Source organism: Prosthecobacter sp. (genome assembly GCF_044227185.1).
GTDB lineage: Bacteria > Verrucomicrobiota > Verrucomicrobiia > Verrucomicrobiales > Verrucomicrobiaceae > Prosthecobacter.
Window position 1 is genome coordinate 114835 of record NZ_JBGAFO010000001.1, and the last position, 57671, is coordinate 172505.

General features: G+C 62.5%; 31 protein-coding genes (2 of these 31 only partly in view). 15 read left to right on the forward strand and 16 right to left on the reverse strand.

Annotated elements, in window-relative coordinates; genetic code table 11:
• Window positions 1–10518: the 5' portion of an autotransporter-associated beta strand repeat-containing protein gene (locus tag ACILSQ_RS00425; RefSeq protein WP_395741588.1), read on the reverse strand. The gene continues 6849 nt to the left of window position 1, outside the view; only the first 10518 of its 17367 coding nucleotides appear in the window; its start codon is at window positions 10516–10518; the stop codon falls past the left edge of the window.
• 337 nt (window positions 10519–10855) lie between these two features.
• The gene (locus ACILSQ_RS00430; RefSeq protein ID WP_395741589.1) at window positions 10856–30559 is read right to left on the reverse strand and encodes an autotransporter-associated beta strand repeat-containing protein; all 19704 of its coding nucleotides are present in this window, start codon (window positions 30557–30559) and stop codon (window positions 10856–10858) included.
• A gap of 209 nt (window positions 30560–30768) precedes the next feature.
• On the opposite strand from ACILSQ_RS00430, the gene ACILSQ_RS00435 reads away from it, so the two are divergent.
• From ACILSQ_RS00435 to ACILSQ_RS00445, 3 genes are read left to right on the forward strand one after another with little or no spacing between them, the layout of a single operon-like run.
• A complete protein-coding gene (locus ACILSQ_RS00435) occupies window positions 30769–32310 on the forward strand; it encodes a sulfatase (RefSeq protein ID WP_395741590.1) in 1542 nt (513 codons plus the stop codon).
• 12 nt (window positions 32311–32322) lie between these two features.
• Window positions 32323–33795, forward strand: coding sequence for a sulfatase (locus tag ACILSQ_RS00440; protein ID WP_395741591.1), 1473 nt, complete (start codon window positions 32323–32325; stop codon window positions 33793–33795).
• On the forward strand, window positions 33792–34379 hold the full coding sequence (locus tag ACILSQ_RS00445) for a hypothetical protein (RefSeq protein ID WP_395741592.1): 588 nt from the start codon (window positions 33792–33794) through the stop codon (window positions 34377–34379). Before ACILSQ_RS00440 ends, ACILSQ_RS00445 begins: the two co-directional genes overlap by 4 nt.
• Before the next feature lie 96 nt (window positions 34380–34475).
• Here the strand turns inward: ACILSQ_RS00445 and ACILSQ_RS00450 are convergent, their stop codons facing one another.
• Window positions 34476–34940 carry an EVE domain-containing protein gene (locus ACILSQ_RS00450; RefSeq protein ID WP_395741593.1) on the reverse strand — a complete coding sequence of 155 codons (465 nt, stop codon included), beginning with the start codon at window positions 34938–34940 and terminating at the stop codon, window positions 34476–34478.
• 290 nt (window positions 34941–35230) lie between these two features.
• Between ACILSQ_RS00450 and ACILSQ_RS00455 the strand changes: the two genes are divergently transcribed.
• On the forward strand, window positions 35231–35584 hold the full coding sequence (locus tag ACILSQ_RS00455; protein ID WP_395741594.1) for a hypothetical protein: 354 nt from the start codon (window positions 35231–35233) through the stop codon (window positions 35582–35584).
• Here the strand turns inward: ACILSQ_RS00455 and ACILSQ_RS00460 are convergent.
• Both ACILSQ_RS00460 and ACILSQ_RS00465 read right to left on the reverse strand, forming a co-directional pair.
• Window positions 35574–36686 carry a D-TA family PLP-dependent enzyme gene (locus ACILSQ_RS00460; protein ID WP_395741595.1) on the reverse strand — a complete coding sequence of 371 codons (1113 nt, stop codon included), beginning with the start codon at window positions 36684–36686 and terminating at the stop codon, window positions 35574–35576. The genes ACILSQ_RS00455 and ACILSQ_RS00460 overlap by 11 nt on opposite strands.
• Window positions 36687–36808: 122 nt before the next feature.
• Window positions 36809–37576: a hypothetical protein gene (locus tag ACILSQ_RS00465; RefSeq protein WP_395741596.1), complete on the reverse strand. Its 768-nt coding sequence runs from the start codon at window positions 37574–37576 to the stop codon at window positions 36809–36811.
• A 472-nt stretch (window positions 37577–38048) separates the two neighbouring features.
• Between ACILSQ_RS00465 and pyrF the strand changes: the two genes are divergently transcribed.
• Both pyrF and ACILSQ_RS00475 read left to right on the forward strand, forming a co-directional pair.
• The gene (gene pyrF / locus ACILSQ_RS00470; RefSeq protein WP_395741597.1) at window positions 38049–38801 is read left to right on the forward strand and encodes an orotidine-5'-phosphate decarboxylase; all 753 of its coding nucleotides are present in this window, start codon (window positions 38049–38051) and stop codon (window positions 38799–38801) included.
• Between the two features lie 103 nt (window positions 38802–38904).
• Entirely contained in the window at window positions 38905–40713 is a 1809-nt protein-coding gene (locus ACILSQ_RS00475) for a lysophospholipid acyltransferase family protein (protein ID WP_395741598.1), read from the forward strand.
• 31 nt (window positions 40714–40744) lie between these two features.
• On the opposite strand, the gene ACILSQ_RS00480 is transcribed toward ACILSQ_RS00475, so the two are convergent.
• The 7 genes from ACILSQ_RS00480 to ACILSQ_RS00510 form a co-directional block, all read right to left on the reverse strand.
• Window positions 40745–41881, reverse strand: coding sequence for a transposase (locus ACILSQ_RS00480; RefSeq protein ID WP_395741599.1), 1137 nt, complete (start codon window positions 41879–41881; stop codon window positions 40745–40747).
• A gap of 715 nt (window positions 41882–42596) precedes the next feature.
• On the reverse strand, window positions 42597–43202 hold the full coding sequence (hpf, locus tag ACILSQ_RS00485; protein WP_395741600.1) for a ribosome hibernation-promoting factor, HPF/YfiA family: 606 nt from the start codon (window positions 43200–43202) through the stop codon (window positions 42597–42599).
• A gap of 30 nt (window positions 43203–43232) precedes the next feature.
• Window positions 43233–44114, reverse strand: a complete 882-nt coding sequence (gene lptB / locus ACILSQ_RS00490) for an LPS export ABC transporter ATP-binding protein (RefSeq protein ID WP_395741601.1) — start codon at window positions 44112–44114, stop codon at window positions 43233–43235.
• Between the two features lie 2 nt (window positions 44115–44116).
• Complete coding sequence (locus ACILSQ_RS00495; RefSeq protein ID WP_395741602.1) at window positions 44117–45139, reverse strand: LptA/OstA family protein; 1023 nt, start codon at window positions 45137–45139, stop codon at window positions 44117–44119.
• A gap of 1 nt (window position 45140) precedes the next feature.
• Window positions 45141–45686 (reverse strand): hypothetical protein, encoded by a 546-nt coding sequence (locus ACILSQ_RS00500; RefSeq protein ID WP_395741603.1) that lies wholly within the window; start codon window positions 45684–45686, stop codon window positions 45141–45143.
• Window positions 45661–46497: a 3-deoxy-8-phosphooctulonate synthase gene (gene kdsA, locus ACILSQ_RS00505; RefSeq protein ID WP_395741604.1), complete on the reverse strand. Its 837-nt coding sequence runs from the start codon at window positions 46495–46497 to the stop codon at window positions 45661–45663. Before kdsA ends, ACILSQ_RS00500 begins: the two co-directional genes overlap by 26 nt.
• Window positions 46498–46903: 406 nt before the next feature.
• Window positions 46904–47056, reverse strand: a complete 153-nt coding sequence (locus tag ACILSQ_RS00510; RefSeq protein WP_395741605.1) for a hypothetical protein — start codon at window positions 47054–47056, stop codon at window positions 46904–46906.
• A gap of 127 nt (window positions 47057–47183) precedes the next feature.
• On the opposite strand from ACILSQ_RS00510, the gene ACILSQ_RS00515 reads away from it, so the two are divergent.
• From ACILSQ_RS00515 to ACILSQ_RS00550, 8 genes are all read left to right on the forward strand, one after another.
• A complete protein-coding gene (locus ACILSQ_RS00515) occupies window positions 47184–48332 on the forward strand; it encodes a lactonase family protein (RefSeq protein WP_395741606.1) in 1149 nt (382 codons plus the stop codon).
• A gap of 47 nt (window positions 48333–48379) precedes the next feature.
• Window positions 48380–49318 carry a transaldolase gene (gene tal, locus ACILSQ_RS00520; RefSeq protein ID WP_395741607.1) on the forward strand — a complete coding sequence of 313 codons (939 nt, stop codon included), beginning with the start codon at window positions 48380–48382 and terminating at the stop codon, window positions 49316–49318.
• 100 nt (window positions 49319–49418) lie between these two features.
• Window positions 49419–50177, forward strand: coding sequence for an imidazole glycerol phosphate synthase subunit HisF (gene hisF / locus ACILSQ_RS00525; protein WP_395741608.1), 759 nt, complete (start codon window positions 49419–49421; stop codon window positions 50175–50177).
• A gap of 344 nt (window positions 50178–50521) precedes the next feature.
• On the forward strand, window positions 50522–50764 hold the full coding sequence (locus ACILSQ_RS00530; RefSeq protein WP_395741609.1) for a hypothetical protein: 243 nt from the start codon (window positions 50522–50524) through the stop codon (window positions 50762–50764).
• 2 nt (window positions 50765–50766) lie between these two features.
• Window positions 50767–50988, forward strand: a complete 222-nt coding sequence (locus ACILSQ_RS00535; RefSeq protein ID WP_395741610.1) for a PIN domain-containing protein — start codon at window positions 50767–50769, stop codon at window positions 50986–50988.
• 401 nt (window positions 50989–51389) lie between these two features.
• Complete coding sequence (locus ACILSQ_RS00540) at window positions 51390–52226, forward strand: prephenate dehydratase (protein ID WP_395741611.1); 837 nt, start codon at window positions 51390–51392, stop codon at window positions 52224–52226.
• Window positions 52227–52235: 9 nt separating this feature from the next.
• A complete protein-coding gene (locus ACILSQ_RS00545; protein ID WP_395741612.1) occupies window positions 52236–53252 on the forward strand; it encodes a BPSS1187 family protein in 1017 nt (338 codons plus the stop codon).
• 91 nt (window positions 53253–53343) lie between these two features.
• Window positions 53344–54321 carry a DUF1080 domain-containing protein gene (locus ACILSQ_RS00550; protein WP_395741613.1) on the forward strand — a complete coding sequence of 326 codons (978 nt, stop codon included), beginning with the start codon at window positions 53344–53346 and terminating at the stop codon, window positions 54319–54321.
• 241 nt (window positions 54322–54562) lie between these two features.
• Here ACILSQ_RS00550 and ACILSQ_RS00555 read toward each other — a convergent pair whose 3' ends face one another.
• Window positions 54563–55444 carry an FHA domain-containing protein gene (locus tag ACILSQ_RS00555; protein WP_395741614.1) on the reverse strand — a complete coding sequence of 294 codons (882 nt, stop codon included), beginning with the start codon at window positions 55442–55444 and terminating at the stop codon, window positions 54563–54565.
• A gap of 5 nt (window positions 55445–55449) precedes the next feature.
• Window positions 55450–55695, reverse strand: coding sequence for a hypothetical protein (locus tag ACILSQ_RS00560; protein WP_395741615.1), 246 nt, complete (start codon window positions 55693–55695; stop codon window positions 55450–55452).
• A 172-nt stretch (window positions 55696–55867) separates the two neighbouring features.
• Here ACILSQ_RS00560 and ACILSQ_RS00565 point away from each other — a divergent pair, with 172 nt between their 5' ends.
• Window positions 55868–56308: a hypothetical protein gene (locus tag ACILSQ_RS00565; RefSeq protein WP_395741616.1), complete on the forward strand. Its 441-nt coding sequence runs from the start codon at window positions 55868–55870 to the stop codon at window positions 56306–56308.
• A gap of 53 nt (window positions 56309–56361) precedes the next feature.
• Here ACILSQ_RS00565 and ACILSQ_RS00570 read toward each other — a convergent pair whose 3' ends face one another.
• A complete protein-coding gene (locus ACILSQ_RS00570) occupies window positions 56362–57105 on the reverse strand; it encodes a TVP38/TMEM64 family protein (protein WP_395741617.1) in 744 nt (247 codons plus the stop codon).
• Window positions 57105–57671, reverse strand: the final stretch of a protein-coding gene (locus ACILSQ_RS00575; protein WP_395741618.1) for a PQQ-binding-like beta-propeller repeat protein. The gene runs 600 nt beyond the window's last position; only the last 567 of its 1167 coding nucleotides appear in the window; its start codon lies off the right edge, out of view; it ends in the stop codon at window positions 57105–57107. Before ACILSQ_RS00575 ends, ACILSQ_RS00570 begins: the two co-directional genes overlap by 1 nt.

The window sequence follows — 57671 nt, forward strand, 5'->3', positions numbered from 1 at the left end:
CGTGCTGTCCCAGACCAGCGGGTCCGGCGCGCCCGCCAGGGTGACGGTCAAGGTGCCGCCATTGGCGGCAAAGCCACCGCTGGCCCCGGCGACCCACTGCACCTGGCCGCCGCCAGTGCCGAGAGAACGGGTGAAGGTGCCGTTGCCTTCATAGACACCGTTGTTGAGCAGGAGATTGCCGCTGCCGAGGTCTCCCGTGACCGCACCGGCCTGGATGGTGATGGGGCCGGTCAGTTGATTGATGCCTGCGATGTGAAGGGTGCCCGAACCTGTTTTGATGAGTCCGCCGCCACCATCATTCATCAGGGTGATGTTGGCGCCGATGATCATGTCGGGCTCGGCATTGGAGCTGTCGCCAATGTTGAAGGTGCGGGCCACGCCGCCGAAGTCCAGGATGGCTCCCGGGCCGGCACCGTCGATGGTGGCCACCAGCGTGTTGTTGGTGGAGCTGTAAGTGACCGTACCGGTCAGCGTGAGCGTTTTGCCCGCGCCGATGAGCAGATTGGAGGTCGAGCCCGCGGCGCCGCCGCCCATGGTGAGATTTCCCACGCCCTGGTCAAAGGCCGGATTGAGCTGCACGGTGCCGGCATTGACGGTGAGGGCCAGGCCGGAAAGCTGGCTGGCACCGGAGAAGACGATGGAGCCGGCGTTGTTGTTCATGGTGGTGGTGCCGGTGTAGGTGTTGTCCCCCGTGAGGGTCAGCACGCCGGAGCCGCTGTAGGTCAGGCCGCCCGTTGCGGTGCCGTTGGTGATCTCGCTGCTGATGAGGACATTGCCGGTGCCATTGATGGTGGTGGTGCGCGCCGAGGTGCCGCTGCCGACCAGATAGAACATGCCGCCGGAAAATGTGGTGAGGCTGGAGTTGTTCACCGTGAGCGTGCGGGAGGCGCCGCCGTCCACCTGCACATCTCCGGTGAAGGTGATGTTGCCGTTCAGCGTGCTGTTCGCGGTCACGGAAAGACCCGCCAGCGAGGCGGTGTAGATGTTGGAGTCCAGCGTGCCCCCCGCCAGCGTGACGTTCATGGTGGAAGGCAGGACATCTGCGACGCCATACATCAGGGTGCCGCCGCTGATGGTGGTGGAACCGGTGTAGCCGACTGCCGCGTTCAAGGTGAGGACCCCGGCGCCCGCCTTGGTAAAGCCGCCGGTGCTGCCGGCGCCGAAGGCATTGTCGAACGTGAGGTTGTTGCCGTTGGTGTCCAGGGTGCCGCCACCAGGAAGCAGGGTGATGGTGCGTGTGGAAATATCGTCACCGGAGTAGCCGGACGCATCCAGACGCAGTGTACCGCCGGCAAAGATGAGGGCGCCCGTGCTGCCGCCGATGTTGTTCAGGGCGGAGATTTGCAGCACACCTTCATTGAGGGTGACGTCGCCCAGGCCTGTGTTTGTGGCGGTAAGAATCAGAGTGCCCACGCCGGATTTTGTCAGCTTGGCGGTCAGGGTGCTCAGCGCGGAGCTCACCGTGGCCGTGCCGCTCACCACGTGAAAGACGTATTCATTGGTGACGGGGCCGACCGCAATGCCGGTGAAGCCGTCGAGGGTGGAGGTGCCGGTGCCGCTGAAGAGGAAGCCGCCGCTGTCCACGTTCAGCGTGCCCGTGCCGTTCAGATCCACCGCGCCGGTTCCCATGGAGACGAGGAGAGAACGGACGGTCGTTCCGACAGCGCCGCTCGTGCTGGTGTTGACCAGAACGTTTTCCGTACTGCCCGCCGCCGCCCAGGTGGTGGCATCGGTGACGATGGCGTACTCGGTGGCGAGGTTCAGCGGCCGCCAGGCGCCATTCGCGGTGCCCGCGGTGGTCACAAAGCTGTCCGCCACGCCCGGACCCCCTGCCGACGGACCGATGGCCCAGGGTACGACCGGCAAGCTGGTGCCGGTGCCAGTGCCAAAGCCAGGCGTGATGGTGGTCACCTGGAACTGCGCGCGCGGATTTCCCGTGGCCTGGATGCCGACGCCGCGCAGCACCAGGGTGGCCTGGTTGCTGCGTGTGATGGAGCCGGCCTGCAGGATGACGTTCTGACTCGTGTTGCCGGAGGTGGTGGTGGCGTCCACGCGCAAGGAATTGGCGCCGGAGTTCAGATTCACCGTACCGATGACTTCGGTCACGGCGATGTTCTGGTCATTGCGGTAATAGAGCCCGTCCGCGGCGCTGCTGGTGCTGTCCAAGTTGATCACCACATCGTCACCGATGCGCCCGCCGGTGATGCCGGTGCCCGTGGTCACACTGTTGTGGTCGATGAGAAAGCTGGCGCCGGTGCCGATATTGATGGTGGTGCCCGCGACGACGCTTTGCACGAATGAGTTGGCTCCATTGACATCGACGGTGAGGCGTCCTGCCACGATGTTGATCACACCGCCAGCGCCCAGATTGATCAGGCCGTCGGTGATGGCCAGCGTGCCCGTGCCCATCTTGTTGAAGGTGGCGGTGCCGGAGGCGGCGCTGATGCTTCCGTAGAAAGTACCCGAGCCCGCCTGGTTGACGGTCAGCGTCTTGCCCGCGGCGATCTGGATGCCCATGTTGAGGAAATTGCCAGAGTCGCCACCGGAGAGCGTGCCGAAGGTTTCAGAGTCCACCACATCCAGCAGCGTGCCGACCGTGGCCTCCATGATCACTGATGCACGGTCTCCAATGGCTCCACCGCCCAGCAGCCGCAACGTGCCGCCGGAAATGCGCACGGTGCCGGTGCTGGTGTTGTTTGACTGGTTGAGGATCATGAGGCCTGCGCCCGCCTTGGTCAGGGCCAGGGAGGCGGCCATGCGCGAGGTCAGGGTGAAGGCGCCTGCGCCCTCCTGCGTCACGATGAGCTCATTGAGCGTGCCCGCGGTGATGCGCCCGCCGCTGATCGTGGGATTTCCAGCAGCCACGTTGCTGGTGATCAGGATGCCGCCGCTGGCGATGTCCAAAATAGTGCCGGCACCCACGAGAACCGAGGAGGCTCCGGAAGCCGCGTCAAAGCGGAGGCTGTTGATGCTGAGGCTGGACGCCAGCGTGCCTGAAAAACCGGAGCTGTCCGTGATGTCCGCACCCGCAGTCCAGGTGGTGACATCATCCATCACGGTGCTGGCGAAGCCGGCGATCTCACCGCCGCTGATGGTGGCAAACTGGATGGCGCCGCTAGCGAGCTGATACGTGGCCCAGCCGCCGAGCAGGGTGCCCGCCGTGTTTGTGGCGCTTGTGGTGAGGTGAGCGCTGGTGGTGGAGGGATTGAAACGCAGCGTGGCGCCCGCGTTGCGGGTGAGGGTGCCGACCGCCAGCGTGGCGTCCATGCCGGCCGTGTTGATCTTCACCACCGCCGGAGCCGGATCCGAGGTGGTGCCCAGGATGAGGTTGCCCGCATTGACCGTCACCGCCGCAGCGGCATTGCCTTCGATCTGCAGCGTGCCGCCATTCATGGTGAGGCCGCCATCGCTGATCTTGTCCCCTGTGCTGGTGCCGTAGTCCAGCACCAGGATGCCCGCGCCAATGGTGGTGATGCCCGCGCCCGCGACGGTGTTGTTTCCGGACAAGGTCACCGTGTTGGAGGAAGATTTTGTGGTGGTGATGCCGGTGCCGAAGGTGATGTTTCCAGAAATGGTACCGTTGATGAGCGCGAGGCTGCTGCCCGCGTTCAGCGTCACCGAGCCGGAGAAGGTGCCGGTGGTGGAGTTGATGCCGCCCGCGTCATTGCTGATGACATTGCCCAGAGTCGTGGTGCCGGTGGTGATCACATCCGCGGAGACGATGCCGCTGCGCAGGTTGAGCGTTGTGGTGGAAAAAGAACCGCCGCCCACGCTGTCCACCATGCTGCCGGAAAACACCGGCACGGTGCCCTGATTGGCGGGATTGGCGCCGATGATGATGTCCGCGGAGGCGGAGCCCGTGGTGCCGGCGATGTCGAAGACGCCGCCATCGGCTGTTTCCGAGGAGATGTTCAAATCATCCATCGCGGTGGTCAGAGCACCGTTCACACCGAGCTTCACCGTGGCCGCGCGGATGAGAAGGTCATCGCCGCTGAACGAGTTGGCCACATTGAGAATGAGCACGCCGCCATTGACCTGCAGGTTGTCCACGATCACCTGCGCGGCATTGATGGTCCAGGTGCCGGTGCCGTTTTTGTTGAGGTCGGCCGCGGTGCCGGTGGTGGTCGCGACTCCATTGAGGAAGCCGATGCCGCTGCCTTCCAGATTCAAGGAATTGCCGCCGGCGGTCATGGCGCCGGCAAAGGTGATGGAGGCGCCGCCCGTGCCCGAGGCATCAAGGATTCCGGTGCCCGTGAAGGTCATGGCACGATCGGTGGTCTGATCCGTGCTGCCGATGAACTGCAGCCTGCCGCCGCCGAGGGTGATGCCATCGGTCCCCTGCCCGAGATTGCTGGGGCCGCCGCCGTTGCCGCTGATGGTGCTGAACTGCAGAGTTCCCGAACTGAGGGTGACGGCACCCGTGAAGGTGCTGGCGCCGCCGAGCTTCAGGATGCCGTTGCCGGTTTTGGTGATGCTGCCATTGCTCAGCACTCCCGGAAGCTCGGCCCAGTCCGTGGTGGCGGTGGTGTTGTCCACCACGGAGATGGTGCGGTTGGCGCCGTTGAGATCGATGTCATGGGTGAAGGTGGTCACGCCATCCGCCATGGTGGAGCCGAAGATGAGCGAGCCGCCCGAAGGGATGAAGCTCGGCGTGCCGCCCCACACCAGCGGAGAAGGAGCGCCGGCAAAGGTGACGGTGAGATCTCCGCCCACCGCCGCGAAGCCGCCGCCACCGGAGAGAAACTGCACCTGGTTGCTGCCGGTGCCCAGCGCCCGCGTGAAGGTGCCCGCGCCCTGATACACGCCGCCATTGAGGGCCAGGTTGTTGCTAAGCGCATCCAGCCCGATGATGGCGCCCCCGTTGATCTGGTAGGTGCCGGTAAAGCCGTTGCTGGCGATGCCGCTGATGTCCAGAATGCCGGCGCCGGCTTTGGTGAACGTGCCGCTGCCGGTGAGATTGGCAATCGTCCAGACCATGTCCGCGTTCTGCGCGATATTGTCCGAAACCGTCACCGTAATGCCCGCAGCGCCCAGATCCAGCGTGCCGGCGCCGGTGATGGTGGACTGCAGCGTGGTGGTGCCGGAATAAGTGACGGCCGTGACGGACAGCGTGAGGCCCGAGGCCACATTGATGGTCGCGTTGGTGCCGGCGACGTTGCCCATGGTCAGGGTGCCGACGGACTGATCGACGCTCTCAATGGACAAATTGCCCGCGTTGACGGTCAGATTGCCCGTGCCCAGTTTGCCGGCGCCAGTCAGTCGCAGCGTGCCGTTGTTGTTGTTTACGGTGGTGCTGCCGGCGGTGGAATCGACGCCGCTGAATGTCAGCGTGCCGCTGCCTGAGTAGCTGAGGCTCACGTTGAAGGCCTTGGTGGTGGAGATGTTGCCATTGAGGACGGTGTCGCCGGTGCCATTGATGGCCAGGGAGACGCTGCCGGTGAGTGAATTGAACAGCATGTCCCCGTTGAGAGTGAGGGTCGTGCCCGCGGCCATTCCATTGGTGATGGTGTGGCCGGTGGTGGTGTTGTTATAAGTCCAGTCGCCGTTCATCGTGAGGCCGTAGTCACCCATGAAGACGGAGGTGCCGCCCGAGGTGGTGGAGGTGATCAGCACGGCGTTGGCCAGCGTACGGGCGGCGCCGTAGGCGAAGAGCGTGCCGTTGCGCAGCACCATCGTGCTGGTGCCAAAGGCGGTGTCGCTGCCGGCGCCCAGCGCTCCCGCGGTGAGCGTGGTGGTGCCGGTGTAGGAGTTGCTGCCGCTGAGAATCCAGGTGGCCGCATCGTCAACAACGATGCCAAGAGTGCCGCCGTTGTCGGCGAGCGCGCTGGTGATCATGTTGCCCTGGGAGTTGGCGCCGCGCAGATAGAGGTTCTTGTTTCCCGCGGCCATGTCATTGAGCACATTGGTCAAAATGAGAGCGCCGGAGCCGTCGGCGAGAATTTGTGTGCTGCCGGTGGTGGTGTTCAGGCGGATCATGCGGTCGCTGATTTCACCGGTGCCGACATACTGAAGGACGCCCGCGCCGGTGCTTCCATTGCCGAGGGTCACGGCGCCGGCCGCCGTGTTGCCATTGGTGGAGTCCCCCACGCTGCTGTTTCCCGGGGCGAGGCTGCTGCCCAGCGAGGTCACCACGAGCTGGCCGGCCGTCACCGCCGTGTTGCCGGTGTAGCTGTTGCTGCCAAAGAGCTGCAGAAGGCCCGCGCCCGACTTGATGATGCCGCCATTCCCTGAAATGTCACCGGTGATGGTGGCGAAGTCGGTGAAGGTGGTGGTGTTGTCGTTCACGATGATGGTGCGGTTCGCGCCATTGAGATCGATGGCATTGCGAAACTCGACTTCGCCGAGCGCGGTGGCGGAGTTCAGCACGAGCGACGCGGTCGCATTCATGAATCCTCCGCTGCCCCAGCCCAGGGCGGTGGGGGTGGCCAGACCACCGATGGCAACGACCAGCTTGTCCCTGGACGCCGCGAACCCGCTGCCGCCCGTGGTGATGGTGCTGTTCCACGAAACCGTGTTGGTTCCAGCGGAGGCCGGAAGCACCAGATTCCGTGTGAAATCTCCCGTGGATTGAAACACGCTGACAGTGCTGGTGGTGCCACCCAGGATGAGGCCGCTGAGACTCGACAGGCTGGTGCCGTCCTGGGCCACAAGGATGCCGTCCGTGATCGTGGTGGTGCCGGAGTAGGTGTTGCTGGTGTTGCCCAGAATCCACTCACCCACGCCAGTCTTGTTCAGCTTGGTGGCCAGCGAGCCGTTGTCGATGATCTGCAGGTTGATCTGATTGTCCGCGGTGGAGGCACCGCCTAGCGTGAGGGTCTGGACCACGGTGGCTCCCGGGCCGAAGGCGATGGCGCCGGTGTTGTTGAAGATCAGCGCGGAGTTGTTGCTGGAGGCGTTGGCAATCTGCCCGCCGCTGCCTGCCGCGGATCCGTTGAGGGTGAAGAGGCGGTTGATGCTGACAGACGTGAGGCCCGTGTAATTGAGGCCGCCGGTGGTGCCTGCAAAGACAAGGCTCGCGGCATTGGTGGTGTCATCGGTGCTGTTCCCGCGGCCGATGCTGCTGGCTTCGCCGATGTCCGCCAGGAAGGAAGCGGACATCAGGCCGGTGGTGCCGCCGATGGTGGTGACACCGGTGTAAGTGTTCAGGCCGCTGAAGGTTCCGGAGCTTGTCGTTCCGCCTTTCGTCACATTCACCACGCCTGCGCCATCCTGAATGATGCCGGAAAACGTGGAGGTCCCGGTGGTGTTTCCCCACGTGAAGGTGGCGGCGGTGGTGCTGGTGTTTGTGATGGTGCCCGCGCCATTGAAGGTATTGACCGCCGCCCCGGTGGACACGCCGTTCAGATCCAGTGTGGCGCCCTGCCGCAGATCGAGCCCCTGGCTGTTGCCGCTCAGCCGGCCGGAGCCGGAAAGCTGCACGGTGCCTTCATTGATGGTGGTGATGCCGGTCTGCGCATTGGCACCGGCAATGACGAGCGTGCCCTGGCCGTTTTTGGTCAGCCCGCCCGTCGTCGAAGACGCGAGGCTGACGGTGGAATCCAGCGTGAGCACATCCGTTGGGCCATCCACGCGGATGACGATCGCGCCAGCGCCGCCTGTGGTGATGGCACGCGCGCTCGCGGAGTCGCTCTGAATGGTGGCGGAGCCGCCGGTTTGAAGAATGCCGCCGTCATTCGCCGCGCCGCCTGTGTTCACCGTCAAAGTGCCGCTGAGCTGGAGCACCTGCGAACCTGAGATCTTGAGCGAGGTGATGCTGACGGCTCCATTGGTGAAACTGCCGGTGATTTCGTTGTTGTTGCCGGCTGTCAGGGCGGTGGCGGACGTCACGAAGCCGGCGTCCGTGCCATATACGGGGGCCACCAGCAGACCGCCGGCGGAGCGGGCGAAGTTGGACCCATCGATGTAAAGGTGGCCGTTCCCCGGCAGGGTGGTGGCGGTGGTGGTGGCCAGGCTGGTGATGGTGACCGTGCCGCCAGCACCACCGATGGTGCTGAAGTTGACGCCGGAGCCCTTCCCCACGGTGCCCAGGGAGGAGAAGATGAGGCTGGCACTGGCGCCATTGCCGCCGGATGTCAGGCGCACGGTGTTCATGCCGGCCGTGGGTGTCAGTATGCCGAGCGTCTCCGTGGTGGCCTGGCCCAGCACACCCACAAACTCCAGCGTGCCGCCGGCCGCCTGATTGGCGCTGTAGCTGTCCACGTTGAAGATGACCGAATTGGTGTCCTGAACGATGTTGGAGGCGGCATTGGTGGCCTGCAGTTTCAGAAGGCCGTTCGCAATGGTCAGCGGGCCGGACCAGGTGCCGCCCATGGAGGAGGTGGATGTGGTGGGAATGGCATTCACCGTGTAGGTGCCGGCCGGAGCGGAGCCGGTGGTGACACCCGCGCCAATGCTTATGTGCGTGCTGTCAATGATGCCGGTGATCTGGACCGTCAGCGAGGAGGGCAGTGAAATGGTCTGCCCCACCACCAGCCCCGCCGTGGTGCCGCTGGACAGGGTGAGGATGGTCGTGGACGTGGTGCCGGGCGCGGCGATGTTCACACTGGCGGCAGACCCTCTGGCGGGAGAGGCAGGCTCCTGCAGCACCCAGGTGCCAGAGCCCACTTTCATCAGCCCGGTGATGTTGGTGCTGGTGTTGTCCAGCAGCATGGCGCTGAAGGTGTTGTCTCCCGTGAAGCTGCCGCCGAGAAAGAGAGTCTTGATGCCCGCTCCGCCGGCGCCCACGGTTCCCGCGATGGTCAGCGCGCCCGTGCCGTCTGCGAGAATGGCGCCGCCGCCCGTGGTGCCCCCCAGGCTGAACGGCTTGGACAGCGTGTCCGCGGCGCCGGTATATTCAAAGGTGCCCGCAGCGGTGGTGGCGCCCAGGATGATGCTGCCGGTGGCGGAATTCTTGTTGATGCCTCCGAGGTCCACGACTGAGAGCGTGCCGGCCGTGATGGAGGTGTTGCCGCCGTAGGTGGACGCCCCGCCGGTGATGGTCAGGGTGCCGGTGCCGCTTTTGACGATGTTGTGACCGTAAGTCGCGGCCGTGGCGATGATGCTGCCATCGATGACGGTGTTGCCGTTGCCGTTGATCGTGAAGGTGCGCGACCCGCTGTTGTTCGCTTCGCTCCAGAAATCTCCAGTGAAGGTCAGCGTGCCATTGAGGTTGTTGGTGAAAATGGTGTTGCCATCTCCGGTGATCACAGGCGTGGCTCCAAGTGAAAGGCTGAAGCCGTTGCGCCCGTTGAAGTTGAGCGTTTCACCATCGTCATAGGTGACGGTTCCCAAGGTCGTGGTGCCATTGAGGGCCGAGCTGCCGATGGCGTGATCCACAAAGATGATGGGAGAGCCGCCGGCACGGTTGTAAACGTTCTTGCCGATGGCGCCGTTGTCCATGCGCAGCTCGAGGACGGCGCTGTCTCCCGCGAGGTCCAGCGTGGACAGGATGCCGGTGCCCGCATTGCTTCCGAAAGCCGCCACGGATTCAAACCGCATGGAACCCGAGTAAAGGCGGAAGGTGCCCGAATAGCCCGCCGCGGAGGAAGGATCGACGATCAATGTGCCGCCGCCTGATTTTTGAATGCTGCCAGTGCCGGACAAAACGCCGGTGATCTCATAGCTGCCGGAGCCTGGCACACTGGCCAGGCTGCTCCCGGCGCCGACGGTGAGAAAGATGGTGCCGGTGGTGCCCGCGAGATTCACGTCCGTCAGCGTCAGCCTGCCGCCGGCGGAGCTGATGCCGGTGGTCAGTGTGCCGGAGCCATTGCTCAAGGTGCCGCTCAGCGTGTTGTCCCCCACGCTGAGCAACGCCGCTCCAACCGCAGGTATGGGGCCCAGCCCTTGCAGCGAGACATCGCGCGCCAGCGTCACCCCGCTGCCATATCCCCCTGCGAGCATGAGCGCACCGCCGCCAACACCACGCGTGGCGGAACCCGTGACCACGATGGCGGATGAATCCGCACCAAGAGCTCCATTGCTGGTGACTGAAAGAATGCCGTTGCTGACGGTGGTGGTGCCTGTGTAACTGTTGGTGGCATTGGTCAGCTCGAGCGTGCCTCCGCCCGCCATGGTAAAACCTGCCGCGCCCAGGATCTGGCTGTTGATCGTCGCTGTCTCCGCCAGTCTCACGCTGAAGGTGGGCGCGCCGCCAGCCAGTGTGAGATTGCCGCCGTCGAGCAGGTAGCCGCTGCGAAGGAAGGAGAGATCACTCGCGGTGATGCCAGAATCCAGCGTCACGATGTTCAGCACGGGCAGCAATGTCGCGGGCGCGGAGAAGACGACGCCGTCCGCGCCGGTGTTCGGCCAGGTGCCAAGGGAAGTTCCATCCCACCAGTTGGAGGTCAGCAAATCCCATGTGCCAGTGCCGCCGAGACCGGTGCCATCGGTGCTGTCGCCAGCGGCGAGGGTGTCAACATCCCAGTAAAGAGTGGCAGCACCTGCGGGCTGCGGTGCCACTCCAAAATGACAGATCATCACGGCACAGGCCATGGCTTTGCAAAAGACGGGTGCGCTGAGCAGCGGTTGAGGGACCTTCATGCGGGGGTGGCGGACAGTTGGGGGTGGACGAGATCTGAAACGGGCGCCGTACGCCGCAAAAACTGATCGGTGCGCGGGCATGGCTCCGCCTAGTTTGAAGGGACCCCGAATAGGGAAACAAGACTGAACGATTGCTTAGCCCCACGCTCCGCCCACAGCTTATGCCATTGAGGATTAAAGCTTTAACACAACATAAGCCTGGACTTTAAAAGCGGAATTAATCCCTGCACAAATCCATGCTGCTTCGATCAGGCTGGCACATCACTTCACCTATAAGTGCATCCCTTGTAATGATTAATTCGAATTAATTCTGCATCGCAGGTCGGCCGCGCGCGAATCAGCGTGCGGAACGGCGGCGGCGGATCATCAGGCCCAGGAGCCCCAGCATCAGGAACAGTGCACGGGAAGGCTCGGGGACCACGACGAGAATGCCGTTGCTCGCGAAGAGGTCCGTGTTGAAGCTCAGGTCTCCGTTGAACACGACTCCGGTGTAATCAAACGAGGTCGTGCCGCCGATGGAGCCCGCGGCGCTCCAGTCGATGAGCTTGAAGATGTCGCCATAAGCCAGCGTGTAACCATTGAGGAAGGCGGAATCGATTTTGACGGTGCCATTGATCACAGGCGCCCCGGCGCCATTGACGAGAATGTTGTCGTGCAGGGTGGTGCCGGCGATGTAGTTTTCGTAGGACGCCTGGACGGTCATTCCGGCAAGGCTGCCGCTGTGGCTGTCGAAATAAGAGCGCACGGCTGCGGCGTCATTGGTGGTGGCGCCGCCGAGCTGCATCAGCAGGGTGCCGCCGCTGCTGACGGTGAGATTGCCAGTCACGGTGAACTGCCCTGCCCCGACCCCCGGGGCCAGGGTGCCGCCGCTGGCCACCGCCAGGTCCCCGCCCACGCTTCCCGTACCGCCCAGCACGCCTGCATTCACGGTGGTCGTCCCCGTGTTGGTATTGACTGCGGTGAAGATGAGCGTGCCGCCGCCTTCCTTGGTCAGCGCACCATTGCCGGTGATGACACTGTTGACGGTCAGCGTGGTTGCGGACGCCGTTTCAAACGTTCCGCCGCCGGCGGCAACCGTGACACCACGATTGGCGCTCAAAGCCATGGTGCCCGTGGTGATCAATCTGCCGTTGGTGCTGCCACCGCCAAGTGTCAGCTGGTTGGCGGCAAACGAGCCCGGCGTGGCGCCCAGATTGGATTCAGAAGAGATCTGCAGCGCGCCGTTCCCCACGGAGGTTTTGCCTGTGAAGGTGCTGCTGTTGTTGCCGCTGAGGATCCAGGTGCCGGTGCCGACGGAGCTCTTGAACAGGCGCTGCGAGCCTGTGATCTGACCGCTGATCTCACCATTCCCATCGCCACGAAGAACGAAATCCTGGCTGCCGGTGAGACCGACATTGCCGCTGACAGTGAGTTTGCCGGCATCGGAATTGAGGACCGCCCGGTTGGAGGCATCTGAGCCGGTATCCACCGTCAGATTGCCCGTCCAGGTGTTGTTTCCACTCTGGTTGTTGAGGGTGGCGCTGCCGCCGGCACCAGCGGCAAGAGAGAGTGACTCACCGGTGACGGTGATGTCCCCGGACATCGAAAGGGTGCCGCCTGCGGCGACGCTGGTGCCATTCGTGGTGCCACCCAGCGCCCCGCCATTGGAGATGGCAAGAACGCCCGCGGAGACGGCCGTGGCGCCAGTGTAGCTGTTGGCCGTGTCAAGAATCAGCGTGCCAGTGGTGGTCTTGGTGAGCGCGCCGCCACCATTGAGCTCGCTGAGATTGCGCAGGGTTCCGGACTGCGCGTTGAAGGTGACGAGCGCCGAGGAGGCGCCGATGCTGCCCGCCGTCATGTCGAGCAAGCCGCCGTTGAGAGTGACCGTGTTGCTTTCCGTGCCGAGGCCGTCGGTGTAGAGGATGCTGCCTCCGACGGTGAGAGAGCCGCCTGTGATGGAGATCGTGGCGGTGGCCGCGTTGGCCGCCCTGAGCGTGGTCTGCGCCATCGTCAGGTTATTAGTGACGGTCACAGCGCCGCCGCTGATGTTCAAAGCGGAGGTGGCGGTGTTCGCCGTCACGGTCGTCGCGGCGGAGTTGTTGGCCCCCATGGTCAGCGTGCCGATGGTGGTGGCGCCGCCGGAAACGTTCACCGTGGCGGTGGCATCGCTGCTGCCGGAGGAGAGGGCGGTTGTGTTGGTGACTGAAAGAGTGCCCATCGTCATGGTGGTGATGGTGTTGGTGCCGCTGCCGCTGATGGTGAGCGTGGAGGACGCGTCGCCGTTGCTCGCGTTAGAATTGATGCTGACCGAATTGGTGCTCATCGTCAGCGTTCCCACCGTGACGGTCCCGCCGCCGAGGGTGAGGGTGCCAGTGACGCTGCCAGAGGTCATGCTGGTGCCAGTGCGTGCCGCAAGATTGATGGTGGTGGCGTCCAGGGTTCCCGTATCAAAGGAGAACGCTCCTGTGCCGCTGCCGGTGGTGCCAGCGCTGCGGCCGCCGATGGCGAGGGCGCCCAGCAGCAGATCGGCGTTGTGTCCGGTGAAGTCCACGGTTCCAAACAAGCTGCCCGTCGTGCCAGAATTGCCGTTTTGCACATTCATGGCAGCACGGCCCGTGCCTGCGAGGTTGCGGATCTGAACGGTGCCAGTGGCTCCGTTAAAGTCCAGAGTGCCCTTGGCACGATTGGCAGCGCCGCCAATGGTGATGGTGGTGGCGTTGAGGACGTTGGTGCCGCTGCCAAGTTTGATGGCCTGGGTCACCCCCGAGGTGTCAGGGCTGTCAGAGGTGATCGTCGTCGCGATGATCGTGCTGTTCGCCGCGAGAATCACGATCGAACCCGCCACCGCCTGCCCCCCGGCATTCGTCGGAGACCCCACCCGGAAGGTGCCGGTGCCGAGATTGGCATAGAAAGTTCCGAGGCCACTCATGTCCAGAATGCCCGCGTTGCTGATGGTGGTGGTGGCCCCGTTGCCGATCTGCACGTTGGCATTGGTGGGTGCGCCCACTCCGCCAATGCTGAAGGTTCCGCCAGATCCGGTGATGGTCAGGGCGGTCGTTGAATTGGCCGCCGAGTTGTAGCCGAGCGTGAAGGAGCCGTTCAACCTCAAAGTCTGGCCTGCGCCGATGGTGATGGTATTGGCGATCGTGTTGTTCGTCTGGACGAGAGCCGCCCCGCCAAACGTGGCACTGGCGGCGCTGAGATCCATGGAAAGGGCGCTGGTGCTGCCCGCCGTCTCTCCCAGGGTCAGGGTGTTGGTGCTGGCCGTCAGGTTCTGACTGGCGGTGAAGATCAAGGCTCCCTGATTGAGGACGGTGGCGCCGTCATAGGTGTTGCTGCCGCCCAGTGACAGAGAGCCCGCGCCATACTTGGTCAGCCCGAAGGTGTTCGCGCCGTCATCGATCACGCCGCCAACGCTGAGGGTCGAAGCCACGGTGTTGACGGTGACGTTGTTTCCAAGCGTCACATTGCCGCTGCCGAGATTGAGGCTGCTGCTGCCGGTGAAGGTGTAGCTGCCATTCCAGACCTGGACGTTGTTCGCGGCGAGAGCCAGCAGGCCTCCGGTGATGTTGTCGATCGTGGTGCCGGCTTCAATCGTGAAGACACCGGTGCCGATGGCGCCGGCGTTGTTGAGGCTCAATGCGCCGCCAAGCAGCGAGAAGCCGCCACCGATGACGTTGTTTCCGCCAAGCACAAGCGTGCCGCTGCCAGCCTTGGTCAGAGTGCGGTTGGCGGCCCCCTCAGTAATGACACCCCCCACCGTGAGAGTCTGGCCGTTCACGGTGATGGTGGTGTGGTTCAGCATCGACACCGCACCGGTGCCGAGGTTCAGCGACTGCGTGCCAGTGAAGATGAAACTGCCGTTCCAGGTCTGAACGTTGCTGGCGGCAAGGGTGATGGCGCCGGCACTGCTGTTGTTGATGGTGGAGCCCGCGCCGATGATGAAGGCGCCCGTCCCCAGGGCGCTGGATGAATTGATGTTCAGCGTGCCCGCAGACAGCGTGACCCCACCGGCTCCCGTGTTGCTGCCGCTGAGCGTCAGCGCGCCCGCGCCGGTTTTGTTGATTGTGTCAGTGATGACGGTGCTGCCGCTGATGACAAGGGACGCGCCAACATTGGACACAGACCAGGTCTGCGAAGGAGCACCTCCCGCAGCCCCGACCGTCAGCGGAGCGGCGATGGTGACCGTTCCCGCATTGTCTCTGACCTCAATGCCAGCGGAGGAGCTGACCGGAACCAGCGCCAGGGAGCCGCCGGTGCCTGGATTGATGGTCACAGCGGTGACACCTGAAGGAGCAGCGTCAAAGATCAGGCTGTCGATGGTGAAGGCGGCGTCCAGGGTGGTCGTGATCTGAGTGCCCGAGGAGAACGGCGCTCCGGCAGCGCTGAAGATGACCGTGTTGTTTGACTGCGGGGTCTGCGTGGCATCCAGCAGACCGGCGGAGTCCGTGGTCCAGTTTGCCGTTGCCGCCCCGAGGGTGTTCCAGGAGAAATTCTGGCCACCGCGCCAGTACACCGGCACAAACGGGGTGGCCGTGAGGCTGACGAGGGTGTCCGTGGTGTTGATGACGAGGTTCCAGCCGCTGATGCCCGTGCCCAGGATGTAGGAGGCTCCCGCAAGACCACTGGTCGCGGAGATCAGGTTGTAAGTCATTGCCGAGATGCCGCCGCTCAAGGCCGCGAAGTCCAGCGTGATGGTGCCTGACGCCGTCGCTGCATTGATCGCCGCGAGGCTGTCACTGCTGAGGCTGCCGAGTTCAAATCCAATCCGTGCGCCGCCATTCAAGGTCAGGCCTGTCAGCCCGGCCAGCGCCTGGGCGCTGCCATTGCTGAAGTCCATGACGCCCGTGGCGCCGATGGTCAGCGCGCTGATGCCGCTGGTGCCGAAGCCCGCGCGCAGGGTGCCGTTGTTCACGGAAACCGCGCCGCCGTTGAGATTGACGGTGCCGCTCAACACGGCAGCGCCCGCACCGGTCTTGGTGAGGTCGCCGCTGCTGGCCGCATTGACGCCCGCGGAGAAGGTGAGCACCCCCAGGGAGTTGCTGACATTCAAAGTGGCGTCGCCAGCACCCACCGTCAGTACCCGGTTTGCCCCCAGATCGACCGAAGACGCGCCCGTGTAACTGAGCGTGCCGCCATCGACGGTGACGGTGTTGCTGCTGGAGGAGGCGTTGCCCAGATTGCTGCTGGCGGAAAACGCCAGGGTGCCGCCCGTCACGTTCACAGCACCCGTGTAGGTGTTGACAGCGCTGAGCGTCACCGTGCCGGACGTGGACTTGTTGACTCCCACGCTGCCCGCGAGAATGGCGGCAACGGTGCCGCTCTGCAGTTCATAGGCAGACGTGGCGGTCAGCACGCCCGTGGTGCCCGTGATGGTGCCGCTTTGGAGCGTGACCTTGGCAACCGTGTCGGTGAAGGTGGAGATGTCGAAGGTGCCGCCGTTAACCGTGACATTGCCAGCATCTGCCAGGACGTTGTTTGCCCCCAAAGCCAGGCTGCCCTCATTGACGAACGTGCCGCCGGTGTAGGTGTTCGCTCCTGAAAGGGTCAGAGTGCCGGCACCGATCTTGGTCACGCCGCCGGAGGTGTTTGCCGTGCTCAGCGCCCCGATTGTGACTGAGGCGCCCGTGCCGCCACCGCCGGTCAGCGTCGCCGTGGGCGTGGTGCCGCTGGTGTAGGTGCCGGGCGAGGTGATCACAATGCCGACGACCGCGCCGCCGCTGATCAAGGCATAGCCGGAAGCCGGGGTGCCGCCTGCGATGACGCCGGCGCTGCTGAAGACCACCTCAGGAGCACCGATGTACCCGCTGCCACCGCTGACCGTCATGTCCGCCTGGGTGACACCCACGCCGGCAGCCGCGTTGAAGGGGGTGTTGAAGCTGCTGTTGAAGCCGTTGGTGTCGAAGGTCAGGCCACCCGCGAAAGACGGAGCTCCGGCGACCGCGCTGTTGTTGATGGCGCCGAACACGGTCGAGGTGAAGGTCAGCGTCGTGCTGGAGGTGGGGATCCAGTTTGTGATGCCCGCGGATGTTTTCAAAGTTCCGCCTGCAAAGTTCAGATAGGCGTTGTTGCCGCCGCCGGTGGGCAGGCTGCTCGTCATGGCCGTGCCCACCTGCAGGGTGCCCGCGGCCAGATTGATGAAGGCGCTGTTGTTGTTGCCGTTGCCAGCCGTGGTGCTGTTGCCAAATTTGATGGGCTGGGTGGTGGTCAGGAAGGAACCGCCGGCCACATTCAAGACGCCATAAACACCGCCCGCCGTGGTGGAGTTCATGATGAGGCCGAAAGGCTGCGTCGCCCCGGAGCGGTCCACCAAGCCGCTGTCTGCCACGGTGAGCTGTCCGTGGCTGTAGTTGAGCATCCACTCGCTGTTTCTCAAATCAAGGAAACCGGTGCCGCCAATGTACAACACAGCGGTGGCCTGGGTGGCCAGACTGGTGGTCACCGCCAGAGCAAAACGGAGGGAGTCTTTGTAGGTGCCTCCGGTCAGATTGAAATAGCCGTAGGAGCCGGCCGCCCCCGCGACGTAAACGGCGGAGGTGGTGTTGCCAGTGGCGGTCACGGTGCCGGCGGTTTGATTATACACCGCCACGGCACCGCTGACATTTCCGCCAGTCGTGCCGAGGAGCGTCATGTCACCGCTGACATTCACCACGGTGTTCGTCGCGCTGCCGCCATAAGCCAGCAGCGAGGAGGCGGCATTTCCCGTCCATGAGCCGGTGATGTTCAGGATGCCGTTGCTGACGGCGGTGGCGCCGGTGTAGGTGTTCGCTCCGCTCAGCGTGAGCGCGCCTGTACCTGTCTTCGTGAGGCTCAACGCAAAGGGACCTCCATCCTGAAGTACACCGCTGAAAAGGGTGGAGGTGTTGTCACCGCCCGCCGTGAGCACACGCGCCGCAGTACCCGCAGGACCGTTTTCCACCGTGCCTGAACCCGCCAGCGATCCAATGATCTGGGCCAGATTGTTCAACCGCAGGGTGCCAGAACCACTGATGACATACGCGGAAGAAGCGCTGAATGCATTGGCGGAACCTGCCTGCAGCAAGCCGCCACTGACAGTCGTGACGCCGGTGTAGGTGTTCGTGCCGCTCAGGGTGATGGTGCCCGTGCCAGTGGTGTTGAGGGTCAGCGCACCCGCGCCCGTGATGCCTCCGCTCACGGCAAGCGAGGAACCATTCGCCCCCGTGCCATTGACATTCCAGGTCTGGGCGGCCCCCAGCACCAGCGGGGCGCTGATGGTGATGGCGCCGGCGTTGCTGGCGACATCAATGCCCACCGTCGAAACTGAAGGGGCGATGGTGAGGCTGTTCGTGGACGGAGTGCCCGCGGCAATCGTCACCGCGGTCACACCCGATGGATTGGATGTGAACTTGAGGTCGTTGACGGTGAAGCTGGCATCCAGCGTGGTGCTGATGACGGGCCCGGTGACGTTCTGTGCGCTGAAGATCACCGTGCTGGCGGCCCCAGGCGTGCCGCTGGCGTTGATGGTGCCTGCCGCATCGGTGGTAAAGTTGGTCGAAAGACCGCTGTTGCCCATCCAACTGTTGCTGACGCCGCCACTCCAGTAAAAGTTCCCTGTGGATGCGGTGACACCGAGCCGCACCACCGTGGAGCTGGACGGGGCAAGACTCCAGGTGAGGCCGCTGAGCGCGCCGGAGAGGGAGCCCAGCACAAAGTTCGCACCGTTCAGCCCGCCCGAGGCGGTGAGCAGATCATAAGTACCCGTGCCAAAACCGGCCAGACCGGTGAGATTTAAGACGACGGTGTTGGCGGTGGTGGCAGCGCCGGTGAGGTTGATGCTGTCGTAGGCGCTCGTCGAGCCAAGCTCCAGTCCCAAAACAGCGGCACCACTGCCAGCACCCAGGCTGAGCGTGCCGGCGCCCAGATTGATGGCCTGGCCCACACCATTGAGAAGATTCAAGGTGCCGCCGGCGGCCACGCTGATGCCGGAGGTGGTGAGCGCCGCGCCCGTGGAACCGGTGATGTTCAGCGTACCCGCATCCACACTGGTGACACCGGTGTAGGTAAGAGTGGCGCCCGAAAGAGTCAGAATGCCGAGGCCTGATTTGACAATGCCAATGTTATTTTCGTTGGTCCCCGCGCCTCCAATGCCGCCTGCATAGGTGGTTGTGGTCGTCTGGTTCACCGTCAGCACAGAAGCACCGGCGGCACCACCGACGATGGCATTGCTTGTGCCGCTTCCGGAGGTGGAAAGGGACGCCACTGTCAGATTGGAGGCGCCATTGACTCCGTCGCCGAGCTGCAGAACACCTGACGTGGAGCCGCTGCCAAGGGTGAGCCCGGAATTGGGCAGGCGGTTGTTGGCGCCCCCGTTGAGAATGAGCCGGCCATCAGCCACGGTGGTGTTTCCCGTGTAAGTCGCACTCGACTGCAGCGTCAGCTTGCCGGTTCCCGTCTTGGTGAAGCCGCCGTTGCCGCCACCGCCAATGGCATTGGCGAGAGTGACATCGAAATTGGTTTCAAAGGTCGCCCCGGTGGTGGTTACCACGTTGGTGGTCGCCGCCACCCCGAAGGTGAGGCCCACTGCAGAGGCATCAAAAGCGGTTCCAAAGCGCAGCGTGCCGCCATTGATCACAATGCCGCCGCTGCCGTTGTTGCCGAGGTTGGCCAGCGAATCAATCTGCAAGACCCCTTGGTTGATCGTCGTGGGACCAGTGTAGGTGCTGCCTGTGGAGGTGAGCGTCAGAGTGCCGGCTCCGGATTTCGTCAGGGCCGCACCTGAAGTCGTGAAGGCCGAGCCGATCGTGACGCCTGTTCCGGGGGCGGTGTTGACGACGTGCAGGATGTACTCGTTCAATCCGCCGGTGGTGGTGATGCCGCTGAAGCCGCTCACATTGACAGCCTGCGTGCCAAGGAAGAGGAAGGCGCCGCTGGCCACGTTCAGAGAAGCACCGGCTCCCGCGAGGGTGATGCCGGTGGAGCCGGAGGTGTTTTCGACCAGGAGGGCGTTCATCGTCCTGGCCGTGGCATCACTCAGGGTGAGGTCTGCGCCCGCGGAATAGCGCACGTTGTTGGCCGCCGTGACACCGCCCGCGGCCACAAGCTGCTCGTATTCAGATGTCGTCAAAGGACGAAAGCCGGTGGTCGCCGCATAGGTGACAAAGCTGCTGCCATTGCCGTGCGCCGTCGAACCCGTGGCGGTGGAGTCCCCGATCATCCACGGCACGATGCTGATGGTCGTGGAGCCGAACGCGCCGCCGCCACCGACGAAATCAAACCCGCTCGGAGCTGTTGTTGCCACGAAACGTCCCGTGTTGGTCACGCCTCCCGCCCCCGTGTCCCCCAGGTTGTTGCCGCGCACGAGAAGCGTGGCCCTGTTGCTGCGGGCAAGGCTGGCCGTGGTGATGGTCATCGCACGTGTCGAGGTCCCCACCGAGGCATTTTCCTGAAGGGTGATGGTGTTCGCGCCACCCAGCAGAGTCATGGCACCCACCGTCTCCGCCTTGCTCGCGTCGTTGCGGTCATTGTTGGCGCGCAGGCCGTCGGTTCCGCCCGTGTTGATCAGCGTCACGGTGGCAGAGTTGTTGATCTTGTTGGGAGAAGACTCCGTGCCGCCCGTAAAGTCCAGCAGCAGCACGCCGTTGTTCAGTGTCAGTGTGGAGAGGCTGGAGAAGTTGGCGTCGGTGCGGTCGGCCAGGGTGATCTGCCCCTGGTTGACGATGAGGGCTCCGGTGAATGAATTGGCATTGGTGTTGATCGTCAGAGTTGCCGCGCCGGTCTTGATCAATGCTCCCGAACCCGTGATAAACCCTGAGAAGGTACTGTTCGCGGTCTCATTGACCGTGAGCCTGCTGGTGCCGATGGCCACCGTCCCGCCATCGACCCCGCCGCCCGAAAGACTTCCGATGGTTTCGTTGCTGCCGTTGAGGTCGAGCACCGCCGTCGTCGCATTTTTAATGGACACAGCCGAGGTGTCCCCGATCGCGTTTCCGCCCGCAAGCTTGGTCGTGCCTTCGTTGAGGGTGGTCTGCCCGGAGTAGGTGTTGAAGCCGGAGAGCACGAGGGTTCCGGTTCCGCTCTTGGTGAGGCCCAGCGTGCTGATGTTGGAGGCGATGGTGAAATCAGAAGTCGTGTTGTTCTGAAGAACGATGAGGTCCAGCCCGTTGCCGCTCATCAAGGTGCCACCCGTGATGGATGCGTTTCCCGCACCCACGTTGCTGGTGATGAGAATGCCTCCTGATGCGATGTTGAGCCGGGAGCCGGCGTTGACCGTCACAGTGGAGGTGGCGCCTGCCGCATCAAACCGCAGGCTGCTGATGCTCATGTCACCGACCGATCCCGTGTAGCCCGTGCTGTCCGTCACGTTGTCAGCCAGCACCCAGGTGGAAAGATCGTTCTTCACCGTGGAGCTGAGACCCTGGAGGACGCCGCCGGAGACCGTGGCAAAGCGGCTGCCCGACACCGTGGCATAGCCGCCGAGAATGCCCAGGCCCGAGGCATTGGCCGCAGTCGTCTGGATCACCGCATTGCCGGACGACGTGACAAAATCCACCGTGCCGCCCGTGACCGTGCGCGTGAAGGCGCCGCTGATATTAAGCGTGGCGGTCTGGCCGCTGCCATTGTTGAGAGTGATGTGCGTGGCCCCGGCGGTCACCGTGAGGCCGCCGAGCTGCTCGGAGGTGGCGGCGCTGGCATTGCCGTTGAAGATCACAGCACCGCCGCTGCCGGTGAGCGCACCTGCGCTTGTGTTGCTGAGCTTTTCACCATTGTTGGAAGTGTAATCCAGCACGAGGGTGCCTTCCGACACCACGGCGGCGCCTGTGTAGCCGGTGTTGGCGCCGGAGAGCGTCACCGTCCCGGCAGTGGTCTTGGTCATGGTGCCGGTTCCCGTCATGCTGGCCGAAACGGTGCCATCACGGAAACCAAAGGTGCCGCCAATCGAGCCGCCGCCCACCGAGTCAATAAGGCTGCCGGTGAATCCCACGTTGCCCAGGAAAATATCCGTGGGTCCGGAGCCAGTGGTTCCCGCGATGTCCAGAACACTCCCGGAAGCCGTGTCCACCGAGATGTTCAGGTCATCCATGCTGCTGGTAAGCGCGCCATTGACCCCGAGTTTCAGCACGCCTCCACGAATGAAAACGTCATCGCCGGAGAAGCCTGTGGCGGCGTTGACGATCAAAACACCCGCGTTAATAATGAGATCGTCAACAATTGTGTTGGTGGCGCCCAGCGTCCAGGTGCCCGTGCCATTCTTCGTGAGGTCGGCGACGGTGCCGGTCTGGGTGAGCACGCCGTTGAGAAAGCCGGTGCCCGTGCCGTCCAGCACCAGTCCGTTTCCAGCAGCAGTGACCGCCCCTTGATAGGTGATCGTCGCACCACCCGTGCCATTCGCCGACAGCGTCCCGGTACCTGTCAGCGTTATCGCACGATTCGTCGTTTGACTGGTTCCGCCGACAAAGCTCAGCGTGCCTGCCAGCGAAATGCCATCGGTGCCCTGGCCCAGGCTGCTGGCGCCGCCACCATTGCTGCTCACGGTGGCAAACTCCAGCGTGCCGGCTGTCACCGTCACACCCCCCGTGAAGGTGTTGGCCCCCAAAAGAGACAGGGTCCCAGCCCCGGCCTTGCTCAGCGAGTTGGCGGTGGTGCCATTGGAGATCACGCCTCCAAAGGTCAGCGTGCTGGCGGTGGTGGTGATGGTGCGCGTGGTCCCGGCGGAGGTGCCAAGGTTCACCGCGCCGGTTCCGAGATTCAGGCTGCTGGTGCCCGTGAAGGTGAAGTCTCCCTCGATCTTCACCGCGTTGTTGGCAAGATTGGTGATCGGGGTCGCAGCAACGCTGTTGTTCAGGACCGTGCCTCCCGCAATGGTGAAAAGACCGCCTGAACCGGTCGCACCCAGGGCGTTGGCGTTGTTCACGTTCAGTGTTCCCAGGGTCAGATTCACCGGGCCGGTGAAGCTGTTCGCGCCGGAGAGCGTCATGGCGGAGGTGGCTGAATTCTGGGTGATGCTCGTCACGTTCGCACCCACCGCGGCGCTGATCGTCAGCGCTCCCGTGGTGTTGCCGCGGTTGGTGATCGTACCCACCATGTTGAGCGCATTGGTCGAAAAGGTGACGCCTCCGGTCAGGGCGGTGGCAGAGTAGTTGACGTCCAGGTTTCCCGTTCCAGTCACGCCACCAGTGAAAGTGAGATTTGCAGTCGTCGCACCTACATCACCGGCAGCGATGGTCAGGTCATGCGCCAGAGTAATCGCGCCGGGGAAAATGCTGGCGCCAGTTGTCCGGCTCCCTAGAATGCTCAGCGTGCCGCTGCTTCCTGCGACGACATTCAACGGCGTGTTGTTGTAGGTCACGTTGCTCTGCAACCGCAGCGAGGCATTGCTGCTGCCCGCAGTGTCTCCCAGGGTGATCACATTCCCTGCCGCGCCCAGTGAAGAAGCGCTGGTGGCCCCTTCCAGAATGCCTTTCTTGATGGTGATGCCACTGGTGAAGGTGTTCGCCCCTGTAAGCTGCAAAGAGGAATTGAGACTGTCCTGAACGACGCCGGTGACACTGGCGCCAATGATGCCGCTGATGATTGTTCCTGAGGTGGCGTTCAAGCCAACGCCATTGTTGATGACGGCTCCGACATTGTTCACCGGGCCGGAAACCGTCACACCGCCGGCCGTGACGCTGTCGTTCTTGAGAATGAGATCACCTGTTCCCTGCACCGTCGCAGAGACTGTCAGAAGCTTCGTGCCGAGGAGATTTTGAAGGATCGTCCCGGCTGAGTTCACGTTGAGAGCCGTGGTGCTGATGGTCAGCGCGGAAGTCGTGCTGTTCTCGATGATCTGCGTCACGTTTGAACCAATGCCGCCGCTGATGGTGACGGTGCCTGTGCTGGAGCTGAGATTGGTGATCGTGCCGGCATTGTTCAGGGCATTGACACTGAAAGTCGTGGTTCCGCTGAGCGACTGATTGTTGATCGTCAGGCTGTTCGTCCCTGTCACCCCGCCGCTAAAGGTGGCATTCACCGCGGCGGCATTGACCGGCGTGCCGATCGACAGCGTGCCGGTGCCGCCGGCGGCCAGCGCGATGGCGTTGGCATAGGTCAGGCCGGTCGTGTTTACCTGCAGCGTGGCGGAGTTGCTGCCGGTGGTGTCTCCCAGTGTGATGGTGCCGGCGCCGAAGACACTCGCACTCACAGTGCCGATCACCGTGCCTGCCTTGAGGGTCAGGCCGCCATTGAAGGTATTGATGCCGGAGAGGTTCAGCGTGCCCGCCCCTGTTTTCGACAATGCAAAGCCACTGCCCGAAATAACGCTCGCGACGGTGAGGGAGGAGCCGTTCGCGCCGGTGCCGTTCACATTCCAGCTTTGCGCGGCGCCAAGAATGACGTTCGCATTGATCGTCACGGCGCCCGCATTGCTGGCGACGTCGATGCCCCCGCTCTTGATGGTCAGGTTGCTGGTGGCCGGAGTGCCTGCATTGATGGTCCACGAGGTGACACCTGAAGGATTCGCGGTGAACTGGAGACCGGCGACGGTGAAGTTCGCGTCCAGCGTCGTGGTGAATGCGGGACCGCCAGTGAGCACTGTGGTGCCGAAGATGACCGTGGTTCCCGGCCCGGGAGTGAAAGTACCGTCCGTGGTTCCTCCGAGGTCTGTGGTGAAATTGGTCGCGCCGGAATTGTTGGTGGCCCAGCTTCCCGTCCCCTGCGTGTTGTTCCAGACAAGATTGCCCACGATGGCGTTGCCGGTGGTGTATTGCACCAGAGAATCGGTGACGGTGAGGAAGCCGCTGGAAAAACCGCCCGGCTGGCTGCCGAGCACATAGGTCCCCGCGCTCAAGCCGCTGGGGGCCGCCAGCACGGTGTAACTCGTGGCATCCTGCAGGCCGGAAATACCGCTTAGGTTCAACCGGATCGTGTTGGCCACCACTGCGGCTGAGTTGACGGTTAACGTGTCGCTCAACGCCCCGAGTTCCAGGCTGAGGGTCGCAATGCCCGATCCCGCGCCCAGGTTCAAGGAGGTCAGATTCGACAGGGCGCTGCCAGCACCGTCCAGAAGGCTGAGGAAAGCCCCTCCTCCCACAGTCACACTGGTGATGGAGCCAGGAGCCGTCAGGCCGCCGGTCAGGTTGAGATTGCTGCCCGTCCCTATGGCACTCAGTGCCGTGGTGCCGTTCAAAGCCGCGGCGATGGTCAGGGTCCCTCCCGTCACCGATGTCGCGCCCGTGTAGGACAGCGTGACCCCGCTGCTGGGAATGGTAACGGACGCAGTTCCCGTCTTGGTCAGGGAAAGGGCGCCGCCGCCAGTGTTACTGATGGTAAATGTGCCGCCTGCGGAGGGGGCGATCGTCGCTGTCTGATTGTTCGCCCCAAAAGTAAGAGACGCAGCAGATAGTGAGCTGTTGTTGATCACCGCATTGCCTGCCGAGTTCGCCGTCAGACCATTGATTGTTTCATTCTCGCCGTTCAGATCCAGCGTGGCGGTGGCGCCCGCCGCAGGATTGAGGATGACGGCTCCTGCGCCGATGCTAAATGACAGCACCGTGCCGCTGCCAATGGTTTGCGCAACATTGGTCTTGAAACTGTTGGCGTCGGTAATGGAGGCAATGACGGAGTTTGCGGCAATGCCGATCCCCGAGACGCTCATCCCAGCGTAGAGCCCTGCAGTGGGCGCCGTCACGGTGGTCGAAGCCGATGAGCCCGCCGTGGTGGTGGAAGATGCGGTGACCACACCATCGGGTATGACTTCGCTCGCGCCCACCTTCAACGTGCCGCTGGAGATTGTGGTGGCGCCCAAATAGACATTGCCGGTATTTCCCAAGGTCAGACTGCCCGTCCCCGAGTATGTGATCCCGACAACACTGGTGCTGGCGGCACCCGCCGACGCCTGGCTGATCAGACCGTTTAGGATCGTATCGCCCGAACCGTCGAAGTTCCAACTGGTGCCAGTGACCGCGCCGGTAAAGGTATAGGCACCATTGAAGGTCAGTGTTTTGCCCGTCACAATGTTGTTGCGGGTGAAGCGGCTGATGACGGAGGTCGTTCCATTGGTTACCGCCCCGTTGAAAGTGAGGCTGTAATCACCGACGTAGGCGTCAATGGCATTGGTGGTATTGGTGAGCGTGATTGGGTTGGCGATGTTTCGATCGCCTCCGGAGGCGAAGATGGTGGCGTTGTTGAGGGCCAGCGCACCGCCGACACCAAGGGCCTGGTCGTTGCCCACACCGAGCGAGCCCCCGCTGTTGACCGTGGTAGCACCCGTGTAAGTATTGACTCCGGAAAGGATCCAGGTGCCGGCGGAGTCGTGGGTGACGCTCAGCGCATTGGCACCGTTGTTCGCCAGAACGCTGGTGATCTCATTGGCAAAATTATTGGAACCTCGCAATGTAAGCGTTTTGGTGGTTCCCGCCGTATTGGTGAACACCCCGCTCAAAACCAGAGCGCCTGAACCGTCCGCGACGATGATCGGGGCGGCGGTGGTGGTGCCGAGGAAGGTGATGCCACGGTCGCTGGTTTCTCCCGAGCCGACATAGACGAGAGTTCCCGTGGTGGTGCTGCCGCTGCCGAGAGAGACCGCCCCGCCATTGCTCATGCCAACACTGGTGCCAGTGGCCGGACCCGTGCTAAGCCCGAGTGAGTTCACCACCAGAATGCCTGACTGCACAGCCGTGGTTCCGGTGTAAGTGTTGGCGGCCAGAAGCTGCAGCGTGCCGGTGCCTGTCTTGATAATGCCAGCCGCTGCACCGCTGTTGCTGATGACACCCGAGATGGTGGCAAAATCGGTGAACGTGCTGGTATTGTCATCCACCTGGATGGTGCGGTTCGCGCCATTGAGGTTGATGGCATTGCGAAACTCCACTTCGGCGAGCGAGTAGATGGAGCTCAGCTGCAGGGGCGCGGTGGTCGTAGCCGCCGTACCCATGAAGCCACCGCTGTTCCATGTCAGCGCCGTGGGACTGGCCAGGCCGCCCAGTGCCACCACCAGCTTGCTGTCGGAGGCCGAAAAGCCCGAGGCACCGGTGGTCAGGCCTGTGGCCCAGGACACGGTGTTGGAACCTGCCGAGGCCGAAGCAACAAGATCGCGCGTGAAATTGCCACTGGACACCAAAACACCGCCAGTGGTCGTGCCACCGAGAACCAGTCCGCTGGCAGTCGGCAGAGTCGAGCCGTCAATCGCCTGCAGGTAGCCGGCCGTGCCGGCCGTCGCACCTGTTCCAGCAATCAGCGTGATGCCGGTGTAGCTGTTCGCGGTATTGCCCAAAATCCAGAGACCCGCGCCCACCTTGGTGAGATTGGTTTTAAGCGCACCATTGTCCAAAATCCGGATGTTAAACTGATTGTCACCCGTCGAAGACCCCCCAAGGGTCAGGGTCTGGGCAGCAGTGGCACTGGCCCCGAAGAAGATGACGTTGTTGGCCGCATTCGCCACGCCATTCATGATCAGCGTGGAGTTGTTCGCGGAGTTGTTGGCAATCTGGCCGCCACCGCTGGCACCGGTGCCGTTCAAGGTGAACAGACGGTCAATGATGACCGAGGTGGTGCCTGTGTAGGCGATCCCCTCAGTGCCACCAGAGCCACCAAACACAAGACTGGCGGCATTGTTGGCATCTGACACGACACTCTGAATGCCTTTGCCAATGCTGCTGGCGCTGCCGTAGTTCGCGAGGGTGGTTACATTCACGAGCTTCGTGGTTGCCAGGGTGGTTCCGATGGTGGTCACGCCCGTATAGGTGTTGAGTCCGCTCCACGTCGGGGTGCCCGTGGTTCCTGTCAGAGTCACGTTGGTCACGCCAGCACCGTCCTGGATGATGCCGGAGAAGATGCCCGCACCAGTCGTGGCGTTACCGAGGATAAGTGTTGCAGCTGCGGCGTTGGAGTTTGTTACCGTACCTGCACCATCGAAGGAGCCGATCGAAGTCCCGGTGGACTGACCATTGAGGTCAAGGGTCGCTCCTTGCCGCAGGACCGTGGCAGCATTTGCGCCGCTCAGGCGCGCGCTGGCGCCTGAGAGCTGGATTGTGCCTTCATTGATCGTGGTGGCCCCCGTCTGAGCATTCGTGCCCTGAATGATGAGCGTACCAGCACCGTTTTTGGTAAGCCCGCCTGTCTGAGTCGAGCTGATGGTGACGTTGGAAGTGAGTGTCAGCGTGTCAGAGGCGCCGTTCACCCGGATGGCAATGTTCGTGGCCGTCGCTCCTCCAAGAATGGTTTTGCCCGAAGCCGTTCCATCAATCGTAGCGCTGCCGCCCGTCTGCAGCAGGGCGCCTGTGTTCAGCGTCAGATTGCCCGCCATCGTCAGATTAAACGTGGTCATCTTCAAAGACGTCACAGCCACCGCCACCTGGGAGGAAATGGCGGCATTGACCAAATTGTGGCTGCCAGCCGTCAAAGCCGCTCCGCCGTTCACAAATCCCGCTGTGCTGCCATACGTCGGCGCAAATACCTGTGCGGAAGCATTGATGGCGGCAAAGTCCGCTCCGTTCACATAAAGGTGGCCCAGGAAATTGGCCGTGCCAGGCAGTGTCGTTGCGGTGGTCGTCGCCTGTCCGGTGAGAGTGATCAACCCGCCGCCGCCACCTGTCGTCACAAAGTTCACGCTCGATGCTGCCGTCGTGGCCCCCAAGGACGTAAACGTCAGGTTCGCCGCACTCCCGCCGCCGCCCGAGGTAAGTATGATCGTGCCCGCCCCGGCCGTCGCAGTCAGCGCGCCCAATGTCTCCGTTGTGGCCGAGCCGCTGATCCCCGTAAATTCAAGCGTGCCGCCCGCCGTAAGGGTGGTCGCATTGGAGTTGAAGGTGATGGCCGACGCGTCCGCCACAATCGTGGACGCAGCAGCATTGGCTTTGATCTTCAAAAGGCCGGCCGTGATGGTCGTGGTGCCCGTGTAGGTGTTCACCCCGGCAAGCTGCCAGGTGCCCGCATCGGCCTTGGTCACAGAAGTGAGGTTGGTGCCGGTCAGATTGTCCACAATGGCACCATTGATCGTGTTGATCTGCGTGCTCGTGCCGCCCAGTGTCAGGGTCTTGCTGCCCGCACCGCTGGCGCTGACAACCGTGGTCGTGGGTGTGGTGGCGGCAAGAATCACCGGAGCGGCAACGGTCTGGTTGGCATTGATCGTGGCACCGCCCGTCGTGCCGGCGAGATCGATCACGCGGGTGGTTGTCACCGCGGCCGACGTGATCACTTGATTGGCGGTCCCAGCGCCCGTGGCTGGCGTGCTCAGTGTAACCACTTTGCCGGCGATCGACGCTACCGTCGTCCCCGGAGCGAGGCCGGTCCCCGAAAGGGGGGAACCCACGACAAGTCCGCTCGTCGAAGCAAGTGTGATGGTTGTCGCGCCCGCAGAAAAGGCAGATGTCAGGAGGGTGGTGCCATTCACTGCGGAGGTGAGCCCCGCCGCAGTCGAAGCCGTGCTGGTGCCGAAGTTCAACGTGCCGGCGACCGTCGTGGCACCCAGGACAATGTCTCCGGCAGATGCCAGGGTCAGAGAGCGGAAGTCCGTGATCGTGAGAATACCAGCACTCACGGTAGTCGTACCCGTGTATGTCGAAGCCGTTCCCGCAATCGTCAGGGTGCCAGCACCGGACTTGGCGACGCTGTCTGCCGCCCCGCCAGAAGCCGTGATGCCCGTGTTGAACCGGAAATCGCCCGTGCCATTGACGGTCAGCGTGTTTGAATTGGTGGTCTGGCCCCAAACGTTTCCGGTCAGGGTCACAAGCCCGCTGCCGTTGTTGGTGAGAGTGACGTCGCCGCTGGCATTCGCCGGCGTGACCGTCATGGCGTTGAAAGTGGTGGAGAAGCCGTTGCGGGAGTTGAACGTGAGGGTGACGTTATTGGTGGGCAGCAGGTTGCCAAAGGTGGCGGCTCCATTGATGGAGGCGGCCCCGAGAGTCCCGACGGCATGATCAACGAAGAGCGTGCTGTTAGCACGAAAATCAACACCCTTGGTGGAAGCGTTGAAGGTGTCCGCGCGGAATTCGAAGACGCCACCGTTTAGGTCGATCACACTGTTGGCACCCGTGCCAACATTGCTGCCCAGGGCAGCCACGGAAGAAACTCGTATGGAACCAGCACCCACACGCAGCGTTCCTGAGAAGCCCGTGGCATCCGTGGGGGACAAAATGAGCGTTCCAAAACCCGTCTTCTGAATGCTTCCCGTTCCAGCAAGTATGCCATTGATGTTGAAGCTGCCGATGCTGCTGGTGGAGCCAAGGGTGGTGTAGTTGGTAACGGCCGTGCCACCAATGGATAGATTGGAGAGTGTCAGGACTCCAAAACTGGAAGCCGCACCGGTCTGAATGCCAAGCGCGTTCGGCACTGTGGTAAGGAGGCCGGAAATAGTGTTGTTCCCCACACTGATCAGTGCCGAGCCGCTGAGGGCGGAGGTCTGAACCACATTTCCTCCTCCACCGCCAGTCATGGAAAGATTGCGCGAAAGAGTGAAACCGCTGGAGTAACTGCCAGCAGACGTGTTGCCCAAGAGCATCAGGCTGCCGCCTGCAAGCCCAGGGGTCTGCACTCCATTGATCGCCACCGTGGAAGTGTCCGCACCCAGCTCCCCGTTGTTGTCGATGACGAGGGTGCCCGAATTGATCGTGGTGACACCCGTGTAGCTGTTGGCGCTGTTGGTGAGCCTGACCGCGCCGCGACCAGAATTGTTCGCCCCCGCCAGGGTCAGCCCGTTCGTGCCATTGAGCAGGGAGGCGATGATGGAGTAGGTGCCGAGATTCGCCGTGATATCGCCCGTGCCTGCGAGGGCAAGAGTGCCGCCGGTCAGCGTGTAGCCCGTGGTTTTAAACTGCAATGCACCGGCCGTGATGCCGCCTGCATCCAGCGTGACTGTGCCGCCGTTCGCCCCCCAAAAGATGGCGGTGTCATTGTTGGCATTGTTCCATGCCTGATCGCTGATGGAAATTCCATCCCACCAGTTCGCATTGGTGGTGTTCCAGGAACCGGTGCCCCCCAGGCTGGCGCCTGTGACCGCGTTGTTGCCGGTGGCGTCCGCGTCTGAGTCCCAATAAAATGTCGCGGCCCGGAGGGGCTGCCCGATCTGCCAGAAAAGCGTCAGCACCATCATCATGGATCCAATGGACTGGCGGTGGGCACGTAAAGACTTCATAATAGAATTGGTTTGGCGGACCGGGATGGTAAGAGATTTTGGATGTACGAGGCAAGAATTTGTTGGATTTCGAATAAAGATTTTGGCAGCTCAAACATTGGCTAAAGGTTATCTTTATGTCGTTTGTGATTCCTACCCATGGCAGGCGCAGAGCCCATCTGCACCTCCCTTGGCAAGATGTCCTCTTTCCCCGCGTTTCCCCCCGCTGCATGAGACTCCCAACCCTTCTGGCCACGGCCGTACTCCTCGTCTTCTCTCAAGTCCACGCCGCCCAGCGGCCCAACGTCCTCTTCATGATGGCGGACGATTTGAACAACAGCCTCGGGTGCTATGGGCATCCGCTGGTCAAGACGCCGAATCTGGACAAGCTGGCCGCGCGGGGCGTGCGCTTTCAAAATGCCAACTGCCAGTTTCCGCTCTGCGGACCGAGCCGGAACTCCATGCTGACGGGCCTTTACCCGAACAGCACCGGAATCCTGGGGAACTCCCAGCTTTTTCGGCAGACCATCCCCAATGCGGTCAGTCTGCCGCAGGCATTCCGGCGGGACGGCTACTTTGCGGCACGTATCGGAAAACTTTACCACTATGGAGTGCCTAACTCGATCGGTACCAACGGCCACGATGACCCCTCCTCCTGGGAACTGGAACTCAATCCCGCAGGCTGTGACCGCTTGGTGGAGCCTCCAGACATCTTCTCCCTCCTGCCTGGAAACTTCGGCGGTACCCTGAGCTGGTATGCCTCTCCACGACCGGATGAAAAACACACCGACGGCCTGCAGGCCAAGGATGCGGAGTGGGTACTCGAACGCTGCGCGAAAGAGAAAGATCGACCCTTTTTCCTGGCCCTCGGTTTCTTCCGTCCGCACACGCCTTATGTCTCACCTGAGACATGGTTCAAGGGCTATCCGAAGGATCAAATGCCCGTGGTTCAGGGCATCAAGGAAGACCAGGCCGACCTGCCTGCGCCCGCTTTGGGCAGCTACAAGAAAGAGCAGGATAATCTGACCGATGACCTGCGACGCCAGGCGGTGCAGGCCTACTTTTCCGCCATCAGCTTCATGGATGCCCAGGCGGGCAAGGTGCTGGACGCGCTGGACCGCCTGGGGCTCGCGGAAAACACCATCGTGGTGTTTACCAGCGACCATGGATACCATCTGGGTGAACACGGGCTGTGGCAGAAGCAGAGCATCTTTGAAGAAAGCGCGCGGGTGCCGCTGCTCATTGCCGCTCCAGGAATGAAGAAGGGGGTGGTGGCCAGCAGTCCGGTGGGCCTCATCGATCTCTACCCCACGCTGACCGAACTCTGCGGCGTGAAGGCGCCCGCGAATCTGCAGGGCCAGAGCCTGGTGCCCATGCTGAAGGACCCGGAGGTCAAAGGACGCGGCTGGGTGCTGAGCCAGGTGGTGCGCGGCGGCGGCTTCAAACGCATGGGCGCCAGTCCGGCCAAGGGGGACGATGGCAAACGTTTCTTTGGCTACGCGCTGCGCACCGACCGCTGGCGCTACATCGAGTGGGATGAAGGCAAGGCAGGGAAGGAGTTGTACGATCACGAAAAAGATCCCAAGGAGCTGACCAATCTGGCTGACAAACCCGAGCAGGCTGAAGTGCAGGCGAAACTGGCGGAGCAGCTTCATGGCATCGTGAAGACCACCTTCCCCGCCGACGGCAAAACACCGGAGATCGCGAAGGGCAATGCAATGTACACGCCCGAACTGGTGGATCCCCAGGGTGGCAAGGCGACCAAGGAATAAGGAATCTGACTCATGAAATCTCTTCTCTGCCTCCTTGCGTCATTCGTCGTCCTGCACTCAGCCTCCGCTGCCGCACCGAACATCGTTCTGATCAACATCGACGATCTCGGCTATGCGGACATCGGCCCCTTCGGTGCAAAGATGCCCACGCCCAATCTCGACCGCATGGCGAAGGAGGGCATGAAACTGATGAGCCACTATGCGGCGCCGGTGTGCACGCCCTCGCGTGCGGCGATGATGACCGGCTGCTATCCGAAGCGGGTGCTGCCGGTGCCTCATGTGCTCTTTCCCGCAGCCGCCGTGGGCCTCAGCCCGAGCGCAACCACCGTGGCCGAGGTGCTGAAAGGCGCGGACTATGCCACGGCGTGCATTGGCAAATGGCACCTGGGAGACCAGCCGGAGTTTCTGCCCACCAACCAGGGGTTCGAGAGCTACTTTGGCATTCCTTATTCGAATGACATGGGGCCTGCGTCCGAAGGTTCCAAAAGCAATCCGGACAAACCTCTGCCGAAGGGAAATCCGAAAGCGGGTGCCGGCAAGGGCAAAGGTGACGCCGAACCGGAGACGGGCCTCAAAGGCAATGCGCAGCCACCGCTGCCGCTGGTGGAAAATCACAATGTGGTTGAGCGTGTGAAAGCCGCGCAGCAGCATACTTTCACCCGCCGCTACACAGAGCGCGCGGTGAAGTTCATCAAGGAGCATCAGAAGAAGCCTTTCTTTCTCTACCTCCCGCACAATGCGGTGCACTTCCCGCATTATCCGCACCAGGACTTCATGGGCAAATCAGGCCTCAGTCTGCAGAAGGACTGGGCGATGGAGGTGGACTGGTCGGTGGGACAGGTGCTGGACACACTGCGTGAGTTGAAGCTGGATGCGAACACGCTGGTGATCTTCACCAGTGACAATGGCGGGCCATTGAATCAGGGTGCGGACAATACACCGCTGCGTGGCAGCAAGGGCAGCACGCTGGAAGGCGGCATCCGCGTGTGCACGATCGCGTGGTGGCCGGGGAAGATTGCTGCGGGATCGAAGACGAATGAGATCACGGCGCACATGGACTGGCTGCCCACGTTTGGAACGCTGGCGCGCTGCAAGAGCGTGGGTGAGCTGAAGCTCGATGGCAAAGACATCTCACCGATTCTGCTGGGGCAGAAGGAGGCCGCGGGGCATGATGTGTTTTATTATTATGCTGGCTTCAACCTGCAGGCGGTGCGCAGCGGATCGTGGAAGCTGCAGCTGGGCAAGAATGAATTGTACAACCTTGATGAGGACATCGGCGAGGCGAAGAATGTGGCGGCGGAGCATGCGGACATCGTGGCGCAGCTGCAGAAACATGCGGAGGCGATGAAAGCGGATCTGGGAGACAAGACGAAGGATGCGCCGGGTGTACGTGAGCTGGGGCGGGTGGCGAATCCGCAGCCGTTGATCGGTGCGGACGGGACGGTTCGGGAAGGTTTTAACAAGATTGCGAAGACACTGCCATGAAGACGACAATGCTGTTTTTGATGCTGGCCACGGCCGTTTTTTCGGCTGAAGCACCGCTTTTGAAAGATGACTTTCTTGTGTCGGATTCCGCAATGCGGCGGGCGGCGCGGGGGCCCTGGAAGTTTGTGGAGGGCAGCGCGGTCTGCACCCAGGATGATGCGCTTTTTAAGAAAAACAAGGATCATGGACCCATCCTTTTCTATGACCTGGCTTACACGGATGCTTTCATCCATTTCGCGGTGAAGCGGGATGAGGCGAACAAGATGATCATTTTCACGGCCAATGGGGCTGACGGGCATGTTTTCCGGCTGGTTTTCACGCCGGCGGGAATGGGGGTGCGGGCGTTTCCGCCGGAGCAGAAGGACCACAAGTCGATCTCGCTGGGGAATGAGAAGGCGGTGGTGCTGAAGCCGGGGGCGTGGACGAAGGTGAGCGTGGAGCTGCGAGGGACGAAGGCGACGGTGAAGGTGGGGGACTTCAGCAAGGTGTATGAGCATGCCTCGATCGCCCGGGCGAAGACGAACCTGAGCGTGGGATTCAGCTATGGGACCGTGAGTGTGACGGAGATGGTGGTGGACAAGTAGGTGGAGGGCTGGCGCAAAAAGAGCAGCGCACAGTCTTTGTGCGTTGTGAGTGAATGCGAATGCCCAGATGCCGCACAGGGGACTGTGCGGACTACTTTACAACCCGCCGAGCTTGCAGATGTGGTCCCAGTGTTTGGCTTCCACGGGGGTGATGGAGAGGCGGTTGCCGCGGCGGAGGATGAGCATGTCTGCGAGCTTGGGGTCGGCGCGGAGCATGTCGAGGGTGACGAAGGTTTTGAAGTCGGCCTCCCATTTGACGTCCACCATGAGCCAGCGGGGGTCTTCGTGCTTGCTGCCTTTGTCGAAGTATTCGGAGGAGGGGTCGAACTGGGTGGGGTCGGGGTAGGCTTCCTTGACGATTTTGACGATGCCGGCGATGCCGGGGACGTCGCAGCTGGAGTGGTAGAAGAAGCCGAGGTCTCCGAGGGACATGTCGTCGCGCATCATGTTGCGGACCTGGTAGTTGCGGACGCCGTTCCAGGGTTCCGTCTTTTTGGGGCGCTTCTTGAGGTGGTCGAAGGAGAAGACGTCGGGTTCGGATTTGAGGAGCCAGTGGTGCATGGGATTTGAACCACGGAATACACGGAATACACGGAAAGGGAATGAGAACTTAAGGTCCCCTAGAGCTGATTCGACGAGCAGACTGAGTTTTACAACGCAGCTCTGGAGCAGAGCGGAAGCAGCCGAAGGCAAATTAGAAGACCGCAGAGAATACCTTTGAGATCGGGCCTCTGCGGCTTCCATGCGCACACATGCGGGATGATCCGTTGTGTTATACAATGATGAGGCGGTGGGCTGGTCATTGATCGCGCTCGACACTTACGCATCTTTTGCGAAGATCTATGCTGACCATGGGCCGAACTGACCAGTTGTATTCGAGACTTGAAGCTTTGGAAGAGGAGTTTGAGGTGTCGCTGCGAACGGAGTTTGAGAAAATCGCCGGAGGAAGTTATTCCGGTTTTCTTTCTCGAAAAAATTCACTCCTTATCTGGGGTCGAAGATGGCTGTCGCGTGAAGTTGCGCTTTTGGAACGCTTAGAAACAGACATCAGGCAATTGAGGATCCAACTGTTTGCGTCTGATCAAGACGGAGTGCTGGGGATTCTGAGCGAGTACCTGACGATGACTGCAACCTCCGATGCGCACGGAGGCAGGGCTCACGCTGCGAGGACCGTATTGAAGGAGTGGGATTCGCTTAAACCGTGATCAGCCGGTTGCGGGCGGTGATGGGCCAGCGTTCGGTGGTTTTGGCGGAGTCGATGATGTAGGCTTCGCCGTGCATGGAGACGGTGGGGCAGACGTGTTTGGGGATGCCGTGGAGGGCCTGGCCGATGGTGAATTCGTGGGCGCGCTCGGTTTCGAGGACGAGGTGTTCTTCGCTCTGCATCACGGGGATGGCGTCGGGGAGTTCCTCGAAGCGGACGCGGGGATGGGGCTGCTCGGGGGCGACGGACTTGTGGCCGAGGTCGAGGGTGATGCGGTTTTTGCCGGGCTTGCTGATGACGCGGGCGAGGAGGACGGCGGCGGGCTGGAAGGGAAGGTCCTGGGGATATTTATCTCCATAGCCGAAGTCCCAGAGAACGGTGGTGCCGGGGCTGAGGGTGCGGTCTTCGTAAGAGGCGTGGATGCCAAAGGTGGGGGAGCCACCGGCGACGAGTTCTTTGACGATGATGCCTTCTCCCTGCAGGCGACAGCGGAACTGGAGGACGGGGGCGAAGGCGGCATCGCAGCGCTCGCGGCGGACGTCGAGACTTTCGTCATGGATGTGGCCGTCGTAGGCGTGGATGCCGCGGAACTGGAGGCGGGGGGTGTCCTTGATGATGTGGGCGAGGCGGACGGCGGCGTCTCCAGGGACGATGCCGGTGCGGCCCATGCCGCAGTCGATTTCGATATAGACGCCAAGGGTGACATTGTGCTGCTGGGCGGCGGAGGCGAGGAAGGCGACGGTTTCCTCGGCATCGGCGATGCTGGAGAACTGGGTGTCGGGGAACTTGACGGCGAGGTCTCCGAGGCGCTGGGCATTGATGCCGACGCAGGGCATGGCGACGAGGACGTCTGTGGCGCCGACGGCGGCGCACATCTCGGCCTCGGCAATGGTGGAGGTTTTGAAGGTGGTGATGCCGAGGCGGATCTGCATGGCGATGACCTCCGCAGTCTTGTGGGTCTTGACGTGGGGGCGGAGGCGTTTGGGGCTGCCGGCGATCTGGATCATGAGTGCCAGATTGTGCTCGATGCGCCTGCGGTAGAAGAGGAGCGCGGGGGACGGGATGTCAGCTTCGTTTTCGACGTGGAACCAGGCGGGATGCATGAGGGAGAAAGTGGTGAGGACGGGGGGGGTGGTCAAATGCGGGCGTTGGGAGGATCTTGCGGAGAGAAGAGCGGAACGGGGGAGCCGGTTGTTTCACCTCATTGAACGGGGCGGTTTTCTCCTCATGCGGCGGGCGGCGGTGCTGATCTGGCGCGGCGGGATTTGAAGAGGTGTGAGATTCCCCCGATGATGGCGAGGAGATAAATGAAGGCCGCGGGGAGGAGGAGGGTGCGGGTGCTGGCTTTGTCCTCGATGATGATGGCGAAGAGCGAGGGATTCCGCGGCCATGATTTGCGGACGAGGTACGGGAGGGGCGTTTTGCGCAGGACGCCCTGGAGCTCGTCTGCCTGGGCGAGCTTCTGGAGGCGGTCGGGGCTGGTTTTGAGCACGACCATGGTGTCCGGAGAGGGCCATGAGGCGGGGGCGAAGGGAATGTAAAGCTCCTCGGATGAGCCGCTGGACTGCAGGCTGGATGCCTGGTCGAGTTTGAGATCCGGGAGCTGGCGCCTGTCGAGCGTGATGTTTTGCGGGATGAACCCGGCCTGGCGCACTGCGGTGTCAAAAGAGGCGCCTTCGAGCTGGGTGCCGCCGGTGCCGACCAACCATGCGGTGAGGGCGAAGTGAGCGAGAACGAGCAGACCGGGGATTCCAAAGCCGATCAGCTTTGCCGCTCCGCCCGCGGAGGTGAAGGACAACTGAAGGATGATGGCAGGAGCGAAAAAGAGAAGGAACGTGAGGATGAAGGTGAGCTTCTGCATGTAGCTGTCCATGATGGCCATCTGCGCGGAGACGACCCAGGAGTAGGGGCCCCACTCCGCCCAAAGAGAGAAGGCAAAAGTGCCGACGAGGAGGATGAAACCCAGGGCGGAGAGAAGAGCTTTGATGGACATGAGGATTTTCTAGAGGTTTTCCATGGAGACGTCAATGGAGCGCGGGGGGGGCTGGCGCGTGAGTCATCTCATGGGTCGTTGGAAAAGAAGTCTTCATGGCAGCATCGCGCAGATGCCTCACCACTCCTGCCTTTCCACAACCCAAGGACGGCGCACCTTTTTGAGCGCCTGCGGCGTCGTGGACCCATAACCACGGACCCGACGCAGCGGTTCCCTGCCAGCCCTGCAGCATACTTCCCGAGGGGTGGCAGGAGATGCGCTGTGCACGTCCCTGGAATCCTCGTCCCGGCTTGGGCTGCATCCACATCGCATGCCCGTTCTCAAAGGATCGTGGCATCACTGAGAGCCGCGGGGTTCTGGGGACAATTCTCCAGACTCAGAAGCCGGCTGAAGCCGGTGCTACAATGCGGCACTGGAAGAGCCGATGGGTGGGGCTTGCGAAGAGGCGAAGGCGTGCGATGGGAAGGGGTACATGACTTTTCTCGACAAACTGAACCAACGCATCTCGAAGACCGGATCCAACCTTTGTGTGGGGCTGGATGTGAGGGCGGAAAACGCGGAGGAGGCGACGAAGCGGTGGATTCTGGACGTGATCGCGCAGACGGCGCCGTATGCGGCGGCGTTCAAGCCGAACTCGGCGTACTTTGAGGCGCTGGGGTGGCGGGGGATGAAGATGCTGGAGGAGATTTTGCAGGAGATCCCGAAGGAGATTCCGGTGGTGCTGGATGTGAAGCGCGGGGACATCGGCGAGACGCAGGGGTATTATGCGAAGGCGTGCTTTGAGGCGATGAACGTGGACGCGGTGACGCTGAATGCGTACATGGGGCGGGACACGCTGGAGCCGTTTTTGAAATACACGGACAAGGGGCTGTACCTGCTGGGGGTGACTTCCAACGCGGGGGCGAAGGACATCGAGCTGCAGCGGACGGGGGAGCGGCAGGTGTATGAAATCGTGGCGGGAATGACCGCGGGGCACCCGCAGGCGGGGCTGGTGGTGGGGCTGACGAATGCGGCGCCGGATGTGCTGAACCACATCCCGGATGTGCCGCTGCTGATCCCTGGACTGGGGGCGCAGGGTGGAGACCTGGCGGCGCTGAAGGGCAGCGGGCGGAAGGCGCCGCTGCTGGTGAATGTCTCCCGCGGGGTTCTGTATCAAAAGGATGAGCTGAGTTTTGCGGCGCGGGCGGAGTTTTGGATGCGTCAAATCCAGAATGCGCTTAACTGACTTTTTCATTTTTAAGAATGACAAAATCGGAACGCGGATGCCGCTTGATTGAAGCGGAATCGAGGGGATGGATAGCGGCACCTCCTCCTCATTGACCGCTCCCATGGTTTTCGATCTCAGCGAGCACCTCAAAACCCCCTTTCAGCGGCGCATCTACCGTCTGCTGGGTCCTGCCGTGGAGACGGCGCTGGGGCTGCGCGGTTTTGAGGCGTGCTACCAGGAGTCGGCGCGGCTGTTCAAGGACCACCCGCAGCACCCGAATGTGTTTGCGTGGTTTGATTCGGTGGCGCATGCGCTGAAGCTGCAGGAGGAGGTGGATCTGCCGGCGGAGTTTGTGTTTCCGAAGCAGGGGCCGCTGATCATCGTGGCGAATCATCCGTTTGGGGTGATCGACCCGGTGATGCTGGCGCGCTGGGCGGGGCAGTTCCGGCCGGACCTGAAGGTGATGACGAACTCCCTGATGCTGGCGATGAAGGAGCTGAAGGAGCATGTGATTCCGGTGGACCCCTTTGGCGGGGAAGGCGCGGCGAAGCGCAACATGGGGCCGATGAAGGAGGCGATCCGCCTGCTGCGCGGCGGCGGCACGCTGATCATCTTTCCTGCCGGCGAAGTGGCCTCCTACAAGCCGGGGCGCGGGCTGGATGAGCCGGCATGGAGCAACCATGTGGGGTCCCTGGTTCGGCGCACGCAGGCGACGGTGCTGCCGGTTTATTTTCCGGGGTCCAACAGCGCGCTGTTTCATGCGGCGGGGATGATCCACCCGCGGCTGCGAACGAGCCTGCTGCTGCGGGAGTTCTGCAACCGGGCGAACACGCCGGTGCCGATGAGGGTGGGGCAGCCGATCCCGTATTCGCGGCTGAAGAAATTTGAGGATGATGAGTCGCTGACACGCTACCTGCGGATTCACACGTTTGTGTTACATCAACGTGGCAAAGAGCAGGCGGCCAAACTGACGGTGAAGGGCGAAACGCTGAGCATCACGCCTCCGTCTGAAAACCAGCAAGCCCACATGGTGGATGAGATCGACCGGCTGCGCGCCCGCGGGGGCCGCCTGGTCGGTCAGGGGAACCTGTCTGTGTATCAGGCGCACTCGCATGAGATTCCGGTGCTGTTGCCGGAGATCGGGCGGCTGCGTGAGATCACCTTCCGAGAGGTGGGGGAAGGGACGGGCAACGAGATCGACCTGGACAAGTACGACCGCTACTATGAGCACCTCATTCTGTGGGATGAGGAGAAGGAGCAGGTGGCGGGGGCGTACCGCCTGGGGCGTGCGGATGTGATTTTGCGGGAGTATGGCTCGAAGGGGCTGTACACGAGCACTCTGTTCCGGTTTGAGAAGCCGTTTCTGGCGAACCTGGAGCACGCGGTGGAGATGGGGCGGAGCTTCATCATCAAGGCGTACCAGAGGAACCTGGCGTCGCTGCCGCTGCTGTGGAAGGGGATCGCGCACTGGATCGCGCGGAATCCGCACTACAAGAAGCTGTTTGGGCCGGTGAGCATCAGCAAGGACTACAGCAGCCTGTCGCGGAAGATGATCGTGGAGTTTTTGCAGGACAACCGGATGCACCCGCACCTGGCGAGCTTTGTGAAGGCGCGCAATCCGTTCCGGTACATGCGGACGCGGCGGATGATGCGGGAGTTCATCAGCGCGGACCTGCAGAATGTGGATGACTGCTCGGCGCTGATCTCGAGCCTGGAGACGGACGGGAAGGGCATCCCGATCCTGCTGAAGCACTACCTGAAGCTGAATGCGACGCTGCTGAGCTTCAACGTGGACAAGGATTTTTCGTCGGTGGTGGACGGGCTGATCATGGTGGACTTCACGGACATCGACGAGAGGCTGCTGGCGAAGTACATGGGGGAGGAGAACTGCCGGACGTATCTGGCGAACATCAAGAAGGAAGCGGCGTAAAGCCGGTGCGCGCGGGGGAGGCCTCTCACTCTCAACTCAGAGGGCGCAAGCGCAACTGGCGCAGGGTGTAAAAGGAAGCGGCTGACTCGGGCATGCGGCGCGCGCCATGCTTGCGTTTTGGGTCGAAATGATCGCGGTGAGTGTCGAAGATCTCTTCGACGAATTCTTTGCTGCCGAGGACGAGGCCATCGGTGAAGTAACGCACGCGGAGGCGAACGAGCTCGGCGGGGCTGAGCTTGCCTTTGGCGGCGAGCACGGCGCGGGCGGACTCGGGCGTGATGCCGCGGCGCATGACGGTTTTGTTCTGGGCATCGCGCACCTCGCGGCCCTCATCGTGGAGCAGGCAGCGGTAGGCTTCGGCCACGCCGGCGCTCTTCCAGCCGTCCACGGGTTTGCCGAGGGCTTTGCACAGGCCGCGCTGGGCCCGGCGGCTGCCGCTCAGCGCCTCGGCGTAGCCACACCAGCGGTAGTCCTTGGGGTCTTTGCACAGGCCGGCACGGACGGGGTTGAGATCGATGTAGGCGGCCATGGTGCGGAGGGGCTCGCCTTTGCCTTCGACGAGTACGCTTTTGAAGCGATCCATCCAGAGGGTGCCGCGGCGGGAGTGGCGCTTGTTGTACCAGCGGCTGAAACGCTCTTTGATTTCTTTGACGAAGAGGGAGAGATCGCAGAAGCGTTTTTTGAGGGCTTCGATGCGCTGCGTGGCGAGGATGGTCAGGCCGCGGGAGCGGAGGTCGGAGAGCTCATCGCGCAGGAGGCCAAGGTAGGCGCGGCTGTAGAGAATTTGAAGATGATCGAAGAGTTTTGCCTCGCCGTCAGGCCCCTCGAAGCGCTGGAGCCAGGTCTGGCGATGGGGGACCTCGGCGAGGAGGTGGAAGTGATTGCTCATGAGGCAGTAGGTGACGACCTTGATGCCGGAGAACTCCGCCATGCGCCAGATGACACGGCGGAGGGCTTCTTTTTCGATGTCGTCGAAATGAACCTCGCCGCCGCAGGTGCGTGACATGACGTGGTAGCAGTAGGATTCCAGGGGACCTTTGCCAAGGATGCGGTGGCGGCCACCGGACCAGGAGCGCGCGCCGGGATAGAGGTCGGTTTTGGCATTCACGCCGACAAGCTGCTCTTCGAGCGGGGGCGACTGGGGATGAGGGGATTGGGCGGGGCGCATGGGGCGGAAGATGGAAGGAAACGTGGCGGGGGCAATAACTAAATGCCTGGCATTATTAACGTCGGTGGTGGACGGGCTGATCATGGTGGACTTCACGGACATCGACGAGAGGCTGCTGGCGAAGTACATGGGGGAGGAGAACTGCCGGACGTATCTGGCGAACATCAAGAAGGAAGCGGCTTGAGGGGGGGGGGGGGGGGATGCGTCGGCGGGGCGGGGGGGGATGCGGCGGCGGGGCGGGGGGGGATGCGGCGGCGGGGCGGCGGGGCGGTGAGGCGCTGCTGGAGGGCGCGGTGGGGGAAGGAGGCGCTGGCTTTGCTCTCCGGAGCGGGGATGCGTGTTTTCCAGGGGTGGCGCTCGCTACGCGAGCTGACCCATATCTACCGGCTGTGATCCCTCCGGGATCATGGAACACGCCGCGATGTGTGCTCTCGTGAAACTCGGGGGAGCGCCATCTTGTTTGAAGAGCGATGAGGTGCGCTAAAATTCTGGACCAGGGAACAAGGGACAAGCACCATGAAGCCCGTGAAGAGAAAATGCTGCAGCAATGATTTCAAAGACCGTGCCCTGGCACTGGTAGTCCTTGGCAAGTGTGCCTGAAGTGTGAGGGGACGCTCGGCGGAGGCTGGGGACCAGAGTCCCTACCCCGAAAAAAAGAAGCGGCCTGAGGACAGGCCGCTTCGTGAGGGGGGTGAGTTATTGCGCTGCGACTGGTTTACTTGTGGGTGCCGTTGGTGGCTTCGAGCTCGGGCTCGATGAGGCCGTAGTCGCCGTCTTTGCGGCGGAAGAGGAGGGCGAGACGGTGGGTCTGCTGATTGTGGAAGATGACGAAGGGGCGGTCGCTGATTTCGAGATCCATGATGGCTTCGTCGGCATAGAGGGGGCGGATCTTGTACTTCTCCTTGTGCACGTAGGAGGGCTCGATGTGCTCCTCTTCGGTGTGGAGGACTTCCTGATGGAAGACGTGCTCCTCGATGTGGCGGATGGAGCCTTCACCGCGGGGGCGGTGGTTGCGCAGGAGGCGGGTCTTGTACTTGCGCATGCGCCGGGCGATCTTGGCGACGCTTTCGTCGATGGAGGCATAGATGTCCTCGGTGACGGACTTCACTTCAATGACGATGTGGTCGGCGCAGAAGAGGATGATTTCAGCGATGTGGCGGTGATGGTTCTGAACGTCGAGGACGACCTTGGCCTCGATGATGCGGGGGTAGTCAAGGTGGAGACCTTCGATCTTCTTATGGGCGTAATCGCGGATCGCATCGGTGACGTCCATGTGACGTGCGGTGACGATGATGGGGAGGTTGACGTTGTGTTTTTGCATGGTGGTTCTCCTTTTTTGGTTGGACTAAATTTACATGGTAAACCCCTCGCCGAGGTAAAGGCGGCGGGCTTCTTCATCATTGACGAGAAAATCTTTGCTGCCGTGGCGGCGCACGCGGCCTTCGAAGATGAGGTAGGCGCGGTCCACGATGTTGAGGGTCTCACGGACGTTGTGGTCGGTGATGAGGATGGCGAGGCCGGCGCTGCGGAGCATGCGGATGATCTCCTGGATCTCGCTGACGGCGATGGGGTCAACACCGCTGAAGGGCTCATCGAGCATGAGGAGCTTCGGCGAGGTGACGAGGGAGCGGGCGATGGTGAGGCGGCGCTTTTCGCCACCGCTGAGGGTGATGGCGAGATTGTCCGCGACGTGGTCGATGCCGAATTTTTCCATCAGGGACTGGGTCTGCTCCTCGCGTTCAGCCTTGGTGTAGGGCTGGGTCTCCATGACGCCCATGATGTTTTCGCGGACGGTGAGACGGCGGAAGATGGACTCCTCCTGGGGAAGGTAGCCCATGCCGAGGCGTGAGCGCATGTACATGGGCTTGTTGGTGGCGTCCTGGCCGTCAAAGGTGACCTTGCCGCCGTTTGGCTGGACGAGGCCGACGATCATGTAGAAAGTGGTGGTCTTGCCGGCGCCGTTCGGGCCGAGGAGGCCGACGATCTCGCCGCTTTTGACTTCGATATCGACGCCATTGACGACGGCGCGGCCGTCATAGACTTTTTTCAGGCCTTCGGTGTGGAGGAGGGTGTTTTCGTCCGGGATGATGGGCTCGGGGTGGCCGGGATCGGGATGGGAGAAGGCGGCGGGATCAGGGCCGGTGAGGGGCGGCGGCGGAGCTGCAAGTCCGAGGGAGGGCAGGGAGTCCCCGTCCGCGGCATCATTCTTCGATCTTTTCTTTCGCGGAGCCATGTTCACTGCGGTGCGGGTGCGGGCGCGGCCTGGCCGTTTCTGCGGGGCGTGACGTCGTCTCCTTGAAGAATGATCGTCTCATGCCCACCGGTGGTGGTCAGCTTGCCATTCTTTTCGATGACCATGACGCAGCCTGCCTCGGTGGCCTTGTGAAGCTGGTTGCCAGCCTGGACCTGGGGCCATTCGAGGAGGGTGGTGCGCTCGGTTTTGCCGTCGTAAATGAGGTGTTTGCAACGGCCGATCTGAAGTTCGCCGTCCTCGGAGGTTTTCTCGATGGTGACCATGGGGCCGCGCGCGTCTGCCTTTTCAATGGGCGGGGCGGAACTGCCGGTCTTTTTCGGGGCGGCGAGGATGTCCGCGTCCTTGGGGGCAGGGCCGGTTTTTTTGGGTTTGGAGGCGCCGAGGACGCCGCCCTCCTGCTTTTTCATGAAGAGCTCGAGCTCCTCGCACTCGATGTACATCTGAGGGTGGCGGGCCTTCACGTCTCCGGTGTAGATGCCGTAGCTGTTGTCCGGGTCAAAGAAGGCGCTTTTTTGAGCGGTGATGTCAATCTGGTTTTTAGTTGCCTTGGGGGCTTCGTCGAGGTTCAGAGCCTGCAAGGGTTTTGGCTGGGGACCGACGGGAGGAGGCGGGGGAGGAGGCGTCTCGACGACGGCGATGGCGGGTGAGGAGGGGCCCGCCGCAGGTGTGGTGGCGGCGGGCATGGTGCCGGCGGCGGCAGGGGCGGGAGTGCTGGAAGAGCCGCCCTGGATGACGGACTGCGCGGCCTGGAGGGCTTTCTGACGCATCTCGGCGCTTTCAGGGGAGAGGAGGAGGTCCTTGGCCTTGTCTTTAATTTCGTCAGGGACTTCCTTGATGGCACTCTTGGCGGCATCGAGGGCCTTGGCCTTGGTGTCAGCATCGACCTTCTTTTTGCGGAAATCGAAGAGGGGACGGGTGCCGCCGGTAGCGCCGCCAGGGCCCTGGGCCAACGCACCGGCGCTGCCGAGGAGCAGGGCGATGAACAGAATGGAGGAGGTCTTCATGTCACTGGGTGGGGCGTGATTCAGAGGGGGGAGGTACGTCGCCGCTAAGAGCGCCGCTGTCAAAGATGACCATGTGGATGTTTCCTGTCATCCGTCCCTGATTTTTTGCGGTGTCGAAGATGAGGCTGTCGCCCTCGATGATGAAGTCGGAGCGGCTGACGCGGCTGCGGTCCGCGCTGCGGAGGACGCCGCCAGCCATGTGATAGAAGGCGGTCTTGAGGTCGATGCGGACGTCGTTTTTGGCATCGGGGTTGAACATCTGCACGACGAGGTTTTCGGCGTAGATGCGGTCGTCGTCCACGCGGCGGATGACGTCTGCGGTGATGAGGGAGGTACGGCGGCCGGTGGCGTCAAAGGAGGGGATGACGGCGCCTTTGTTGACAGCGCCGAGGGGAACCATCTGCATGAAGGCGGCGATGCCGGGGTCCGGCGCCGGCTGCTGGGCCGCGGAGACGAACATGGCCAGGCCAGCCAGCACGCCGAGCATGATGGAAACTGTGAGCCTGCGGCGGTACAGGAACTCAAGTGATGTCGCGAACGAGGCCATGAATCTTGCGCAAGGTTTCCACGACAGAGGCAATGTCCGAAAGGGGGATTTGATTGGGGCCGTCTGAGAAGGCGTGGGCGGGGTCCGGGTGGGTCTCCATGAAGACGCCGTCGCAGCCGGTGGCGACGGCGGCGCGGGCGAGGACGGGTGCGAGCTTGCCATCTCCACCGGTGGCGGTGCCGAGGCCGCCGGGGCGCTGGACGCTGTGGGTGGCATCCATGACGGCGCGGTAGCCGAGCTCACGCATCCAGTAGAGGGAGCGCATGTCGGCGACGAGGTTGTTGTAGCCGAAGGTGGTGCCGCGCTCGGTGAACATGAAGTTTTTGCAGCCGGCGCTGGAGAGTTTTTCGGCGATGTTGCGGACGTCCCAGGGGGCCATGAACTGCCCTTTTTTGACATTCACGGCGCGGCCGGTTTCGCCGGCGGCGAGAATGAGATCGGTCTGGCGGCAGAGGAAGGCGGGGATCTGGAGGAGATCGATGTGCGCGGCGGCCTGCTTTGCCTCCTCAACGGTGTGGACGTCTGTGGTGACGGGGACGCCGAGCTTCGCGCCGATCTGGGCGAGGAGCCTGCAGCCGGCCTCGCAGCCGAGGCCGCGGTAGGAGGAGATGGCGCTGCGGTTGGCCTTGTCGTAGGAGGCTTTGAAGATCCAGCGCCAGCCGTGCTGCCGAGCCATGGCACCGAGTTTTTCAGCGACGTCCCAGATGAATTCTTCACTCTCGATGACGCAGGGGCCAAGTATGAACACTGGTTCCGTGCCATCCATCGACACCGACCCTATTTTCACCACCGGAAGAGAGAAAAGCCCCATAAAACTTAAAATTGATCCTGCGAGCTTTGCTCCAGAATCGGTTTTGAGTTCTCCAACCCCGTTGCTCGGCCCGGTGAAAATGTAGCGGGCGGGGTGAAGATGACAATGGGAGATTCGGGGATCGAGGGGCTTTTTGTGACGACCGGGGGGGCGCTGGCAGCCGAGAGGCCTGGGGTCGTGGAGAGCCCGGCACCCTGAGGGGGGCGAACGCGACCCTCCTCTCCCCCCCCTGCCCCCCTGAAAGGCGCGAGGGGTATGCGCTGGGGTGGTGGCTGCGGGTTTTTGGGAAACTGGCGCAGGGGATGGGGACGCCCGAAAGCGGCGGTGAACTTGGCGTGCTCCGGGGACGCAGGCGCGTGATTTGGGTGCGGGGTCTGCGGGGGCAGCGGCCAGCTTTGGAGGGCTGCTAGGTGTTCTTTGGAATCCAATCACCCTCGCGGTAGTCGAGGGGTTTCTCTTTATCCGTGTCGTGTTCCAGTTTGATGGGCTGGAAGCCGCTGCAACCGGGGAGCATCAAAAGAAGGGCGGTGAGGGCGAGGAGAAACAGGGATGGTTTCATGGCGGGCGGAAGATGAGCGGCACTGCCAAAGGAGCAAGCTAACAAATAAGGGGGATGAAAACCCTTCATGCGGGGGGCGCAGTGAGGGCTTGACCATGCCGCCACACGCCGTCAGCATCCGGGCACCATGACCCGCTCCTCCATCGCCTTTGCTTTTGCCGCCCTCACAACCACCGCCATCGCCGGGGAAAATTTTCTGGTGTACTTTGGTACGAACGGCAATGCGAAGAACGGGAGCAAGGGGATCTATGTGGCGAGGTTTAACACGGCGACGGGTGAACTGACGCAGCCGAAGCTGGCGGTGGAGGCGGGAGCGCCGGGCTTCCTCTCGATCCACCCGTCCAAGAAGTACCTGTATGCGAGCACGGAGGTGACGCTGGCGGACGGGAAGAAGGGCGGAGGGATCAGCGCCTTCAGCATCGACAAGAGCAGCGGGAAGCTGACGCTGATCAACCAGGCGGCGACGGCGGGGGCGGGGCCGTGCCATGTGAATGTGGACAAGACGGGGAAGCTGGCGGCGGTGGCGAACTATGGGAGCGGCAGCATCGGCTCGTTTGCGATCAAGGAGGATGGGTCAGTCTCGCCGGAGGTGAGCTTTTTCCAGCATGAGGGGAGCGGCGCGGATCCGAAGCGGCAGGCGGGGCCGCATGCGCACTCGGTGAACTTCAGTCCGGACAACCGCTTTGCCTTCGCGTGTGACCTGGGGCTGGACAAGGTGCTTATTTATAAGACTGAGCCGGCGACGGGGAAGCTGACGCCGAATGATCCGGCCTTTGCGAAGACGCCGGCGGGCGGCGGGCCGCGGCACCTGGCGTTTCACCCCAGCGGAAAGTACGTTTTTGTGAACAATGAGATGGGCATGAGCGAGACGGTGTTCTCTTATGATGCGGAGAAGGGTGCGCTGACGGAGATCCAGACGATTTCCACGCTGCCGGAGGCGGACCGGGGCAAGACGGGGTACAGCACGGCGGAGACGGTGGTGCACCCGAACGGGCGGACGGTGTATGTGAGCAACCGGACGCATGACACGATCGCAGTGTTTGGGTGCGATCCGGCGACGGGGAAGCTGACGGCGCTGGAGTATGTGCCGGTGGAGGGCGAGGTGCCGCGGAACATCTGCCTGGACCCGACTGGCAAGTGGCTGGTGGCGGCGCACCAGAACAGCGGGACGGCGGCGCTTTTCAAGGTGGACCAGGACAGCGGGAAGCTGAGCTATACCGGCACGAAGGTGAATGTGCCGGGGAGCATCTGCGTGCGGTTCCTGGCGCTTGATTAACCTGCCGCAGGCTTTACTCTGACGACCCCCCAAAACCCCTCCAGATTATGACCCAACTCGACCAGCTCAAGAAGCACACTGTGGTGGTCGCCGACACCGGCGACTTTGAAGCCATGAAGGCGTACAAGCCTCAGGACGCCACGACGAACCCGTCCCTCATCCTCCAGGCTTCGCAGAAGGCGGAGTACAAGGCTCTCTTCGACAAGGCGGTGACGGATGGCAAGTCCGGCGGCGTGGAAGTGGTGATGGACAAGCTGGTGGTGGCCTTTGGCCTGGAGATTCTCAAAATCGTGCCCGGCCGTGTCTCGACGGAAGTGGATGCGCGGCTGTCGTTTGACACGCAGGGGAACATCGAGAAGGCGCGGCATCTGATCAGCATGTATGAGAAGGCTGGGATCGGCCGTGAGCGCATTTTGATCAAGATCGCCTCCACGTGGGAAGGCATCAAGGCGGCGGAAGTGCTGCAGAAAGAGGGCATCAACTGCAACCTGACGCTGCTGTTCAGCCTGGCGCAGGCGGTGGCGTGCGCGGAAGGCGGGATCAAGCTGATTTCTCCGTTCGTGGGCCGCATCCTGGACTGGTACAAGAAGAGCACGGGCAAGGACTACGCGCCGACGGAAGACCCGGGGGTGCAGTCGGTGACGCAGATCTACAACTACTACAAGCACTTTGGGTACAAGACCGAGGTGATGGGCGCGAGCTTCCGCAACAAGGGGGAGATCACGGAACTGGCGGGCTGCGATTTGCTGACGATCAGCCCCGCGCTGCTGGGCGAGCTGGCGGGGAGCGAGGAGGCGCTGACGCAGAAGCTGAACGCTGAGAACGCGAAGTCGCTGAAGATCGAGAAGATCGGCAGTGATGAGAAGACCTTCCGCTGGCTGTTCAATGAAGATGCGATGGCGACGGAGAAGACGGCCGAGGGCATCCGCAACTTTGCGAAGGACATCGTGAAGCTGGAGACGATGGTGGAGAAGGCGATTGGCTGAGGTTTGGCCGAAAGAGGAGAAAAGGTGAAAAAATCGGGGGCTGCGGTCTCTGATTTTTTCCTTTTTTGATCCCGGTGGCGTATCCCATTTTCTTTTCTTTATGCTGACCAAGCGCATTATTCCCTGTCTGGACGTGAAGGAAGGCCGTGTCGTGAAAGGCACGAAGTTTCTGCAACTGCGTGATGCGGGGGATCCGGTGGAGTGTGCGCAGGTGTACAATGCGCAGGGGGCGGATGAGCTGGTGTTTCTGGACATCACGGCGAGCCATGAGGAGCGCAAGACGATGGTGGATGTGGTGGCACGCACTGCGGCGAGCTGCTTCATGCCGCTGACGGTGGGCGGGGGCATCCGGACGGTGGCTGACATGCGGGAGATGCTGCTGGCGGGCGCGGACAAGGTGGGGATCAACACGGCGGCGGTGAAGACGCCTCACGTTATTGATGAGGCGGCGAATGCGTTTGGGTGCCAGTGCCTGGTGGTGGCGATCGATGCGAAGCGGAACGACCGGGGGTCGTGGACGGTGTATACCCATGGCGGGCGGAATGCGACGGAGCTGGATGCGGTGGAGTGGGCGGCTGAGGTGTGCCGGCGCGGCGCGGGTGAGATTTTGCTGACGAGCATGGACTCCGACGGGACGAAGGCGGGCTATGACATCGGCCTGACGAAGGCGGTGAGCGAGGCGGTGACGATCCCGGTGATCGCGAGCGGTGGTGCGGGGAATCTGGATCACATGGTGGATGTCTTGAGAGATGGGAAGGCGGATGCGGTGCTGGCGGCGAGCATTTTCCACTTTGGGGAGTACACGGTGGGGGATGTGAAGAAGTACCTGGGTGCGCACGGGGTGCCGGTGAGGATGTAGGGCGGTGGGGGGAGATGAGGTAGAAAGATTAGGGGTAGAAAAATTTTCGGAGGGGTGAGGCAGGTGAAAGGGGTGGGTGTTTTCGGTTTTGCCGCAGAGGGGCGGAGAGGCAGAGGGAGCAGAGGGGGGAGGCGTGTGGTTTTTTAGCAAGGGAATGGGGGAGCAAGGGGATTGGGGTGATGCGGTTTTTTGAGGGCGGTTTTTTGGAGGTAGAAAGATTAGGGGTAGAAAAATTTTCGGAGGGTTGGGGGGAATTTGGGGCGTTGGTTTTTTGGCAATGGAATGGGGTGGGGATTTTTGGAGGGCGGTGCTTGCGAAAGCAGGCGGATGCCGCATCTTTTCCCATGAGCGCGTCCACGGCCGACCTGGACCCACGAGAGCTGCGCCCGCTGCTGCACCAGAAACTGGATGCCTTCAGCGACAGTGCGATTGCCGCTGTGAATGATCTGCTCATCGAATTCGAGCGCCGCTGGTTGTTTGCCCAAATGAGTGAAGAAGCCGAAAGCGACCGCCTGGCAGGCAAGCATGATCCGGCATTGATCGAGCAGGCCGTGCGTGCGCACCGCAGCAAGCACCCCTACGGCTGAACATGCGCGTGGTTCTGGATACCAACGTGATGCTGCAGGCACGCGCCGCAGGGCATCCTTACCACAGCATCCTGCAGGCGTGGATGAACCTCAGGTTTTCGCTGGTCGTGAGCACGGAGATCATGCTGGAGGTCTTTATGGCAACCTCGCGCAGACGCCTCGCAGCTCCCGTCTTTCCACGCCCCAAGGACGGCGCACCTTTTTGGGTGCCTGCGCCGACATAGACCCATAACTACGGACCCGACGCAGCGGTTCCCTACCAGCCGCGGGGCACGCTACGCGCAGGGTGGTAGGGATGCGCTGTGCGCGTCCGCAGAGTCCTCGTCCCAGCGTGGACTGCATCCACATCGCATGCCCCCTTTTCAAAAGCTTGTTTCCCAGCGCATCGCGCCATGGCCTTGCCGAAAGCTTCTGTCACCTGCCGTCAGAGGCTGAAAATGAGCTGTGGGTGCAGCCGCAAGTGAGGAGTCCATGGCGTCGGGAAATAGACCCGTTTTCAACAAATCGTGGTATAAGCCGCAGGTTCTGACGCCAGAGGAGTTCATGGCGCTGCTGTGAGGATGATGATGAGGACGAGGACTCAGCTTGACCTGGGGCGGGGGGCACCGGAGCATGGGCGGCCTGCATGACGAATCTGCCGACCATCATTGCCTGCCTCGGTCCCGAGGGGAGTTTTTCGCATCTGATCACGCAGATGCGCTTTCCGGACGTGAGCGTGAGCCTGCGAGACAATGTGGGGGATGTGTTTGACTTTCTCTCGGCGCATCCGGAGGCGCGGGGCATCGTGCCGATCGAGAATTCTTCAGGCGGGTTTATCATCGACACGGTGGACCGGCTGGTGGATGCGCGGTGCACGCTGTACATCCTGGAAGAGCTGACGCTGGATGTGAAGCTGGCGCTGCTGGGGCGGAAGGGGGAGGAGATCACGGCGATTCATTCCCATGCGATGCCTTTCTACCATGGGGATGACTGGCTGAAGGCGAACTACCCGGATGTGAAGCGGGTGGTGGAGGCGAGCACGGCGAAGGCGGCGGAAAAGGCGGTGGGGACGCCGGGAGCGGCGGCGATAGGCCCGCGGCAAAACGCGGAGCGGCATGGGCTGGAGATTCTGCACTTCCCCATCGCGGGAGAGGTGCCGAACATCACGCAGTTTTACCTGATCGGCCACACGGCGAACACGCCGGGGCTGGAGCACAACCGGACGGCGCTGGTGGTGGAGCTGCCGGACCGGCCCGGGAGCCTGTGCCGCTTCCTGACACCGCTGAGCGAGAACAACCTCAACATGAAGAGGCTGGAGTCCCGGCCGATCCGCGGGCAGCCGAACAAGTACCGCTTTTACATCGAGATCGAAGGCTCGACCGCGGACCCGCGCGTGCAGCGGGCGCTGAACCAAACGCGCGCGGATGGCGCGACGCTGCGCAGCGTGGGCTCGTACTCGGCTGATCTTCGATTTGAATCCTGAACCCAACCCATGAAGACCCACATCACCTGCCTGCTGGCGCTTTCCGCCAGCCTTGCCTGCGCCGCGCCCACGATCTCCAAGCGTGCGAGCGAAATCGATCCGCGAGCGAAGGAGCATCCGGAAATTGATTTCGTTTTTACGGACAAGAAGGGGAAGCCGCAGGATGTGCAGAATGCCAGCGTGGACACGAGCGTGAAGCCGCAGGGGAAGCTGGTGATCTGGCTGATGGGCCACAGCGCGCCGCTGTTTGAGCGGCTGAACAGCTACGGGCTGCATGCCATCCAGCCGCACTATGCGAACAAGTGGTTTGGGATCATCCCGGCCGACAAACGGGACAGTGGCAAAGTGCTGGGCGACATCCGGCTGGAGGCGACCACCGGCGACGATCACAGCGACCTCGTGAACATCCCGCAGCCCGACGGGATGATGGAGCGCTCCTTCCAGTTTGTAAAATGGCTGGCCAAGGAGCACCCGGAAGGCAAGTGGGAGCAGTTCATCAGCGAAGACGGCAAGGGGCTGCGCTGGGACAAGGTGATCATCTCCGGCTCCTCCCACGGCGCCACGTCCTCCGCGCGATTTGCCAAACATCAAAAAGTGGACCGGGTCGTCTGCTTCTGCGGTCCGCGTGACAACTACGAGACGTGGCAGGCGCTGCCCTCCGCGACGCCGGCGAACCGGATCTTCGGCTTCAGCCATGTGCTGGACGGGGGCTGGACGGGCGACCACTACTGCCGCTCCTGGGAGATGATGGGGCTGAACCAGTTCGGACCGATCGTGGATGTGGACATCAGCGCGCCGCCGTTTCAGAACACGCGGCGGCTCATCACGAACGCGGATGTGGGCGGCAGTGACAAACGCGCCCACAGCTCCGTGGTGCCGGGCGGCGCGGCAGTGAAGGACAAGGATGGCAAGTTCATCCACGAAGCGGTGTGGCGGTATCTCTTCAACCATCCCGTGAATGAAACGGGGACGGCCACGCCGGCTGATCCTGACTGCGTGAAGGATCAGCAGAAGAAGGCCCGTTAACTGACGCCCGGCTCATTGCCTTATTTTTTCGTCACTTCTTTCTTCATCATTCATCTCTTCAATCCACCCAACCCGCCTCATCATCCTCCTCATGCGTCTCTCGATTCGCTCCCTCTCCGTCGCCGCTGTGTTCAGTCTCGGCTCTGTTTTGAATGCTGCTGACAATCCTTTCCTCGGGCGCTGGGCGCTGACGATTCCTGGGGGTGGGGCCGGGTGGCTGGGCGTGGAGTCCAAGGACGGGGCGCTGAGCTCCAGCGTGCTCTGGGGCGGGGGCAGCGTGCTGCCGACGGCGAGCACGAAGGTGGAGGGCGACACGCTGATCGTGACACGCGAGCAGAAGAACAAGGAGGGGAAGCTGAACGCGATCGAGACGATCACGGCGAAGGCCGAGGGGAATGTTTTGAAACTCACGACGGCCAAGAAGAACGCCGCGGGCAAGGACGTGGGGCAGCCGCAGGAGTTCAGCGGGAAGCGCATTCCGGAGGTGCCGCCGGCGCCGGACCTTTCCAAGGTGAAGTTTGGCGAACCGATCCAGCTTCTGAACGGCAAGGACCTGACGGGCTGGCGTCTGCTGAAGGAAGGCGCGGACAACGGCTGGAGCGTGGTGGACGGGGTGCTGCAGAACCGTGTGGTGAAGGCGAAGGACAAACACTTCGGGAACCTGCGCACGGATGCGGAGTTTGAAGACTTCAATCTGAAGACGGAAGTGCGTACGCAGGAGGGGAGCAACAGCGGGATCTACCTGCGCGGGATCTATGAGGTGCAGGTGATGGAGAGCTACGGGCAGCCGCTGGACTCCCACCACATGGGGGCGCTGTATAGCAGGATCACGCCGAGCGTGGCGGCGGAGAAGCCGGTGGGTGAATGGCAGACGCTGGACATCACGCTGGTGGACCGGCATCTGACGGTGATTTTGAACGGGAAGACGATCATCGACAACGCGGCGGTGCTGGGCTGCACGGGCGGGGCGATGAGCAGTGATGAATTCAAGCCGGGACCGATCTACCTGCAGGGGGACCACACGAACGTGGACTACCGGAACATGGTGCTGCGGCCGGTGGTGAAGTGAGGGGTGCGGGGCGGGCACGGGCCGCGGGCGACACCCGCGGCCGTGGGCGCGCGGTGTTGGGCGGGGCTTTGGGCTTTTTTTTGGAGGGGAATGAGGGTGATGGTATCTGGTATGATGTGGTGTGTGAGTTTGCGGGGGCGAGGAGATGATCGAGAGCAGCGGTGAACCGCCGCAGTCCGCGGACGCTGGCGCGCAGCAGAGAGAGCAGAAGCAGGGCGGTGGCGCTCCTGCGCGTGGAGGGTCAGAGGCCGAGGCGCTCTTTGACGGCCTTGATGGCTTTGTGGCGGTTGTCCACGGCGAGCTTTCTGAAGATGCTCTCCATGTGCCGGTTCACTGTATGGGTGGCGATTTCCAGGATCTGCGCGACCTCCGGGTTGCTCTTGCCTTCATAGACCCAGGACATCACCTGCGACTCGCGGAGGGTGAGGTCCAGCGTCTGCAGGCGTTCAATGAAATGATCCGGGGTCTCCTCGCGGACAAGGAGGTAGAAGCGGTCGTCCTTGCAGCGGGCGAGCGAGAGGAGAATGCGGTGGCCTTCCTGCTCGAGCTCGAGCGGAGGGGAGGCTTTCCGGCTGACGTCCGCAAGCTGCTGGAGCCAGTGGCGGATGGCCGGGGGAAGGAAGTAGTGGGCGGCGCCGGGGGCGCGCTCGAGGTCTTTGCCAAAGAACCAGTGGGCCGCTTTGTCGCCCTCGATGATTTCGCCTTTTTCGGTGACGATGAGGAGCTCGCAGGCCTCTGCGGGACGGGGAGCGTCGTTCAGGGTCTTGGGGGCGTATTCGGTGGTCTTGCCCACGATGGAGCTGTGGTGAGGGGGATGCTGGCGTGAGTTGTAAAAAGTGAGGCGCTGATTGGCGATGCGGATTTCATCGCCGTCTTTGAGGCGGCGGGCGCTGTTGAGGCGGAGGCCGTTGACATTGATGCCATTGCGGCTGCCGAGATCGTTGATCCACCAGTCGTCATTCAAGTGCATGAGCACGGCATGGCGACGTGAAGCCTGGACGTTGTTGATGGGAATGTCATTGTCCGAACGGCGGCCGATGAAGCAGGGGCCTGTGAGCGTGTGTACACCGCCGCTCCATTTCAAAAAGGCTGCTTCGTCCCTCTGACGTTCGTTGGCTGGCATGTGATTCATTGTGCGCAGAAGTGGCTGATATGCAACGCGCGGGAAAAAAGTTTGGATATTGGCAGGTCTGCCAATAGCGCGTTTTTCCGACCCCGCCGATGCGTGGCGTTGTTCACCCACGCAAGCATGAAAACCGACACCTTCGCATCCCGCCAGACGCTACAGGAAGTCACCTGCACTGTGTCCAGCAGGGCGGCCGTGAGGAAATCCTGCACCACGGCGGTGAAGGGCTCGCAGCGGCCGTTTTGCATGCTGTGCGTGCACTGTCCGAAGTGCCTGGAGAATCCACATTCGGTGAGCTGTGACCTGTGCGCGGGGTGCCGTGCGTGCTCGCTGCATGGGCGGGCCGGGTGAATTTGGCGAGTTTTTGCCAATAAAAGGGGTGGTGTGGTTCGTTATAGATATAGGCAACTCCTCAAATCTATGAATACGATCCCTGCACCTTTCGAAGGGCAGGCGGCCTCGTTTCAGCACGCCGCCACCGCCCACGACGCCGAAGCGCGTTTCGTCACCCGTAATCTTCACCGTGTCTGGCAGGTCCGCCGGATGAAGGCCACCGCCCTCCGCCCGTTCCGCCAGGCGATTCGTCCGCTGCTTGTGTGGCTGCGACGGGACCATGTGTATGTTCAGAGCGGACAGCAGGGAGCCGCGCCCGTGGGGGTGAAGCTGAAACAGTTTGGATGGGAGACCATCGCGCTGAGCTTCATTCTGGGGCCGCTGGCATTCATCATGCTGCTGCCTCTGCTGATTCTCATCTTCCCCGTGGTGGTGCTCATCGGGCTGGGAGCCTTTGCGGCTTCGGCGATCCAGAGCGACATGGATGATGTGGAGCACCACTCGCTGACGTGGCATGCGATGCACTGAGATGACGTGAGACGAGATGGCGGGCTGGGGCTGTCGCTCCGACCGCGACCGCCTCAGGCGTTTTTTTGCTTTTTCATCACGCGGTAAACCAGCCAGGCGGCGATATTGATGACCGCCATGGCACCGAGGAGCTGTGTCATGGTGGTGGCGAGGCTGCCTTTTCCCAGGCCGCTGCCGACGAGGCAGAAGGCGACATTGAGCGGCAGGTAGCCGAGGAGGGTGCCGAGGAGGAAGCGGGTGTGTTTGACCGGGGTCATGCCGAGGAGGACATTCAGCACGAGGCCCGGCACCATGAGCTGGCGCACCCAGAAGACGCGGAGGACGGAGGGTTTTTTGAGCAGCTTCTTCAACCAGGGCCACCTGGCCGCGCGTGACTCGGCGGCGCGGCGGAAGCCGTGGCGTGAGAGGACAAAGACGCCGTAGGAGCCCAGGGTGGAAGCGACGAGGGAGAGCAGGAGGCCCTGACCAAAACCGAAGACCAGGCCGGCGGCAGCGCAGAGGGGGAGGCGGGGCACGCCGAGCATGACGCCGGCGGCGCAGGCGGCCATGAAAATGGCGTGCGCGCCCCAGCCGAAGTCACGCACCATTTTTTTCCAAACCTGCACGTCATCGATCCAGGCTTTCAACTGCGGGGTGAAATGCGCGAGGGCCATGAAGGCGGCGACGAGCAGGACGGCGTAGAGCACCTGGCGCGTCTCCTTTCCGAGCGCGCGGGAGGTTTCCTGCTCCACCGCGGTGACGATGGAGGCATCCAGCTCTTCAGGCTCCTGGGCGGGGTCGTCGGGGGTGGGAATCATTATTGCAGCTTCCACAGTTTTGCGTCGCTGCGGACATAGAAGGCGCCGCCGGAGAGGGCCGGGGTGGTGAGCACGGTTTCTTTGAGCTCGATTTCTTTGAGCACCCTGCCCTCAGGGGCTTCGGGGTCGATGATCTGGAAGACGCCGCGCTCGCTCACGATGTAGATGCGTTTCCCGGCGGCGACTGGTGAGCCGCTGAAGGGGCCTTTGAGGCGGAGCTTCCATGCTTCATCGCCGTTTTTCACGGCCGCCTTGATGAGGACGCCCGCGCCATTCACCACGTAGATGGAGTCTCCGAGCACCAGGGGGCTGGCGGTGCCGGGGTTCAGCTTTTCATTGCGCCAGAGCTGAGTCACGGAGCCTTTTTCAGGAGCGAGGGCGGTGATGCCGTGGGAGACGGCGTAGAGAGTCTCGCCAGTGCCGACGCTGGAGGGGATGGTGCTGGCGCCGTCGGTGTAGTCCCACACGGTTTTTCCGGTGGCGGGGTCAACGGCGAGGATGCCTTTGCTCGACTGCAGGGCGACGGTGTTTTTCCAAACCGTGGCGCTCGTCCAGTTGGCGGCCTT

What these genes read in the sequence shown, in the direction of transcription:
- tal (WP_395741607.1), top strand. Translation starts at nt 48,380, where the DNA reads ATGACCCAACTCGACCAGCTCAAGAAGCACACTGTGGTGGTCGCCGAC.
- ACILSQ_RS00530 (WP_395741609.1), top strand. Translation starts at nt 50,522, where the DNA reads ATGAGCGCGTCCACGGCCGACCTGGACCCACGAGAGCTGCGCCCGCTG.
- ACILSQ_RS00500 (WP_395741603.1), bottom strand. Translation starts at nt 45,686, where the DNA reads ATGGCCTCGTTCGCGACATCACTTGAGTTCCTGTACCGCCGCAGGCTC.
- ACILSQ_RS00545 (WP_395741612.1), top strand. Translation starts at nt 52,236, where the DNA reads ATGAAGACCCACATCACCTGCCTGCTGGCGCTTTCCGCCAGCCTTGCC.
- pyrF (WP_395741597.1), top strand. Translation starts at nt 38,049, where the DNA reads ATGACTTTTCTCGACAAACTGAACCAACGCATCTCGAAGACCGGATCC.
- lptB (WP_395741601.1), bottom strand. Translation starts at nt 44,114, where the DNA reads ATGGCTCCGCGAAAGAAAAGATCGAAGAATGATGCCGCGGACGGGGAC.
- ACILSQ_RS00510 (WP_395741605.1), bottom strand. Translation starts at nt 47,056, where the DNA reads ATGAAACCATCCCTGTTTCTCCTCGCCCTCACCGCCCTTCTTTTGATG.
- ACILSQ_RS00475 (WP_395741598.1), top strand. Translation starts at nt 38,905, where the DNA reads ATGGTTTTCGATCTCAGCGAGCACCTCAAAACCCCCTTTCAGCGGCGC.
- ACILSQ_RS00435 (WP_395741590.1), top strand. Translation starts at nt 30,769, where the DNA reads ATGAGACTCCCAACCCTTCTGGCCACGGCCGTACTCCTCGTCTTCTCT.
- ACILSQ_RS00430 (WP_395741589.1), bottom strand. Translation starts at nt 30,559, where the DNA reads ATGAAGTCTTTACGTGCCCACCGCCAGTCCATTGGATCCATGATGATG.
- ACILSQ_RS00495 (WP_395741602.1), bottom strand. Translation starts at nt 45,139, where the DNA reads ATGAAGACCTCCTCCATTCTGTTCATCGCCCTGCTCCTCGGCAGCGCC.
- ACILSQ_RS00465 (WP_395741596.1), bottom strand. Translation starts at nt 37,576, where the DNA reads ATGTCCATCAAAGCTCTTCTCTCCGCCCTGGGTTTCATCCTCCTCGTC.
- ACILSQ_RS00535 (WP_395741610.1), top strand. Translation starts at nt 50,767, where the DNA reads ATGCGCGTGGTTCTGGATACCAACGTGATGCTGCAGGCACGCGCCGCA.
- ACILSQ_RS00445 (WP_395741592.1), top strand. Translation starts at nt 33,792, where the DNA reads ATGAAGACGACAATGCTGTTTTTGATGCTGGCCACGGCCGTTTTTTCG.
- ACILSQ_RS00550 (WP_395741613.1), top strand. Translation starts at nt 53,344, where the DNA reads ATGCGTCTCTCGATTCGCTCCCTCTCCGTCGCCGCTGTGTTCAGTCTC.
- ACILSQ_RS00540 (WP_395741611.1), top strand. Translation starts at nt 51,390, where the DNA reads ATGACGAATCTGCCGACCATCATTGCCTGCCTCGGTCCCGAGGGGAGT.
- ACILSQ_RS00515 (WP_395741606.1), top strand. Translation starts at nt 47,184, where the DNA reads ATGACCCGCTCCTCCATCGCCTTTGCTTTTGCCGCCCTCACAACCACC.
- ACILSQ_RS00480 (WP_395741599.1), bottom strand. Translation starts at nt 41,881, where the DNA reads ATGCGCCCCGCCCAATCCCCTCATCCCCAGTCGCCCCCGCTCGAAGAG.
- ACILSQ_RS00560 (WP_395741615.1), bottom strand. Translation starts at nt 55,695, where the DNA reads ATGCAAAACGGCCGCTGCGAGCCCTTCACCGCCGTGGTGCAGGATTTC.
- ACILSQ_RS00455 (WP_395741594.1), top strand. Translation starts at nt 35,231, where the DNA reads ATGGGCCGAACTGACCAGTTGTATTCGAGACTTGAAGCTTTGGAAGAG.
- ACILSQ_RS00565 (WP_395741616.1), top strand. Translation starts at nt 55,868, where the DNA reads ATGAATACGATCCCTGCACCTTTCGAAGGGCAGGCGGCCTCGTTTCAG.
- ACILSQ_RS00460 (WP_395741595.1), bottom strand. Translation starts at nt 36,686, where the DNA reads ATGCATCCCGCCTGGTTCCACGTCGAAAACGAAGCTGACATCCCGTCC.
- ACILSQ_RS00570 (WP_395741617.1), bottom strand. Translation starts at nt 57,105, where the DNA reads ATGATTCCCACCCCCGACGACCCCGCCCAGGAGCCTGAAGAGCTGGAT.
- hisF (WP_395741608.1), top strand. Translation starts at nt 49,419, where the DNA reads ATGCTGACCAAGCGCATTATTCCCTGTCTGGACGTGAAGGAAGGCCGT.
- ACILSQ_RS00440 (WP_395741591.1), top strand. Translation starts at nt 32,323, where the DNA reads ATGAAATCTCTTCTCTGCCTCCTTGCGTCATTCGTCGTCCTGCACTCA.
- hpf (WP_395741600.1), bottom strand. Translation starts at nt 43,202, where the DNA reads ATGCAAAAACACAACGTCAACCTCCCCATCATCGTCACCGCACGTCAC.
- ACILSQ_RS00450 (WP_395741593.1), bottom strand. Translation starts at nt 34,940, where the DNA reads ATGCACCACTGGCTCCTCAAATCCGAACCCGACGTCTTCTCCTTCGAC.
- kdsA (WP_395741604.1), bottom strand. Translation starts at nt 46,497, where the DNA reads ATGGGGCTTTTCTCTCTTCCGGTGGTGAAAATAGGGTCGGTGTCGATG.
- ACILSQ_RS00555 (WP_395741614.1), bottom strand. Translation starts at nt 55,444, where the DNA reads ATGCCAGCCAACGAACGTCAGAGGGACGAAGCAGCCTTTTTGAAATGG.